The sequence below is a fragment of the Phenylobacterium sp. genome (genome assembly GCF_036502675.1).
Classification (GTDB): Bacteria; Pseudomonadota; Alphaproteobacteria; order Caulobacterales; family Caulobacteraceae; genus Phenylobacterium.
In genome coordinates this window covers 1-55587 of sequence record NZ_DASXYF010000014.1, presented here as the reverse complement: position 1 = coordinate 55587, position 55587 = coordinate 1, and the positions used below count along the sequence as shown (strand labels likewise).

The 55587-nt window shown below is 71.5% G+C and carries 52 protein-coding genes and 1 pseudogene (1 of these 53 only partly in view); 23 read left to right on the top strand and 30 right to left on the bottom strand.

What is annotated here, in order from left to right; all coding sequences use genetic code 11:
- A protein-coding gene (locus VGL30_RS01890) for an MFS transporter (protein ID WP_331536195.1) crosses the window boundary here: on the top strand, positions 1-1104 show its 3' portion. The gene continues 96 nt to the left of window position 1, outside the view; only the last 1104 of its 1200 coding nucleotides appear in the window; its start codon lies off the left edge, out of view; it ends in the stop codon at positions 1102-1104.
- Positions 1105-1163: 59 nt separating this feature from the next.
- On the opposite strand, the gene VGL30_RS01885 is transcribed toward VGL30_RS01890, so the two are convergent.
- Complete coding sequence (locus VGL30_RS01885; RefSeq protein WP_331536192.1) at positions 1164-1322, bottom strand: hypothetical protein; 159 nt, start codon at positions 1320-1322, stop codon at positions 1164-1166.
- A gap of 687 nt (positions 1323-2009) precedes the next feature.
- Between VGL30_RS01885 and VGL30_RS01880 the strand changes: the two genes are divergently transcribed.
- From VGL30_RS01880 to VGL30_RS01865, 4 genes are all read left to right on the top strand, one after another.
- Positions 2010-2408, top strand: a complete 399-nt coding sequence (locus VGL30_RS01880; RefSeq protein WP_331536189.1) for a MerR family DNA-binding transcriptional regulator — start codon at positions 2010-2012, stop codon at positions 2406-2408.
- 9 nt (positions 2409-2417) lie between these two features.
- A complete protein-coding gene (locus VGL30_RS01875; RefSeq protein WP_331536187.1) occupies positions 2418-4205 on the top strand; it encodes an acyl-CoA dehydrogenase C-terminal domain-containing protein in 1788 nt (595 codons plus the stop codon).
- Positions 4205-4669: an OsmC family protein gene (locus VGL30_RS01870; protein WP_331536185.1), complete on the top strand. Its 465-nt coding sequence runs from the start codon at positions 4205-4207 to the stop codon at positions 4667-4669. The genes VGL30_RS01875 and VGL30_RS01870 overlap by 1 nt, the downstream gene beginning before the upstream one ends.
- 83 nt (positions 4670-4752) lie before the next feature.
- Entirely contained in the window at positions 4753-6492 is a 1740-nt protein-coding gene (locus VGL30_RS01865) for a hybrid sensor histidine kinase/response regulator (RefSeq protein ID WP_331536183.1), read from the top strand.
- Between the two features lie 8 nt (positions 6493-6500).
- On the opposite strand, the gene VGL30_RS01860 is transcribed toward VGL30_RS01865, so the two are convergent.
- The 3 genes from VGL30_RS01860 to VGL30_RS01850 form a co-directional block, all read right to left on the bottom strand.
- Entirely contained in the window at positions 6501-6938 is a 438-nt protein-coding gene (locus VGL30_RS01860) for a DNA mismatch endonuclease Vsr (protein ID WP_331536181.1), read from the bottom strand.
- Entirely contained in the window at positions 6935-7924 is a 990-nt protein-coding gene (gene cysK, locus VGL30_RS01855) for a cysteine synthase A (RefSeq protein ID WP_331536179.1), read from the bottom strand. The genes VGL30_RS01860 and cysK overlap by 4 nt, the downstream gene beginning before the upstream one ends.
- 79 nt (positions 7925-8003) lie before the next feature.
- Positions 8004-9140 carry a DNA cytosine methyltransferase gene (locus VGL30_RS01850; protein WP_331536178.1) on the bottom strand — a complete coding sequence of 379 codons (1137 nt, stop codon included), beginning with the start codon at positions 9138-9140 and terminating at the stop codon, positions 8004-8006.
- Positions 9141-9273: 133 nt separating this feature from the next.
- On the opposite strand from VGL30_RS01850, the gene VGL30_RS01845 reads away from it, so the two are divergent.
- From VGL30_RS01845 to ald, 4 genes are all read left to right on the top strand, one after another.
- Positions 9274-9750, top strand: a complete 477-nt coding sequence (locus tag VGL30_RS01845; protein WP_331536176.1) for a BLUF domain-containing protein — start codon at positions 9274-9276, stop codon at positions 9748-9750.
- A 58-nt stretch (positions 9751-9808) separates the two neighbouring features.
- The gene (gene recQ / locus VGL30_RS01840) at positions 9809-11644 is read left to right on the top strand and encodes a DNA helicase RecQ (protein ID WP_331536174.1); all 1836 of its coding nucleotides are present in this window, start codon (positions 9809-9811) and stop codon (positions 11642-11644) included.
- Positions 11645-11753: 109 nt separating this feature from the next.
- Entirely contained in the window at positions 11754-12440 is a 687-nt protein-coding gene (mtgA, locus tag VGL30_RS01835; protein WP_331536211.1) for a monofunctional biosynthetic peptidoglycan transglycosylase, read from the top strand.
- Between the two features lie 25 nt (positions 12441-12465).
- A complete protein-coding gene (gene ald, locus VGL30_RS01830; RefSeq protein WP_331536172.1) occupies positions 12466-13599 on the top strand; it encodes an alanine dehydrogenase in 1134 nt (377 codons plus the stop codon).
- Here the strand turns inward: ald and VGL30_RS01825 are convergent.
- Complete coding sequence (locus VGL30_RS01825; RefSeq protein WP_331536170.1) at positions 13596-14474, bottom strand: bifunctional regulator KidO; 879 nt, start codon at positions 14472-14474, stop codon at positions 13596-13598. The genes ald and VGL30_RS01825 overlap by 4 nt on opposite strands.
- A 105-nt stretch (positions 14475-14579) precedes the next feature.
- Between VGL30_RS01825 and VGL30_RS01820 the strand changes: the two are divergent.
- Positions 14580-15440: pseudogene (locus VGL30_RS01820) on the top strand (XdhC family protein); the annotation flags it as partial.
- A 71-nt stretch (positions 15441-15511) separates the two neighbouring features.
- Here the strand turns inward: VGL30_RS01820 and glp are convergent.
- The 6 genes from glp to moaA all read right to left on the bottom strand — a co-directional run bounded on the left by glp (position 15512) and on the right by moaA (position 19515).
- On the bottom strand, positions 15512-16702 hold the full coding sequence (gene glp, locus VGL30_RS01815) for a gephyrin-like molybdotransferase Glp (RefSeq protein WP_414694946.1): 1191 nt from the start codon (positions 16700-16702) through the stop codon (positions 15512-15514).
- Entirely contained in the window at positions 16699-17169 is a 471-nt protein-coding gene (gene moaC / locus VGL30_RS01810; protein ID WP_331536166.1) for a cyclic pyranopterin monophosphate synthase MoaC, read from the bottom strand. The genes glp and moaC overlap by 4 nt, the downstream gene beginning before the upstream one ends.
- On the bottom strand, positions 17166-17720 hold the full coding sequence (gene moaB / locus VGL30_RS01805; RefSeq protein WP_331536164.1) for a molybdenum cofactor biosynthesis protein B: 555 nt from the start codon (positions 17718-17720) through the stop codon (positions 17166-17168). Before moaB ends, moaC begins: the two co-directional genes overlap by 4 nt.
- A gap of 76 nt (positions 17721-17796) precedes the next feature.
- Positions 17797-18237 (bottom strand): molybdenum cofactor biosynthesis protein MoaE, encoded by a 441-nt coding sequence (locus VGL30_RS01800; protein ID WP_331536162.1) that lies wholly within the window; start codon positions 18235-18237, stop codon positions 17797-17799.
- Positions 18234-18479, bottom strand: coding sequence for a MoaD/ThiS family protein (locus VGL30_RS01795; protein WP_331536160.1), 246 nt, complete (start codon positions 18477-18479; stop codon positions 18234-18236). The genes VGL30_RS01800 and VGL30_RS01795 overlap by 4 nt, the downstream gene beginning before the upstream one ends.
- A gap of 4 nt (positions 18480-18483) precedes the next feature.
- Entirely contained in the window at positions 18484-19515 is a 1032-nt protein-coding gene (moaA, locus tag VGL30_RS01790; RefSeq protein WP_331536158.1) for a GTP 3',8-cyclase MoaA, read from the bottom strand.
- A 50-nt stretch (positions 19516-19565) separates the two neighbouring features.
- On the opposite strand from moaA, the gene VGL30_RS01785 reads away from it, so the two are divergent.
- The gene (locus VGL30_RS01785; protein ID WP_331536156.1) at positions 19566-20165 is read left to right on the top strand and encodes a nucleotidyltransferase family protein; all 600 of its coding nucleotides are present in this window, start codon (positions 19566-19568) and stop codon (positions 20163-20165) included.
- Here VGL30_RS01785 and VGL30_RS01780 read toward each other — a convergent pair.
- Together VGL30_RS01780 and VGL30_RS01775 are read right to left on the bottom strand one after the other, a co-directional pair.
- Complete coding sequence (locus VGL30_RS01780) at positions 20162-22348, bottom strand: xanthine dehydrogenase family protein molybdopterin-binding subunit (RefSeq protein ID WP_331536154.1); 2187 nt, start codon at positions 22346-22348, stop codon at positions 20162-20164. The genes VGL30_RS01785 and VGL30_RS01780 overlap by 4 nt on opposite strands.
- Entirely contained in the window at positions 22348-22812 is a 465-nt protein-coding gene (locus tag VGL30_RS01775; protein WP_331536152.1) for a (2Fe-2S)-binding protein, read from the bottom strand. The genes VGL30_RS01780 and VGL30_RS01775 overlap by 1 nt, the downstream gene beginning before the upstream one ends.
- A gap of 119 nt (positions 22813-22931) precedes the next feature.
- Between VGL30_RS01775 and VGL30_RS01770 the strand changes: the two genes are divergently transcribed.
- Positions 22932-23825 carry an NAD(P)-dependent oxidoreductase gene (locus VGL30_RS01770; protein WP_331536150.1) on the top strand — a complete coding sequence of 298 codons (894 nt, stop codon included), beginning with the start codon at positions 22932-22934 and terminating at the stop codon, positions 23823-23825.
- On the opposite strand, the gene VGL30_RS01765 is transcribed toward VGL30_RS01770, so the two are convergent.
- Both VGL30_RS01765 and VGL30_RS01760 read right to left on the bottom strand, forming a co-directional pair.
- Positions 23822-25498 carry an MFS transporter gene (locus VGL30_RS01765; protein ID WP_331536148.1) on the bottom strand — a complete coding sequence of 559 codons (1677 nt, stop codon included), beginning with the start codon at positions 25496-25498 and terminating at the stop codon, positions 23822-23824. The two genes, VGL30_RS01770 and VGL30_RS01765, sit on opposite strands and share 4 nt — an antisense overlap.
- 169 nt (positions 25499-25667) lie before the next feature.
- A complete protein-coding gene (locus VGL30_RS01760) occupies positions 25668-28364 on the bottom strand; it encodes a PAS domain-containing protein (protein WP_331536146.1) in 2697 nt (898 codons plus the stop codon).
- Between the two features lie 188 nt (positions 28365-28552).
- On the opposite strand from VGL30_RS01760, the gene VGL30_RS01755 reads away from it, so the two are divergent.
- Both VGL30_RS01755 and VGL30_RS01750 read left to right on the top strand, forming a co-directional pair.
- Positions 28553-31030: a TonB-dependent receptor gene (locus VGL30_RS01755; protein ID WP_331536144.1), complete on the top strand. Its 2478-nt coding sequence runs from the start codon at positions 28553-28555 to the stop codon at positions 31028-31030.
- 144 nt (positions 31031-31174) lie between these two features.
- Positions 31175-31852: a Fe2+-dependent dioxygenase gene (locus VGL30_RS01750; RefSeq protein WP_331536142.1), complete on the top strand. Its 678-nt coding sequence runs from the start codon at positions 31175-31177 to the stop codon at positions 31850-31852.
- Here the strand turns inward: VGL30_RS01750 and VGL30_RS01745 are convergent.
- On the bottom strand, positions 31849-32973 hold the full coding sequence (locus tag VGL30_RS01745) for a PepSY-associated TM helix domain-containing protein (RefSeq protein WP_331536140.1): 1125 nt from the start codon (positions 32971-32973) through the stop codon (positions 31849-31851). The two genes, VGL30_RS01750 and VGL30_RS01745, sit on opposite strands and share 4 nt — an antisense overlap.
- A gap of 167 nt (positions 32974-33140) precedes the next feature.
- Between VGL30_RS01745 and VGL30_RS01740 the strand changes: the two genes are divergently transcribed.
- Positions 33141-33329 (top strand): hypothetical protein, encoded by a 189-nt coding sequence (locus tag VGL30_RS01740; protein WP_331536138.1) that lies wholly within the window; start codon positions 33141-33143, stop codon positions 33327-33329.
- A gap of 3 nt (positions 33330-33332) precedes the next feature.
- On the opposite strand, the gene cysQ is transcribed toward VGL30_RS01740, so the two are convergent.
- Positions 33333-34109 carry a 3'(2'),5'-bisphosphate nucleotidase CysQ gene (gene cysQ / locus VGL30_RS01735; protein WP_331536136.1) on the bottom strand — a complete coding sequence of 259 codons (777 nt, stop codon included), beginning with the start codon at positions 34107-34109 and terminating at the stop codon, positions 33333-33335.
- Positions 34110-34256: 147 nt separating this feature from the next.
- Between cysQ and chpT the strand changes: the two genes are divergently transcribed.
- From chpT to VGL30_RS01720, 3 genes are all read left to right on the top strand, one after another.
- Positions 34257-34937 (top strand): histidine phosphotransferase ChpT, encoded by a 681-nt coding sequence (chpT, locus tag VGL30_RS01730; protein ID WP_331536134.1) that lies wholly within the window; start codon positions 34257-34259, stop codon positions 34935-34937.
- A 72-nt stretch (positions 34938-35009) separates the two neighbouring features.
- Positions 35010-35375: a response regulator gene (locus VGL30_RS01725; protein WP_331536131.1), complete on the top strand. Its 366-nt coding sequence runs from the start codon at positions 35010-35012 to the stop codon at positions 35373-35375.
- Positions 35372-36199 (top strand): protein-glutamate O-methyltransferase CheR, encoded by an 828-nt coding sequence (locus tag VGL30_RS01720; protein WP_331536128.1) that lies wholly within the window; start codon positions 35372-35374, stop codon positions 36197-36199. The genes VGL30_RS01725 and VGL30_RS01720 overlap by 4 nt, the downstream gene beginning before the upstream one ends.
- Before the next feature lie 66 nt (positions 36200-36265).
- Here the strand turns inward: VGL30_RS01720 and VGL30_RS01715 are convergent, their stop codons facing one another.
- The 4 genes from VGL30_RS01715 to VGL30_RS01700 all read right to left on the bottom strand — a co-directional run bounded on the left by VGL30_RS01715 (position 36266) and on the right by VGL30_RS01700 (position 39048).
- On the bottom strand, positions 36266-36403 hold the full coding sequence (locus tag VGL30_RS01715; protein WP_331536126.1) for an entericidin A/B family lipoprotein: 138 nt from the start codon (positions 36401-36403) through the stop codon (positions 36266-36268).
- A 45-nt stretch (positions 36404-36448) separates the two neighbouring features.
- Positions 36449-38101 carry a sensor histidine kinase gene (locus VGL30_RS01710; protein WP_331536124.1) on the bottom strand — a complete coding sequence of 551 codons (1653 nt, stop codon included), beginning with the start codon at positions 38099-38101 and terminating at the stop codon, positions 36449-36451.
- 90 nt (positions 38102-38191) lie between these two features.
- Complete coding sequence (locus VGL30_RS01705) at positions 38192-38800, bottom strand: sigma-70 family RNA polymerase sigma factor (RefSeq protein WP_331536122.1); 609 nt, start codon at positions 38798-38800, stop codon at positions 38192-38194.
- Positions 38800-39048, bottom strand: a complete 249-nt coding sequence (locus tag VGL30_RS01700; RefSeq protein ID WP_414694945.1) for a NepR family anti-sigma factor — start codon at positions 39046-39048, stop codon at positions 38800-38802. The genes VGL30_RS01705 and VGL30_RS01700 overlap by 1 nt, the downstream gene beginning before the upstream one ends.
- A 161-nt stretch (positions 39049-39209) precedes the next feature.
- On the opposite strand from VGL30_RS01700, the gene VGL30_RS01695 reads away from it, so the two are divergent.
- Complete coding sequence (locus tag VGL30_RS01695) at positions 39210-40010, top strand: response regulator (RefSeq protein ID WP_331536120.1); 801 nt, start codon at positions 39210-39212, stop codon at positions 40008-40010.
- 438 nt (positions 40011-40448) lie between these two features.
- On the opposite strand, the gene msrA is transcribed toward VGL30_RS01695, so the two are convergent.
- Positions 40449-41183 carry a peptide-methionine (S)-S-oxide reductase MsrA gene (gene msrA, locus VGL30_RS01690; RefSeq protein ID WP_331536118.1) on the bottom strand — a complete coding sequence of 245 codons (735 nt, stop codon included), beginning with the start codon at positions 41181-41183 and terminating at the stop codon, positions 40449-40451.
- Positions 41184-41295: 112 nt separating this feature from the next.
- Between msrA and VGL30_RS01685 the strand changes: the two genes are divergently transcribed.
- Positions 41296-42231, top strand: coding sequence for a DUF5996 family protein (locus VGL30_RS01685; protein WP_331536116.1), 936 nt, complete (start codon positions 41296-41298; stop codon positions 42229-42231).
- Between the two features lie 94 nt (positions 42232-42325).
- Here VGL30_RS01685 and VGL30_RS01680 read toward each other — a convergent pair whose 3' ends face one another.
- Entirely contained in the window at positions 42326-43204 is an 879-nt protein-coding gene (locus tag VGL30_RS01680; protein WP_331536114.1) for a LysR family transcriptional regulator, read from the bottom strand.
- A gap of 91 nt (positions 43205-43295) precedes the next feature.
- Between VGL30_RS01680 and VGL30_RS01675 the strand changes: the two genes are divergently transcribed.
- Positions 43296-44330 (top strand): NAD-dependent epimerase/dehydratase family protein, encoded by a 1035-nt coding sequence (locus tag VGL30_RS01675; RefSeq protein WP_331536112.1) that lies wholly within the window; start codon positions 43296-43298, stop codon positions 44328-44330.
- On the opposite strand, the gene VGL30_RS01670 is transcribed toward VGL30_RS01675, so the two are convergent.
- Positions 44288-45421, bottom strand: a complete 1134-nt coding sequence (locus VGL30_RS01670; protein ID WP_331536110.1) for an AGE family epimerase/isomerase — start codon at positions 45419-45421, stop codon at positions 44288-44290. The genes VGL30_RS01675 and VGL30_RS01670 overlap by 43 nt on opposite strands.
- A gap of 94 nt (positions 45422-45515) precedes the next feature.
- Between VGL30_RS01670 and VGL30_RS01665 the strand changes: the two genes are divergently transcribed.
- Complete coding sequence (locus VGL30_RS01665; protein ID WP_331536108.1) at positions 45516-47318, top strand: dipeptide ABC transporter ATP-binding protein; 1803 nt, start codon at positions 45516-45518, stop codon at positions 47316-47318.
- 158 nt (positions 47319-47476) lie between these two features.
- On the opposite strand, the gene VGL30_RS01660 is transcribed toward VGL30_RS01665, so the two are convergent.
- The 5 genes from VGL30_RS01660 to hisS form a co-directional block, all read right to left on the bottom strand.
- Complete coding sequence (locus tag VGL30_RS01660) at positions 47477-48454, bottom strand: phytanoyl-CoA dioxygenase family protein (RefSeq protein WP_331536106.1); 978 nt, start codon at positions 48452-48454, stop codon at positions 47477-47479.
- 109 nt (positions 48455-48563) lie between these two features.
- Complete coding sequence (locus VGL30_RS01655; protein WP_331536104.1) at positions 48564-49850, bottom strand: amino acid deaminase; 1287 nt, start codon at positions 49848-49850, stop codon at positions 48564-48566.
- Positions 49851-50187: 337 nt separating this feature from the next.
- Positions 50188-51159, bottom strand: a complete 972-nt coding sequence (gene hisG / locus VGL30_RS01650; protein WP_331536102.1) for an ATP phosphoribosyltransferase — start codon at positions 51157-51159, stop codon at positions 50188-50190.
- Positions 51156-52301, bottom strand: a complete 1146-nt coding sequence (locus VGL30_RS01645; RefSeq protein WP_331536100.1) for an ATP phosphoribosyltransferase regulatory subunit — start codon at positions 52299-52301, stop codon at positions 51156-51158. The genes hisG and VGL30_RS01645 overlap by 4 nt, the downstream gene beginning before the upstream one ends.
- A complete protein-coding gene (gene hisS / locus VGL30_RS01640) occupies positions 52298-53782 on the bottom strand; it encodes a histidine--tRNA ligase (RefSeq protein WP_331536098.1) in 1485 nt (494 codons plus the stop codon). The genes VGL30_RS01645 and hisS overlap by 4 nt, the downstream gene beginning before the upstream one ends.
- 352 nt (positions 53783-54134) lie before the next feature.
- On the opposite strand from hisS, the gene VGL30_RS01635 reads away from it, so the two are divergent.
- Positions 54135-54920 carry a siderophore-interacting protein gene (locus tag VGL30_RS01635; RefSeq protein WP_331536096.1) on the top strand — a complete coding sequence of 262 codons (786 nt, stop codon included), beginning with the start codon at positions 54135-54137 and terminating at the stop codon, positions 54918-54920.
- Between the two features lie 214 nt (positions 54921-55134).
- On the opposite strand, the gene VGL30_RS01630 is transcribed toward VGL30_RS01635, so the two are convergent.
- Positions 55135-55587 (bottom strand): DoxX family membrane protein (locus VGL30_RS01630; protein ID WP_331536094.1); only part of this gene is annotated, 453 nt, incomplete at its 5' end.

The window sequence follows — 55587 nt, the reverse complement described above, 5'->3', positions numbered from 1 at the left end:
GCAATTATTCTCTTCCTTATCGTAGACTTCGTTCAGTTCTTATTCTCTCCCGTGATTTTAGGCGCATCAGATGCGATAGGCCGACGAGCGATCATTATTTTTGGCATCGTCGGTCTAATAACCAGCAACTTACTGCGAGCGATGTCCGCTGATATCTTGCAACTTGCGGCGGCAAGCGTCGTCCTTGGAATCTTTTCCGGAGTATTCGGAGCGGCGATGGCCGCGGTTGCGGACTATACGCCGCCGCCCATGCGGGCCGCTCGGTTCGGACTAATGAGTTCTGCTGTGAGCGTCGGATATACGGTCGGCCCCATGCTCGGTGGCGTGCTGGGTGATATCAACGTACGGGCGCCCTTCTACGCAGCCTGTATTTTTTCGCTCTCGAACCTCGTACTGGTGTTTCTCATTTTCAGAGAGACGCTTCCCGGGCCGTCGCGAAAGAAATTTGAACTGCACCGGGTTACCCCCATAGATACGGTCCGGTTCTACAATCAATCATTCAATCTTCGAAGGCTCGCGATTGCCTACGCAGGCCTTCAGTCTACCATGGCGTTCCTGCCTGTATTGATACCCATCTATTTTCTTCAGGCATTCGGGTGGAGCGCCGGCAAGGTTGGGCTCTATATTGCGGTGATGTCCATCATTTCTGTCATAATCCAAGCGATGTTGCCGGGCCTGCTTACGGCGCGGCTTGGCCCGGCGCTCACGTCGGCGCTTAGCCTCGCAGTGGGCGCCCTTGGTTTCTGCGTCATAGGGCTCTCGTCTTCCGAGACGATGCTATGGGTTGGCGCTGTGCTTATGCCGGTGAGGAACGTGGCCACGCCAACTATCACGGCGATGATGAGCGAAGGAGTATCAAAAGAAAAACAGGGCCTCCTTCAAGGTTCAAATTCGAGTCTGTTTAGCATTTCCCGCATGACTTCACAAATCGGACTCGCGGTATTGTATGCCTTCTCGGACGCGACAGGGGCTACGAAGCAGGCCGTGTCTGTCCCATTTCTGTTGGCAGGAGTCCTTCTATTTGCTTGCACGGCAATTGTCTGGAGTCTGCGTCGTTCCTATGATTTGGCGGGCGATATCCCACAGTCGCGCTCAAGCGGCTAGGAAGGTCCGCTCGAGGGCCACCGCCAGCGGGCGCCGCCCGCTCCGGCGATCTAGCGCCTTCAGCCCGAGACTATCCAGCCGTCGCTCAGTGAGGCCTGCTGTACCCCGACCGGGATCACCTGGCCGCCGCCGCCGGACAGGGATGTTATCTGGGCGTTGGCGGTGATGGTGTCGCTGTAGGGCGAGCCTACGACGGTCTCGATATTGCTAAAGTCCACGGACCAGCCTTGTCCGGTCCCGACGTCCGTTACTTGCAGGGTCCCGCCCGAGGCCCCCCCTGAGGTTCCAGATGAACGGGTCGCGGCTCTGAGGTCGCCGGCTTCGAGGGTGTCGAGGCCGGGCCCGCCAGCCACCGCCCGGGTGGAAGGGGTCAGGCGATAGACTTCGCTATCGGCTGATGTATCACTGGCGTCAGCCACGGCCGCCCCCGAATTCCGAGATGGAGAGGCCGGTGATCTACCCGGAAACTGTAGTCGATTCAAGGTGGTAACGCCTGTTTATGCGCATGCCACATGATAGCGGCTCCCCTCCGTTCAAATCAATGTTCTCCTGATGTTCTTGATGCGCGCCGCCGTTCGAGCTAAGCTGTACGGGGCTCCGCACCAAGGTGAGCGCCTGGGTTTCCGCGTGGCCGAGCCGCCCTGCAAGTGCTTGCTCCGATTGCGCCTCACAACACATTCCGACCGAGACAACCTATTGATTCACAGCCATTTCGTCCCGACGTAGAAGTGCTGTTTACAACTCCGGAAACCGCTGATGATGTAAGGGGCTGTAAGCGGATCGCTCATGGCGGCCCAGGGACCTTGTGGCGAAAACCATGCCGCGGCGACAGGCCGGCGCTGCTTGACGCTAACGTCAAAGGATTTACCGTTCGCCGGCTTGCAGTTGGTCCCGGGGAAGGGTCGATGTCCGCCGAACTGCGCCGGCCCGGCCGCACCTATGCCATCCGCGAGCTCTGCCGGGAATTCGGCTGCACCCCGCGGGCCCTGCGGTTCTACGAGCACAAGGGTCTGCTGGCGCCCGCCCGCGACGGCCTGAACCGGGTCTATTCCGACAAGGACCGCGCCCGCCTGCAGCTGATCCTGCGCGGCAAGCGTGTCGGGCTGGCCCTGGCGGAGATGCGCGAGATCCTCGACCTCCACGACCTGGGCGACGGCGGGGCGGCCCAGGCGGCGCGCTCCATCGAGGCCTTCCGTGAACGGATCCGGATCCTGGAACGGCAGAAGGTCGAGATCGACGAGGCCATCCGCGACCTGACCCTCGGCGTTCGGCGCCTGCAGAGGCAACTGGCCGCCTCGTCCTAAGGAGCGATCATGAGCTACCAGCCCCCGATCCGCGACCAGCTGTTCCTGCTCCGCGACGTGCTCGAGCTGGAGCGTTACGCCGCGCTTCCGGGCTTCGCCGACGCCTCGCTGGACGTGGTGGAGCAGATCCTGGAGGAGGCCGGCAGGTTCGCCGCCGAGGTGCTGGCGCCGCTCAACCGGGTCGGCGACCGCCAGGGCTGCCGCTGGAGCCCCGACAACAGCGTCGCCACGCCGGACGGCTTCAAGGCCGCTTACGGCCAGCTGGTGGCCGGCGGCTGGCCGGCGCTCTCCGCCGACCCGGCCTATGGCGGCCAGGGCCTGCCGGCGGTGGTCAACATGGCCTTCCAGGAGATGTCGTCCGCCGCCAACATGGCCTTCTCCATGTACCCGGGCCTCAGCCACGGGGCCTATGCGGCGATCCGCGCCGGCGGCTCGCCGGAACAGAAGGACCTCTACCTGCCGAACATGGCCGCCGGCCGGTGGACCGGCACGATGAACCTCACCGAGCCGCAGTGCGGCACCGACCTCGGCCTCCTGCGCACCAGGGCGGTCCCGCAGGCCGACGGGACCTACAGGATCAGCGGCCAGAAGATCTGGATCTCCGCCGGCGAGCACGACCTGGTGGAGAACATCGTCCACCTGGTGCTGGCCCGTATCGAGGGCGCGCCGGAGGGGGTGCGCGGCATCAGCCTGTTCATCGTGCCCAAGTTCATCCCCGACGCCGCGGGCGCGCCCGGCGTGCGCAATTCGGTGAAGTGCCTGGGCCTCGAGGAGAAGATGGGCATCCACGGCAACGCCACCTGCGTCATCGGCCACGAGGAGTCGACCGGCTGGCTGCTCGGCGAGGCCAACCAGGGCCTGCGGCTGATGTTCGTGATGATGAACGAGGCCCGGCTGGGCGTGGGCCTGCAGGGCGTCGCCCAGGCCGACGCCGCCTACCAGGCCGCCGCGCGGTTCGCCAAGGAGCGGCTGCAGGGCCGCTCGCTCTCCGGGCCGCAGAACCCCGACGGCCCGGCCGACCCGATCATCGTCCACCCCGACGTGCGCCGCATGCTGCTGGACGCCCGCGCCATCGTCGAGGGCGGCCGCGCCTTCATGTTCTGGACCGCCCTGCACGGCGACCTGGCCCACGCCAGCCCCGACGAGGCGGTGCGCACCAAGGCCGCCGACTACATGGCGCTGCTGACGCCGGTGGTGAAGGGCTTCCTCACCGACCGCGGCTTCAAGGTCTGCTCCGACGCCCTGCAGGTGCATGGCGGCGCGGGCTTCACCGAGGGCTTTCCGGCCAGTCAGCACCTGCGCGACTGCCGCATCGCCCTGATCTACGAGGGAACCAACGGCGTGCAGGCCCTCGACCTGGTGGGCCGCAAGCTCCCCGCCCAGGGCGGCCGGGCGATGGGCGCGTTCCTGGCCGAGCTCGACGGCTTCCTGGCGGCGGAAAAGGCCAACGTCGAGCTGGCGCCCTTCGTCCAGGGCCTGGCCGGCGCCAGGGCCCAGCTGCAGGAGGCCACCTTCTGGCTGATGCAGCACGGCCTCGCCAATCCGGAGGACGCCGGCGCCGCCTCCACCGACTACCTGCACCTCTTCGGCCTGACGGCGCTGGCCTACATGTGGGCGCTGATGGCCAGGGCGGCGCAAGGCCGGGTCGCCGCCGGCGACCCCGACCCGCTCTACGCCAACAAGCTGATCGTCGGTCGCTACTTCCTGGAGCGCGTCCTGCCCGACACCGGCGCCCACCTGGCCAAGCTGAAGACCGGCGCAGCCCCGTTGATGGCCCTGCCGGCGGAGGCCTTCTGATGCCGCGGCACACCGCCTCCGTCGCCTGGGCGCTGGGCGGGGGCGAGGATTTCGTCCGCGGCCGCTACAGCCGCGCCCACACCGTCGCGTTCGATTCAGGCCTGTCCGTGCCCGGCTCCGCCTCGCCGCACGTCGTGCCAGGTCCCTGGTCGGTGGAGGCCGCGGTCGATCCGGAGGAGATGCTGGTGGCCGCGCTCGCCGCCTGCCACATGCTGAGCTTCCTGCACGTGGCCCGCGAGGCGGGCTTCGTCGTCACGGCCTACCGCGACGAGGCGGAGGGCGCGATGGAGAAGACGGCCGACGGGCGCTGGTGGGTGGCCCGGGTCGCCCTGCGCCCGGCCGTCGACTACGCCGGCCCCGCCCCTGGCGCGGCCGCCGCCGCAGCCTTGCACCACGCCGCCCACCAGACCTGTTTCATCGCCAATTCGGTCAGGACGGAGGTGATCGTCGAGCCGTGTCGTTAACCGCCGTTTACCAACTCTTCAGCGGTCCGCAGGCTCAATGGAGCTTTCGCGGAGAGGGGCGGCGGGGCCCAGCGGAGACGACGATGATCGTCCACAACGTCGGCTTCGACGCCGGCCTCGCCAGGCTCATGGCGGCGCGCCGCCGGCACATGGCCGCCCGCCTCGGCGTCATACTGGCCTGCGCGCTGGTGGCCGGTCCCCTGACCGGCTGGCTGCTGGCCGCGGGCTGGTTCGCCGCCTGCGCCGGCTTGCAGGGCGCGGAGCTCGCCCTGCACCGCGCCGGACGCGGGGTCGCCAGCCGGGGCGCGGCGCTCTCGTTCCTCGCCGCCGAAAGCCTGGTGTTCGGCGCCCTCGCCATCCTCGCCCTGCTGGCCGACGACGCCTGGGGCGCGGCCTGCGGCGGCCTGTTCCTGGTGCTCACCGTCTTCGGCGCCGCCGGCGCCCGCCGCAGCTCGGCGCCGGCTTTCGTCGCCACCGTGGTCCCGCTGGCCCTGCACCTGCTGGCCGCCTCGGTGCTGGTCGCCAGGCTGAGCGGCCATCTCACCGTGGCGTTCGCCTTCGCCGCCGCCGGCGCCGCGGGGGTCGCGGGCTCGGCCTGGCTCTGGCGCCTGCTCTCCGAGGCGTTGGCCGTCGAGCGCCGCGCCCTGGGCGAGGCCGACCGCCGCCACCTGGAGGCCGACGCCGCCGCCCGCAGCACGGCGGAGTTCGTCGCCGCGGCCCGCCACGCCCTGCGCCGCCCGCTGGACGCGGTGGTCGCCGGAGCCGACTCCCTCGGCCGTTCCGCGCCGGCGCTGCGCGCCCAGGCCGAGCGCATCGGCGAGGCCGGCCGCCGGGCGCAAGGCTTGCTGGACGATTTGCGCGACCTGGCCGCCGTCGACGCCGGGCGGATCGAGCTCGCCGCCGCCGTCTTCGACCTGCGCGTCCTGGTGCGCGAAGCCGCCGCCGCCTGGGCGGCCCAGGCCCGCGCCAAGGGCCTGCACCTGGAGATCGAGGGCGCAGAGCGCCTGCCGCGCTGGGTGTCCGGCGACGGCGCCCGCCTGCGCCAGGTGCTGGACGCCCTGCTGGCCAGCGCCGTCCGGGCCGCCGACGTGGGCGGCGTGACCCTCACCGTCTCCGCCGCCCGCCTCACCGAGGACGAGCAGCGTGGCGATGTTGCGGCCGACTGGCTGGTCCGCCTCAACGTCTGCGACACCGGCCCGGGCCTCGGCCCCGACCAGCTCGCCGGCCTGTTCCACCCCTTCGACCGCAGCCTGGAGGCCTCGCCCCGCGCCGGCGCGGCGCTGACCCTGAGCCTCGGCCGCGCGCTCGCCCGGCTGATGGGCGGCGACCTCTACGCCGCCAGCCCCGCCGGCCGCGGCGCCGCCTTCACCCTGGAGGTGGCCATGGCCGACGCCCGGGCCGCCGCGCCCGCCCTGCCGGCCGGCCGCGGCCTGCGGGTGCTGGTGGCCGACGGCCAAGAGAAGAACCGTCGCGCCGTGGCGTTGATGCTGGAGCCGGCCGGCGTCCAGCTCACCGCCGCCGCCTCGGCGGAGAGCGCGCTCGAACTCCTCGCCTCGCGGCCCTTTGACCTGATCCTGATGGACGTGGCCATGCCGGACATGGACGGCCGCGAAGCCTGCCGCCGCCTGCGCGCCGCCCCGGGCCCCAACCGCGCGACGCCGGTCATCGCCTGCGCCGCGGTCACGACCGCCGAGGCCTGGGAGGACTGCCGCCGGGCCGGCATGTCGGCCCTGATCGCCAAGCCCATCGACGCCGCCGGCCTGCGCGCCCTCATCGCCGAGGTCCTGAAGCCCGACCCCTCCGCCGCGGCCGCAGTGGCGTGAAGGAGAGGCTATTCCAGGTCTGCGGATCCGGTCTGCAGCATCCCCGCCAGCCGCGCCCTCAGTCCCTCGGCGTCCTTGAGCTCGCACTCCCACACCGCCTCCGCCCGCCCGCCCTTCTCGCCCAGCGCGTTCCGCGCCCGTTCGTCGCGGGCCCGGTTGCGGGCGACCTTGGCGGTCCAGTATTCCCGGTTGGCCTTCGGCACCCGGCCGCCGCGGGCGCAGTCGTGGCCGTGCCAGAAACAGCCGTGGACGAACAGCGCCAGCCTGCGCCCCGGCAGCACGATGTCGGGCGACCCTGGCAGGTCCTTGCGATGCAGCCGGTAGCGCGCGCCCAGCGCCCACAGCATCCGCCGCACCTTCAGCTCCGGCCCGGTGTCGCGGCTTTTCACCCGCCGCATCACCGCCGAACGGGCGGCGGGGTCGAAGACGTCGGTGCGCCCGGTCACAGCCCTTCGAACAGCGCCGTCGATAGGTAGCGCTCGGCGAAGGAGGGGATGATCGCCACGATGGTCTTGCCGGCCATCTCGTCGCGCGACGCCACGTCGAAGGCCGCGGTCAGGGCCGCGCCCGACGAGATCCCCACCGGGATCCCTTCCTCCCGCGCCACCCGCCGGGCCATGGCGAAGCTGTCGTCGTTGGAGACCTGGATGATCTCGTCGATCACGCCGCGGTCGAGGATCGAGGGCACGAAGCCGGCGCCGATCCCCTGGATCTTGTGCGGGCCGGGCTGGCCGCCGGAGAGCACCGGCGAAGCCTCGGGCTCCACCGCCACCATCCGCACCGAGGGCTTGCGCGCCTTCAGCGCCTGGCCGACCCCGGTGATGGTGCCGCCGGTGCCGACGCCGGAAATCACCGCGTCCACCGCCCCCTTGGTGTCGTTCCAGATCTCCTCGGCGGTGGAGACCTTGTGCACCAGCGGGTTGGCGGCGTTGTCGAACTGCTGCGGCATCACTGCGCCCGGCGTCGCCTCGACGATCTCGCGGGCGCGGACCACGGCGCCGGCCATGCCGCGCTCGGCCGGGGTCAGCTCCAGCCTGGCGCCCAGGATCAGCAACATCTTGCGGCGCTCGATCGACATGCTCTCCGGCATCACCAGGATCAGCTTGTAGCCCTTGGCCGCCGCCACGAAGGCCAGCGCGATGCCGGTGTTGCCGCTGGTGGGCTCGACGATGGTCGAGCCTGATGTCAGCACGCCCTTGGCCTCCAGGTACTCGATCATCGCCACGCCGATGCGGTCCTTCACCGAGGCCATCGGGTTGAAGAACTCCAGCTTGGCCAGCACCTCGCCCCTGGGCTTCAGCGCCGCGGTCAGCCGCGGCAGCCGCACCAGCGGCGTGTCGCCGATGGTGTCGATGATCGAGTCGAAGATCTTGCCCCGGCCGGCGCGTTTCAGGCCGGCGGCGTCGTAGGTCTTGTCTGCGGTGGCGTCCATGTCGCGGGCCTCTGGTGGGGCTGGAGTTTTTCCCTGTCGAGCGCGACCCTAAGCCCTGCCGGCGGATTTTTCAGCCGAGTTATTCTGCCGCCAGCACGCTCTTTTCCCGAAGCAGCGGTTCCAGCAGGCGCTGCGCCAGCCAGCGCACCGCCGGCACGGCCACCCCGTCGCCGGCCAGGTGCAGCGCTGCGGTGGCGCTGGCGGGCAGCCGGTAGCTGTCCGGCAGGCCCATCAGCCGCGCCGCCTCGCGGGGACTGAGCAGGCGCGAGCGCACGCGGCCGTTCTCCACCACCACCAGCGACTGGCGCGACGAGCCGCCTCGCGGCGTGCGCAGGCAGCCGGCCAGGCCGTCGAACCTTGCCTCCGCCCGCTGGGTCCGGCGGCCGTCCACCTGGCGCGTCCGGCGATAGACGCCGCCGACGGCCGAGGCGCCGGCGGCGACCAGGGCGTCCAGCCGCGCCCGGTGGGAGGGCGCCATCAGCGAAACCAGCCGCGCGGTGCGCGCCGCATCGTGCCAGGCGACGGCGTCCGCCGGCTCCAGCAGGCCGGCCAGATCGGTGTTGCGACGGGGCGGCGTGTCCAGCCGCCACCGGATCCAGCGCTGCGCCAGGGCCTCGGGCAGCCCCGCCTCGGCGGTCCGCACCGCCCTGGTCTGATAGGGGCTCTCGCCCACAAGCGTCGCCGGGACCCGCTCGCGGGTGGCGATCACGAACACCCGCGGCCGCGACTGCGGCAGGAACCCCGCCGCATCGATTTCCAGCGCCCCGAAGGCGTAGCCCTGGGCCGCCAGGGCCGCGCAAAGCGCACGGAAGTCCCGGCCCTGGTGCGAGGTGAGCAGGCCCACGACGTTCTCGATCACCAGGGTCCGCGGCGCGCGGCCTTCCTGGGCCAACGCCTCCATAAGCCGCCAGAAGCCGAAGAAGCTCGACGACCGCCCGCCCGCCAGGCCCGCCCGTCCGCCGGCTAGGCTGAAGTCCTGGCAGGGGGAGGAGGCCCAGGCCAGGTCCGCCCGCCCCGGCAGGTCGCCCGCCGCCAGCGCCCAGACGTCGCCCTCCCGGAAATGTCCGGCGTCCCGGAAATTGGCCCGGTAGGCCTGCGCCTTCATGGGGTCGAAGTCGTTGGCGAAGGCGCAGGCCCAGGCCTCGCCCAGCCCCAGCCGCGCCATGCCACCCCCGGCGAAGAACTCGTAGAAGGTGAGGGACGCGATCCGACTCATCGGCGGGAGTCTAGCTTGCAGCGGGGGCGGCGAAAGGGCGGATTCACCATCCCCAGCGACGACCTGCCGCACGCACCTTTAAGGCGAGCTTAGTCATGGTCAGCCACCTTGCGCCATCTTCAAGAGGGCGGTCATGACGCAGTTTCAGAACGGTTCGCGCGCGCGCGCCGTGCATCGGCTGATCTACGCGAGCCGCCAGCGGTTCGCGGCCAACGAGCCCGCCGCACAGGCGCTGGAAGCGATCGCCGCCAGCGCGGCGCGGCACAACGCGGCCGCCGGGGTGACCGGCCTGCTGCTGGCCCACGGGGGCTGGCTCCTGCAGGTGCTGGAGGGCCCGGCCAACGCGGTGATGACCACCTACCGGCGCATCCTCGACGACCCCCGTCACGACGAGCCGCGGGTGATCATCTCGGGCCCGGTGCGTGAGCGGGAGTTCGAAGAGGCCGGCATGGACGCGCGCCGGATGAACCCGGCCGGAGACTGTATTCTCGGCGCCCTCGACCAGCGCACGGCCTTCACCCCGCGGGAGCTGTCCGACGTCTCCGCCCTGGCGCTGCTCAAGGCGGTGCGCGGCTGCGACGCCCCGGCCCTGGTCGCGCTGGCCGGCTGACGAAAAAACTTCCCGCCGGCGGCTTCCGTCGGCCGAGTCGCGGCCCCATAAGCCTCCCATGACCGCTTCGCTCGACGAGGCGCGGGAGGTCCTGCGCCGCACCTTCGGCCATGCTAAGTTCCGCGGCCTGCAGGGCGAGGTGATCGGCGAGGTGCTGGCTGGCCGCAGCGCCATGGCCGTGCTGCCCACCGGTGGCGGCAAGAGCCTCTGCTACCAGATCCCCAGCATCATCCGCCCCGGCCTGGGCCTGGTGGTCTCCCCGCTGATCGCGCTGATGACCGACCAGGTGGCGGCGATGGTGCAGTCCGGCGTGGCGGCGGGCCGGCTGGATTCCAACCTCGAGCCGCGCGAGCGCACCGAAACCTGGCGGCGGCTGGAGGCCGGCGAGCTGGACCTGCTCTACCTCTCGCCCGAAGGCCTGATGCAGACGGCCATGCTGGAGCGGCTGGGCCGCCTGCCGCTGGCGCTGATCGCCATCGACGAGGCCCACTGCGTCAGCCAGTGGGGCCACGACTTCCGGCCCGAATACCGCACGCTGGGCCGGCTGGCCGAACTGTTCCCCGACGTGCCGCGCCTGGCGGTCACCGCTACCGCCGACGCCCGCACCCGCGAGGACATCCGCGAGGAGCTGCGCCTCAACGAGGCCCGTGAGTTCGTCGCCAGCTTCGCCCGCCCCGAGCTGCAGCTCTCCGCCGAGCGCAAGACCGGGCCGGGCCGCAAGCGGGTGCTGGAGCTGGTGGCCGAACGCCCCAACCGCTCCGGGGTGATCTACGCCGGCTCCCGCGACGGGGTCGACCGGCTGGCCGAGGCGCTGCGCGAGGCGGGAACGCCGGCGCTCGCCTATCACGCCGGCCTCGACAAGCAGGTTCGCGCCCGGCGCCTGGAAGAGTTCCTCGAGGCCGACGCCGCGGTGATGGTGGCGACCATCGCCTTCGGCATGGGGGTGGACAAGCCCGACGTCCGCTACGTCATCCACGCCGACCCGCCCGCCGCCATCGAGGCCTACTGGCAGGAGATCGGCCGCGCCGGCCGCGACGGCGACCCGGCCGAGGGCATCACCCTCTACGGCGCCTCCGACCTCTCCTGGGCGCTGCGCCGTATCGAGACCCGCGACGTGGACGAGGCGGTCAAGCAGGTGCAGACCCGCAAGGCGCGCCAGCTCTACGCCATGCTGAACGGGGCCAGCTGCCGGGCCGCGGCCGTGCGCCGCTACTTCGGCGAGGAAGGGGTGAGCGCCTGCGGCCAGTGCGACGTCTGCCTGGCGCCGCCGAGCTCCACCGACGCCACCGAGGCCGCCCAGAAGGCGCTGTCGGCCGTCCACCGCCTGGGCGGTCGCTTCGGCCGCGGCCGGCTGGTCGATCACCTGCTGGGCAAGACCAAGGAGCCGTCGAGCTTCGAGGCGGGCCTCTCGACCTTCGGCGTCGGCCGCGAGTACAGCCCCGCCGGCTGGCGCGACCTGGTGGAGCAGCTGATCTTCGAGGGCCTGCTGAAGGAAGACCCCAACGACAACCGCCCGCTGATCGGCCTGGGCGACGCCGAGGGCGTGCGCGCCGTCTACCGCGGCGAGCGCCGGGTGGCCGTGCGCCACGTGCCGGAGTCCCTCGACCCCCCCACCCGCTCGGGCCGCCCCCGCAAGCGCACCCGCGAGGCCGCAACGCCGCTCTCGCCGGCCGACGCGCCGCTGTTCGAGGCCCTGCGCGCCTGGCGCGCCGCCGAGGCCAAGCGCCAGCACGTGCCGCCCTACGTGATCTTCCACGACCGCACCCTGGTCGAGATCGCCCGCCTGAAGCCCGCCGCCGCCGGTGCCCTGGCCGCCATCTCCGGTGTGGGCGAAAGCAAGCTCGACCGCTACGGCGAACCGGTGCTGGCGGTGGTGACGGGGTTCGCGGGGTGAGCGGTCCTGAGCGACCGTTCGCCGGATCGTAGGATCGAGACAAGGATCCCCCTTGAACGCGAAGAAGGCCGCCCCCCCACGTCCGCCCAAGACCAGGCCCCGGCATGGCCTGTTCGCCCGCCTCCTGCGCCTGGCCGTCGTGCTCTTTGTCGTCTTCGGCCTGGTCGGCCCGATCCTGGCCGTCGCCGTCTACCGCTTCGCGCCCCCGCCGATCACCTACCTGATGGTGGAGCGTATGGTGGAAGGCCGCGGCTTCGACCGGCGCTGGCAGCCCATCGAGCGCATTTCGCCCACCCTGGTCCGGGCGGTGATCGCCGCCGAGGACGCCCGCTTCTGCGAGCACCACGGCTTCGACTTCGACGCCATGGAGAAGGCCATGCGCAACAACGAGCGCCGGCCCGGCCGTATCCGCGGCGGCTCCACCATCAGCCAGCAGACCGCCAAGAACGTCTTCCTCTGGCCCGACCGCTCCTATGTCCGCAAAGGGCTGGAGGCCTATTTCACCGTGCTGATCGAGACCATCTGGGGCAAGCGGCGGATCATGGAGGTCTATCTGAACTCCATCGAGTGGGGCCCGGGCGTCTACGGCGCCGAGGCCGCCGCCCAGGCCAACTTCAGGGTCAGCGCCGCGCGCTTGAGCCCCGCCCAGGCCGCCCGCCTGGCCGCTATCCTGCCCAGCCCCTTGAAGTGGCGCGCCGCCACGCCGGGGCCATATGTGAGGAAGCGGTCCGGAAAGATCGGCGCCGCCGCCGGCACGGTGCGCCGCGAGGGATCCGCCGCCTGCGTGCTGAGTTGAGCCTTTAGTTCACGAGGAGTCTCCCATGCGTGTCGGCGTGCCGAAGGAGATCAAGCCCGACGAATACCGCGTCGGCGTCACCCCCACCGCCGCGCGCGAGTACGGGGTCCGCGGCCACGAGGTGCTGGTGGAGACCGGCGCAGGCTCCGGCGCGGGCTATTCTGACGAGGCCTATGTCGCGGCCGGCGCCCGCATCGCCCCCGACGCCGCCGCGGTGTTCGAGGCCGCCGAGCTGATCGTCAAGGTCAAGGAGCCCCAGGCCTGGGAATGGGCCAGGCTCGAGCCTCGCCACATCCTCTTCACCTACCTGCACCTGGCGCCCGATCCGGCCCAGGCCGAGGGCCTGCTGGCCTCCGGCTGCGCGGCCATCGCCTACGAGACCGTGACCGACGCCGCCGGCGGCCTGCCGCTGCTGGCCCCGATGTCGGAAGTGGCCGGCCGCATCGCCGTCTTCTCCGCCGGCGAGACGCTGCTGAAGCACAACGGCGGCATGGGCCTGTTGCTCTGCGGCGTTCCCGGCGTGTCGCCGGCGCGGATCTGCGTCCTGGGCGGCGGCGTGGTGGGCCTCAACGCCGCCCGCATGGCCGCCGGCCTCGGCGCCGAGGTGGTCGTCCTGGAACGCTCCATTCCGCGCATGCGGGTGCTGGACGACATGTTCCTGGGCCGCATCCTCACCCGCTACTCCACCCTCGACGCGGTGGAGCAGGAGGTGCTGAAGGCCGACGTGGTCATCGGCGCCGTGCTCACCGCCGGCGCCGCCGCGCCGAAGCTGGTCCACCGCGAGCACTTGTCCCGGATGAAGCGCGGCTCCGTGCTGGTGGACGTCTCCATCGACCAGGGCGGCTGCTTCGAGACCAGCCGCCCGACCACCCATGCCGACCCGACCTATGTGGTGGACGGCGTCGTCCACTACTGCGTGGCCAACATGCCGGGCGCCGCGCCGCGGACCTCCTCGGAGGCGCTGGTCCACGCCACCCTCTCCTTCGGCCTGGCGCTGGCCGACCAGGGGCTGGATGCGCTGAAGTCCGACCGCCACCTGGCCAAGGGCCTCAACGTCCTCGCCGGCCAGCTCACCCACCCGGCGGTGGCCCAGGCGCTCGGCAGGCCGTTCGTCGATCCGTATGGGGTGTGGGGTAGGGGTGTGTCAGTACTGAGCTAAGCCGCCGCCCATTCCCCCGGGTCGAGGGCCTGCGGGTCGTCGAGGGCCATGTCGTCCCAGTCGAGATCCGGCGGCGGCCGCGAGGCGGCGGCCACCACGGCGGACATCTCCGCCGCCGAGCTCACCCCCACCAGCACGGCGGCGGCTTCCGGCCGCGACAGGGCGAAGCCCAGGGCCGCCTGCAACGGGTCGCTGCGGCCCTCGGCGATCAGCCGGCGGGCGCGGGAGATGCGGCTGGCCGCGGCCTTCATGTGGCTGGGCGCCCGGTCGGGCGGCAGGAACAGCAGGCCGTTGAGGAAGATCGAGCGCAGGTGCACCTCGATGCCCATGCTGGCCAGTTCGGCGAGCGTGCCGTCCACCAGCAGCCGCTGATCCAGCAGGCTCGCCGGCGCCTGCATCACGTCGGGGTGCAGCCGGCGCGCCAAGCGCACAGGATCGTCCGAGGCGTAGACGCTGACGCCGATCTTGCGGCACAGGCCCTGGTCGCGCAGCAGCTTCATCCGGTCCCACAACGCCAGGCCGTGGGCCCCGAACAGGTCCGAGGCGGTGGGCGCGAGGACGGTCTCGACCTGCTCCAGCCCAAGGCGGCGAAGCTGCGCGCGCAGTTCGGCCTCCACATGGTCCGGACCGCGGTCCGGGCGCACCGTCGAAAGCGTCACGCGGAACGGGGTCGGGCGAGGCAGGATGCCGGCCAGCTTGGTCTCGGCATGGGCCGAATGCCCGTCCACCTCGAACACCGACAGGCCCGAACGTGCGGCGATCCCCAGGATGTCGCGCGCCTCGGCGTCCCGTGGGCGTACGCGGTTGCTTGGATGGTCGCTGTCGAGGCCGAACTGGCTCGAACCTAATCCGAGTTTGTTGAGCGGAGAGGTCATGAAAGGGGGCGACGCTCTTAAAAGGGAACCGGTCTGCCCCTATACTGAGCCCCAGGCCTAAAGATCCCGTATCTGCAATCTTGCTGGGAGGTTAAGCTCGCACCGATGCGCGAGCCTTTGCCCGAATGGCCGACATTCGGCCTCGCCGACGACGTCCGCCCCGCGCTCGCCGCGGCGCGCACGGCCGGCCGGCCGGCGGCGCTCGCAACCCTCACCGCCGTCGAGGGCGGCGGCCCGCGTCCGCCGGGAACCCAGATGGTCTTCGCCGAGGGGATCGTCGCCGGCTACTTCTCCGGCGGCTGCGTGGAGTCCGACGTGGCCGACCACGCCTTCGCCTGCCTCTCGGATGGCGAGCCGCGCACCCTGGTCTACGGGGAGGGCAGTCCGTGGCCGGACATCCGACTGCTCTGCGGCGCCCGTATCGAGATCTTCGTGGAGCGGATCGACCCCGGCGACCCGGCGCTGGCGGCCCTGATCGAAGCCCGCGACGCCCGGCGTCCCGCGGTGTGGATCAGCGACGGCCGCCGCCGGGCCTGCGTCCCGCCCGGCAGGGCGCAGGCGTGGACCGGCGCGGTCAGCCTGCGGCACGACCCGGTCCCGCGCCTGGCGGTGTTCGGATCGGACCCAACGGCCCTGGCCATCGCTCAGCTCGGCGCCCAGTCCGGCCTGGAGACCACCCTGGTGCGCCCCAAGGGCCCGCCGCAGCCGCCGCCGCTGGCCGGCGTCGCCTATCGCCGCGACGAACCGGCCCAGGCCCTGGCCGCCATTGGTCTCGATCCGTGGACGGCGGTGGCCGTCGCCACCCACGACCTGGAGATCGACCAGGCGGCGCTGGCCGCGGCCCTGCCGTCGCCGGCCGGCTACGTGGGGCTGCTGGGCGCCCGGACCCGCCTGCCGGAACGGCTGGCGCGGCTGCGCGCGGCGGGACTGGCGGAGGGCGCTCTCTCCCGCCTGCACGCCCCGATCGGCCTCGACATTGGCGGCAAGGCGCCCTGGGAGGTTGCCGTCTCGGTGGTGGGCGAGATCATGGCCCTGCGCTACGCGCGGGCCAGCGGCAGCACCTCGACCAGCTCCCCCGGCGCCGCGGTCGGCGCGCCCGGCGGCCGGCGCAGCAGGGCGTTGGCCGCGGCGAACACCGTCACCAGCGACGAATCCTGATCGCGGTAGGGCTCGACGCTCAGGCCCCCGTCGGCCGTCGAAAGCCGCGCCCGCATCCAGTGCTCCCGCGGGCCGTTGGCCGACAGCGGCGTCGCAGTCTTCGCCTGGATCGTCGGAAACCCGGTCGGCGCCCCGGTGTAGGCGGCCAGGATCGGTTTCAGGAACAGCTCGGCGCAGACGAAGGCCGAGGCCGGGTTGCCCGGCAGGCCCAGGATGCGCCGGCCGTCGCCCAGCACCCCGAAGAAGGTCGGCTTGCCCGGCCGCACGTTGACGCTGGCCACGTCCAGCGTCAGGCCCAGCGCCTCGCCCGCCGCCCGCACCAGGTCGTGGTCGCCCACCGAGGCCCCCCCCACCGTCACCAGCAGGTCGGCGTCCGCGCCGCGCAGCGCCTCGACCACCGCCTCCAGCCGGTCGCGCACCGGCCGCGCCTTGCAGGCCGCCGCCCCCCAGCCCTCGGCCATGGCCTTCAGGGCCGGCGCGCCGGAATCGTAGATCTGGAAGGGCCCGGGAGCCTGCGGCGCCTCGACGATCTCCTCGCCGGTGGAGAAGAACACCACCCGCGGCCGGGCGTGCACCCGCACCTCGGCGCGTCCCGCCGAGGCGGCCAGCGACAGTCGCCAGGGGTCCATCCGCACGCCCCGGGCCAGCAGCGGCTGGCCGGCGCCGAAGTCGCCGGCGGCGGGGCGCACATTGGCGTCCGGCGGGCTTGCCGGAACCTCGACGACCTCGCCGTCGCGCCTGGCGTTCTCCTGGATCACCACCGTGTCGGCGCCTTGCGGAACGGCCGCGCCGGTGAAGATCCGCACCGCTTCGCCGACCCCGAGCGTCCCGTCGTAGCCGTGGCCCGCCGCGCTCTCGCCTGCGATCCTCAGCCGCCCCGGCGTGTCGGCCGCCCGCAAGGCCCAGCCGTCCATGGCCGAGGCCCGGAACGGCGGCTGGTCGCGCACCGCGGTGACGTCCTCCGCCAGCACCCTGCCGATCGCCCGGGCCAGCGGGACCGTCTCGCCGGGCAGGGGGGTGATGCGCGCCAGCATCCGCGCCCGCGCCTCGTCGACCGGCAGCAGCTTCATTCCGCCCGCCAGTCGCCGGAGGCGCCGCCGGACTTCTCCAGCAGCCGGACCGCCTCGATCACCATGCCCTTCTCGGCCGCCTTCAGCATGTCGTAGAGCGTAAGGCAGGCCACCGACACGGCGGTCAGCGCCTCCATCTCCACGCCGGTCCTGCCGGTGGTCCGCACCCGTGCGGTCACGGTCATGCCGCCCTCGGCCGGCTCGACGCTTACTTCCACCTTGGAGAGCGCCAGCGGATGGCAGAGCGGGATCAGGTCGGAGGTCTTCTTGGCCGCCATCACGCCGGCGATCTCGGCCACGGCGCGCACGTCGCCCTTCTTGCCGAGGCCGGACGTCGCCAGCGCCAGGGTCACGGGCGACATCCGCACGAAGCCTTCAGCGGTCGCTTCCCGCCCGGTGACCGCCTTGTCCGAGACATCGACCATCCGCGCCCGGCCGGCCGCGTCGATGTGGGTCAGCCGGCTCACGACTCCATCAGGCGCGGCATCAGCTCGACCATGTTGCAGGGGCCGTGCCGGCTGTCGAGCTGGGCGGAGATCACCTTGTCCCACCCGTCCTTCACCGCCCCGTTGGACCCCGGCAGGCAGAAGACGAACACCCCGCCGATCAGCCCGGCGGTGGCCCGCGACTGCAGGGTCGACAGCCCCACCGACTGGTAGCTCACCAGGTGGAACACCACCGAGAAGCCGTCGATCTTCTTGTCGAACAGGGGCTCGATGGCCTCCGGCGTTACGTCGCGCCCGGTGATGCCGGTGCCGCCGGTGGTGATGATCGCGTCCACCGTGCCGGCGGCGCACCATGCCCGGACCTGCGCGCGGATCTCGCCGATGGCGTCGCGCACGATCGCGCGGCCCGCCAGCATGTGCCCCGCCCCGGCCACCCGGTCCGCGAGCACGTCGCCGGAGGTGTCGCTCTCCGCGTCGCGGGTGTCGGAAACGGTCAGCAGCGCGACCCGCACCGGCTTGAACGGCCGGCTCTCGTCGATGCGGCCGCCGGGGGTGAGGACTGGGGCGTTCATGAAGGGTCTCCGATCTTTGCCCGGTTCTACCGCCTCAGCCAGTCGCGGTGAAGGGCGCCGCCGCGTTGCGGGCTGCTTACTCCCACCGCGCCAGGTCGGCATGGTCCTGCGCGCGCGGCTCGATCCAGTGGGCGCCGCCTGGGCCGTGCTGTTTCTTCCAGAAGGGAGCCCGGCTCTTCAGGTAGTCCATCAGGTAGTCGCAGGCCTCGAACGCCGCCCGCCGGTGCGAGGCGGCGGTGGCCACGAAGACGATCGGCTCGCCGGGGCCTATTCTGCCGACGCGATGGGTGACGGTCAGGTCGTCGAGTTCGAATCGCGTCCGCGCCGTCTCGGCGATACGGGCGATCTCCCGCTCGGTGAAGCCGGGATAGGCTTCCAACTCCAGGATCGCCGTCTCCCCGTCCTCGGCGCGGGCCAGGCCGGTGAAGGTCGCCACCGCCCCCGTCTCCCGCCGGCCCTTGGCGAACGCCGAGAGCAGCGCCCCGGGGTCGAAGGGCTGTTCGGTCAGGGTGATCATCCGCCGCTCATCGGCGGCAGGAAGGCCACCTCGGCGCCCGGCGGCACGGCGGCGTCGCCGCGCACGATCGCCTGGTCCAGCGCCACCTGCACCCCGGGTGCGGCCAGCGCCTCGCCCAGGGCCGCATCCTCGGCGGCGAGATAGGCGCGCAGGGCCGACAGGGTCGCCGGCGCGTCGGCCAGGTCCCGCTCCCGCCAGCCGGCCAGGTCGCGCAGGGGTCCGAACAGCAGCACCCGCGCCACGGCCTCAGCCCCCGGTGGTGGACATGTGGCGAGCCACGGCCGGCGCCTCGCCGCGGCCGATATGGAAGTCGTGGCCCTTGGGCTTGCCGTCGATCCCCTGCCGGATCGCGTCGATCAGGCCCGCATCGTCGGCGCCCGCCCGCATCACGGCGCGCAGGTCGGTGGCGTCGTCCTGGCCCAGGCAGGTGTGCAGGGTGCCGGTGCAGGTCAGCCGCACCCGGTTGCAGAGGTCGCAGAAATTATGGGTCAGCGGCGTGATGAACCCCAGGCGCCCGCCGGTCTCCTCCACGCGCACATAGCGCGCAGGCCCGCCGGTGGTGAGCGGGATGTCGGTCAGCGTCCAGAAGCTTTCGAAGTCCCGCCGCACGTCGGCCAGCGACAGGAACTGGTCGGTGCGGTCCTCGTCCACCTCGCCCATGGGCATGGTCTCGATCAGGGTCATGTCGAGGCCCCGCCCGTGCGCCCAGGCGACCAGCTCGGGCAGTTCGGCGGCGTTGTCGTTCTTCAGGGCCACGGCGTTGATCTTCACGGCGAGCCCCGCGGCCTGCGCCGCGTCGATCCCGGTCAGCACCTTGGCGATGTCCCCACCGCGGGTCAGCCGGCGGAACAGCTCGGGCTTGAGGGTGTCCAGCGAGACGTTGATGCGCTTCACGCCCACCCGCGCCAGTTCGTCCGCGAGCTCGGTCAAGCGGGTGCCGTTGGTGGTCAGGGTCAGCTCGTCCAGCGCCCCGCTGCGCAGATGGCGCGAGAGCTCGCCCATCAGGCTCATCAGCCCCTTGCGCACCAGGGGCTCGCCGCCGGTGATCCGCAGCTTGCGCACGCCCAAGGCGACGAAGGCGCTCGCCACCCGCTCAAGCTCTTCCAGGCTCAGCACCTCGGCCTTCGGCAGGAAGACCATGTGCTCGGCCATGCAATAGACGCAGCGCAGGTCGCAGCGGTCGGTGACCGACAGCCGCAGATAGGTCACGTTGCGGCCATAACCGTCGATCAGCGCCGGCGGATTGGCGTAGACGGCCGGGGCGTCGTAGGGGCTCATAACCCGCCTAAGATAGAAGGGAACGGGCCTTGACGAAAGGGGCAGGCGCGATGCAACGCCTCGAGGCGCTCGTGCTGGCCGCCGGACTGGGCCGCCGGTTCGGCGGCGGCAAGCTCACCGCGCCCTGGAACGGCGGCGTGCTGCTGGACGGCGCGCTGGCCGCCGCCTTCGCCGCGCCGGCCCGCTCGGTGACGCTGGTCACCGGCGCAGACGCCGACCGCGTGGCGGCCGCGGCCCGGGCCTGGGCCGACCGGGCCGGCCAGCCGGATCGCCTGGCGGTGGCGCACGCGCCGGCCTTCGCCGAGGGCCTGGGCGCCTCCCTGCGCACAGGCGCCGCTGTCCTGCCGGCCGACGCGGCGGGGGTCTTCATCTTCCTGGGCGACATGCCCCGGGTCCCCACGGCCGTGCTGCAGTCCCTGGCCGATGCGGTTCTGGCGGGCGCCCCCGCCGCCGCCCCGCAGTTCGCCGGCCGCCGCGGCAATCCCGTCCTGCTGGGCGCCGCCCTGATTCCGGCGCTTGACGCCCTCACCGGCGACCAGGGGGCCCGCGAGATCCTCCGCCGCCTGGGCGACAGGCTGGCGCTGGTGGAAGCCCCCGACGACGGCGTGCTCTTCGACGTCGACCTCCCCGAGCATCTCTCGTCGGCCTAGGCCTTCACGAACGGCAGCGAGGTGGTCGGCTTGCCGGTCAGGGCCAGAAGGGCGTTGGCGACCGCAGGCGCGATCACCGGCGTCCCCGGCTCCCCCGCGCCGGAGGGCGCGGCGGTCGAAGGCACGATGTAGGTCTCCACCGTCGGCGCCTCGGAGTTCCGCAGGACCCGGTAGCCGTCGAAGTTGGCCTGCTCCACCCGGCCGTCCTTCAGGGATATCCGGCCGAACAGCGCCCCCGACAGGCCGTAGCAGGTCCCGCCCTCCATCTGGGCGGCGATCTGGTCGGGCGCGACGGCCGTGCCGCAGTCGATGGCGGTCACCACCCGGCCCACCCTGGGGACCCCGTCCACCAGCCTGACCTCGGCCACCTGCGCAACCACCGAGCCGAAGCACTCGTGCACCGCCACGCCGCGGGTCCAGCCCTCCGGCGCGGGCGTCGTCCAGCCCGCCTTCTCGGTCGCCAGGTCCAGCGCCGCCAGCCGCCGCGCCGCGCCGGCCTTGCGGTAGAGGGCGCGGCGGTAGTCCACCGGGTCCTTGCCGGCCCGCCGCGCCAACTGGTCGATGGTGTGCTCCATGGCGAAGGCCGTATGGGTCGCCCCCACCGAGCGCCACCACAGCACCGGCACGCCGACGTCGGGCAGGATCACCTGGGCGTCCACCGCCGGCGTAGCCGTCAGGTAGGGCGAGCCCAGGGTCCCCTCCACCGCGGTCTGGTCCAGCTTGCCGCCGCCCATGGGCGAACCCTTCAGGATCGACTGGGTGACGATCCGGTGGCGCCAGGCGGTGGGATAGCCGTCCTTGTCCACCGCGACGCGCACGGCGTGGTGGGTTAGCGGCCGGTAGCAGCCGGCGGCCATGTCGTCCTCCCGCGTCCAGACCAGCTTCACCGGCGTGGCCTTGCCGACCTCCTTGGCGATGTGGACGCACTCGGCCACGTAGTCGGAGTTGAAGCTGGCGCGGCGCCCGAACGAGCCGCCGGCGTAAAGCGTCTCGATCTGGACCTGGGCCGGCAGGGCGCCCACGATCTTGGCGGCGTTGAGCTGGTCCATCGTTGGGATCTGGGAGCCGAAGATCAGCCGGGTCCTGCTCCCGTCGGCGATCGCCACGCAGTTCATCGGCTCCATCGCCGCATGCGCCAGGTAGGGGAAGTCGTAGGTCGCCGAAAAGGCCTCGGGCCCGTTCGCCGCGGCGGCGTCGCCCCGGCTGTCGAACGCCGTCCATTTGGCCTTGCCCGTGGGCTGGGCCCGTCCGGCGGCCATGTCGCGGAACCCCTGGGCGATCTGGTCGGAGCTGCGGGTCTCCGACTTCGACTCGTCCCAGGTCACCTGCAGGGCGTCGCGGCCCTGGCGCGCGGCCCAGGTGTCCCGGGCCACCACCGCCACGCCGGTGGGGATCTGGTGCACCGCCACGACGCCGGGGACCTGTCTGGCCGCTTTGGCGTCGAAGGCCTTCACCGTGGCCCCGAAGGTCGGCGCATGCGCCACCATGGCGGTGAGCATGCCGGGCAGGTGGACATCCTGGGTGAAGCGGGCCGTCCCGTCGCTCTTGGCCTGGGCGTCCTTGCGGCGCACCCGGCCGGTGCCCACCAGGGTGAAGGTCTTGGGGTCCTTCAGCACCGGGGCTTCCGGCGGCGGGATCTTGCCGGCGTCGGCCAGCAGCTCGGCGAAGGTCGCCTGCTTGCCGGAGGCCGTGTGGCTGACCACCCCGTCGCGCACCGCGATCTCGGCCGCGGGCGCGGCCCAGCGCCTGGCCGCCGCGCCGACGAACATCGCGCGCGCCGCCGCCCCGGCCTTGCGCAGCTGCAGCCAGGAGTTGGCGATGGCGGTCGACCCGCCGGTGGCCTGGACGCCCATCGCGGCGTTGGCGTAGAGCTTGGCGTCGGCCGGCGCCTGCGCGACCTTCACCTTCGACCAGTCGGCGTCCAGCTCCTCGGCGACGATGGCCGCCAGGCCCGCGTGCGAGCCCTGACCGAATTCCACATGCTTGCAGACCACGGTCACCAGCCCCTGCGGGTCGATGCGGATGAACGGTCCGAAGGCGCCCAGATCCATCTTGCGCGCGCCCACGCCCAGGAGGTCCGCGGGCGAGCAGCCCACCAGCAGGGCGCCGCCGACCACGGCGGAGCCCACGATCAGGCCGCGGCGGGTGGCGCCGGCCTTGCGGAGGTCGGCGGGGGTGTTCATCAGGCGTTCTCCGCGGGCGTCAGGCCGGCGGCGTCCTTGATGGCGGCGCGGATGCGCTGGTAGGTCCCGCAGCGGCAGATGTTGCCGTCCATGGCCGCGTCGATATCGGCGTCCGTGGGCCGGGGCGTCTTGGCCAGCAGCGCCGTCGCCGACATGATCTGGCCCGACTGGCAGTAGCCGCACTGGGGCACGTCGTGCTTCGCCCAGGCCTGCTGCAGCGGATGGCTGCCGCCCAGGCCCTCGATAGTGAGGATCTTGACCCCCGCCAGGGTCGAGGCCGGCGTCTGGCACGACCGGACCGGCGCGCCGTCGGCCAGCACCGTGCAGGCGCCGCACTGGCCCACCCCGCAACCGTACTTGGTCCCGGTGAGCGACAGGCCGTCGCGCAGCACCCACAGGAGCGGCATGTCCGGCGTGGCCTCCACCGCCAGCGCCTTGCCGTTGATGTCCAAGGTCAGCGCCATGAAGCGTCCTCCGAAACCGGCTCCATCTTAACGGTGTTCAGCGGATTCGGTAAGAGTCCGCGACGTGGCGGCGGGGCGGCCGACCCGCTACGGTTCGAGGCCCCGCCCGAGGATCCCGCATGGACGCATTCCCCGCCTACTTCCCGCTGACCGGCCGCACGGTGGTGATCGCCGGCGCCGGCGAGGCGGCGGAGGCCAAGGCCCGGCTGTTCGCAGGCTCGCCGGCGGCGGTGGTCCGCGCCGCGGGACCGGAGGCGTTCCTGGCCGGAACCTACCGCGGTGCGGCGCTGGTCTTCGTGGCCAGCGACGACGACCTGTTCATCCAGGCCGCGGTCAACGCCGCCCACGCCGCCCATGTGCCGGTGAACGTCGTGGACCGTCCGACGCTCTGCGACTTCACCACGCCGGCGGTGATCGACCGGGGGGAGGTGGTGGCGGCGGTGGGCACCGGCGGCGCCTCGCCGATGCTGGCCGGCCTGCTGCGCAGCGCCGTCGCCGCCTGCATCCCGGAGGGCGCCGGCCGGCTCGCGGCCCTGTTCCGGCAGCACCAGGCCGAGGTGCGCGAGGCCCTGCCCGACCTCGCCCAGCGCCGGGCTTTCCTGCGCGCGGCGCTTCTGGGCCCCGCGGCCGATGCGGCGATGGCCGGCGAAACGGACCGGGCGCGAAGCCTGTTCCTGCAGGCGCTGGCGCAGGGGCCGCAGGCGGCGGGGATCGTGCAGTTCGTGGCCGGCCGCGGGCCGGCGGACCTGCTGACCCTGCGCGCCGCCCGGGCCCTGGCCGAGGCCGACGTCCTGGTCGCCGATCCCGACACGGCGGCCGAGGTGCTGGAGCTGGCGCGCCGAGACGCCGAGCGGCGGGCGCCCGCCGACGTCACGCCGGCGCAGATGACGGCCCTGGCGCAGCAGGGCCTGCGGGTGGTGCGGGTGGCGACCGGCCCGCTGGACGCCGAAGCCCTGCGGGCGATCGGGTCCGCAGGCGTGACGGTGGAGGTGCTGCTGGCCGCGCCGGCCTAGTGATCAAGGGGGCGGTGGCGGGTCTCCGGCAGCAGCAGCAGGCAGGTGATCACCGACAGCAGGGTGAAGGCGAACGGGTACCAGAGACCTGAATAGATATCGCCCGTGGCCGCGACGATGGCGAAGGCCGTGAAGGGCACGAAGCCGCCGATCCAACCGGTGCCGATGTGGTAGGGCAGGGACATGGCGGTGTAGCGGATCCGCGTCGGGAACAGCTCCACCAGCGTCGAGGCGATGGGGCCGAACAGGGCGGTGGCGGCGATCACGAACACCAGCAGCACTCCGAAGGCGCCGGCGAGGTTCATCCGCGCCGGGTCGGCCTTGGCGGGGTAGCCGGCGCCGGCCAGCGCGGCCTTGATCCGCGTCTCCACGTCGTTGCGGGTGGCCTTGAGCGCGTCCTTCGGCAGCCCGCGGGCGTCGACGGAGTCCACCGCCGTGGTTCCCAGCAGAACCTGCGCCCTGGCGCCCGCCGGGGCGGCGCGGTTGGAATAGGAAACGCCGGCGTTGGCCAGCACGCTCTTGGCGATGTCGCAGGACGAGACGAAGGCCGCCTTGCCGACGGGGTCGAACTGCAGCGAGCAGTCCGCCGGGTCGGCGGCCACCACCACCGGCGCGCGGGCCTGGGCCTCGGCCAGGGCCGGGTTCAGGGTCTGCGCCAGCATGTGGAAACCCGGGAAGTAGGCGACCAGCATCAGGGTCATGCCGAACAGCATCACCACCTTGCGGCCGATCTTGTCCGACAGCCAGCCGAACAGGACGTAGAGCACGGCGCTGACCGCAGTCGCCGCCATCATCAGGCCGTTGATGGTCTCCGGCGGGACCTTCAGGAACTTCTCCATGAAGGTCTGCACGTAGAAGAAGACCGTGTACCAGACCGCGCCTTGCGCCGACATGATCGCCACCAGCGCCAGCAGTACGATCTTCAGGTTCTTCCATTGGCCGAAGGCCTCGGCGTAGGGGGCTTCGGAGCCCTCGCCGGCGGCCTTCATGCGGGCGAAGGATGGGCTTTCGCTGAGCTTGAGCCGCATCCAGATGGAGATGGCCAGAAGGCCGGCGGAGACCAGGAAGGGGATGCGCCAGCCCCAGGCGTCGAAGGCCGCGGGGCCGGCGACGGCGCCCACCGCCAGCCGCGTCGCCAGGATCACCAGCAGCGCGCCGAACAGGCCGAACGCCGCCGAGGTCTGCACCCAGCTCGTCGAACGTCCGCGCGCGCCGGGCGGGGCGTGCTCGGCCACATAGATCGCCGCGCCGCCGTATTCGCCGCCCAGCGCGAAGCCCTGCAGGATGCGCATCAGCACCAGCAGCGCCGGCGCCAGGATCCCCACCTGGGCGTAGGTGGGCAAGAGGCCGATGGCCACCGTGGCCGCCCCCATCAGCACCACCGTCACCAGGAAGGCGCCCTTGCGGCCCACCCGGTCGCCGATCCGCCCGAACACCAGCGCGCCGATCGGCCTGAAGGCGAAGCCTGCGCCGAATAGGGCCAGGGCGGCGATATAGCCGGCGGTGTCGGTGAGGCCCGAGAAGAAGGTCTTGGAGATGATCTGCGTCAGGCTGCCGAAGACGAAGAAATCGTACCACTCGAACGCCGTGCCCGCCGCCGAGGCTGCGACCACGGTCCGCAGCGACCCGCGTTTCACGGGCGCTTCAACGCCTTCGACGGCGATCTCCACCATGCCTTGCCTCCCCGGACTGCCGGGAAGGTCTAGAGCGTGACAGCCGGAAGTGGAAGCCGGTTCCGGCGACCATCACGCTCTATTTCAAAGACTTGCTGAACATGGTTGGTTCGAAGAGAATCAAACATGTTCTAGCCCGGGGGCGGTTGGAAGACCTGCCGGCGCCGCGTCAGGCGACGGCGGCGGCGGTATCGGATTGGGCGCTCGCCACGGCGCAAAGCCGGCCGATCTCGGTGATCAGCGCCGCCGGTGCGATCGGCTTGCCCACCACGCCATCCATCCCGGCGTCCAGATAGGCGGACCGCTGGTGGGACAGCACGTTTGCGGTCAGGGCCACGATCGGCGCGGCGGCGTTGGGACCGCCTTCCCTGCGGATGCGGCGGGCGGCTTCCAGACCGTCGATGCCCGGCATCTGCACGTCCATCAGAATGATGTCGAAGGCGCTGCGATTCGCGGCCTCGACGCCCAGGAGGCCGTCGGCGGCGGTCTCGACCACCGCGCCCAGGTTCTCCAGCAGCTTGGTGACGATCATCCGGTTGGTGGCGTTGTCCTCCACCACCAGCACCCGCAGCCGCTCCACGAGCGCGTCGCCGGTCTCGACCTGAGCGGCCGGGGTCGCCGTGGCGGCGGCGGCGATCTCCAGCCAGAACATCGAACCCTCGCCCTCGACGGAGGTGAAGCCCACGTCGCCGCCCATCATCTCGGCAAGGCGCAGCGTGATCGCCAGGCCCAGGCCCGAGCCGCCGAACCGGCGGGTGGTGGAGGCGTCGCCCTGGTCGAAGCGCTGGAAGATCCGCGCCTGGGCGGCCTGCGGCACGCCGACGCCGGTGTCCTCCACCTCGAAGCGGAGCAGCCCCGCCGTCTTCCCCGGGCGGCAACGCAGGGTGACGCCGCCCTGCAGGGTGAACTTGACCGCGTTGCCCAGCAGGTTGAACAGCGCCTGGCGCAGGCGCACCGGGTCCGCCTGCACCCATGCGACCGCCGGGTCCACCTCGACCGTCAGGCTCAGGCCCTTGGCCTCCGCCTGCGGACGCAGCAGCCGCGCCACGCCTTCGGCCACTTCGCGCGGATTGAGCGGTTCGTTGGACAACTCCAGATGCCCCGCCTCGATCTTCGAGAAGTCGATGACGTCGTTGAGCAGTTCGGCCAGCATCTGGCCGCAGGAGAGCGCCTCCTCGAGCATCTTGCGCCCGTCGCCGGTGAGTTGCTCCGCCTTCAAGAGGTGCAGCACCCCCATGACGCCGTTCATCGGCGTGCGGATCTCGTGGCTCATGTTGGCCAGGAAGGAAGCCTTGGCCTCGGCCGCCGATTCCGCGGCGCGCTGGGCCTCGACCAGGTCCAGCTCCTGGCGCTTGCGCACGTCGAAGTCGTGCACCAGGCCCACGCCCTTCAGCCAGCGTCCCGTGCGGCTGCGCTTCAGGTGGTGGAACACCCGCACCCAGCGGACCTCGCCGTTGGGCTTGATGATGCGGGTCTCGAACGCCTCGCCCGATTCGCGGCGCCCGGCGCGGATGTCGAGGAACGCCTGGCGGACGGCGGGAACGTCGTCGGGGTGGAAGTTGGGGAAGCGCAGCTTCAGCGCATCCTCGTAGGTGCTCGAGGCCGAGCCGATCACCTTCTTGAACTCGGGCGAGGCCCAGAAGGTCTTGGCCACGTGGTCGATCTCGTAGACGCCGGCGTCGGCGGCTTCGAGCGCCAGCTTCAGGCGCCGGGCGTTGACCTGCGCGTCGCGACGGGCCTGGGCCAGGGCGGAGATGTCGTCGATATAGACGACCATGCCGCCGACGCGCCCCTTGGCGTCCCGCCACGGACGGCCCTCCCAGCGGACCCAGTGCGACACGCCCTGGCTGTCGGTGAAATGGTCCTCCGGGCAGGCCACGACTTCGCCCAGCAGCACCTGCCCGTGCGCGCTCAGGAAGCGCTTGGGCACGTTGGGAAAGACATCCTGCAGGCGATGGCCGACGTGCTCGCGCCGGGTCAGGTCGAAGACCTGCCGCCAGCGCGGACTGACCACCATGTAGCGCAGCTCGCGGTCGAACATGGCCACGGCGAAGGGCGCGGCCTCCACCAGCTGGTGCATCCGCTGCTCGCCGAGCCGCGCGGCGTCGCGCGCCGCGGTGAGCTCGGTGATTTCCTGGGAAATTCCCCGCAGGGCGAAGTTCCCGCCGGGCCGGGGCTCCGTATGGAACGTCGCCCGCCAGGCCGTGCAGCGGCCGTCCTTGTTCAGGAAGCGGTGCTCGACGGCGCCGGGGAGGCCCTCCTCCACGCCGCGGCGCATGGCCTCCAGAAGCTCCTGGCGGTCTTCAGGGTGCAGCCGGGCGGCGAAAGCCTTCGGGCAGGAGATCTCGGCGGCCGTGAAGCCGGTGTGACGGGCGATATTCTCCGACCAGCGGATCTGCCGCTCGGCGGGCTCGTACGACCAGGCGCCGATGCCGGCGGCGTCGGAGAGCAACCGCCGCGTGCGCCGCGCCTCCTCCACCTCGGGGTCGCGGCTTTCGTCGGGAGACAGCTCCCGCAGGATTCCGATGAAGTAGCCGTCCGCCGTCCGCTGTATCCGGTGTGCGAACCAGCACCAGTCGCCGGTCTTCGTCCGCAGTCGGAAAACACGGTCGGCCGTCGTCCGGTCGGATGGCTCGATCGCCGAATGGGTATAGGTCGCCAGGTCGTCGGGATGGACGAGGGCGCTGAGCCTCGTGCCGACGAGCTCGTCTTCGCGCCAGCCCGTCGCCCCGACCCAGGCCGGGTTCACCAGCTTCACGGCGGCGTCCGGCCCGACGACAAACATCAGCTCGCGGCTGTTCTTGAACAGCAGCTCGATCAGCGCCTGATCGCCTGTCAACGCAACGGCCGTGTCGTGCTCGCCCATCGAGCCCCCTCCAATATCCAGCGACCCTAAATCGGCACCGGTAAACGCGAGGTTGGCGTCGGCGAACGTCGTTACCAATGGTCGTAAAATGTGATTGCCCCTTATTGCGAATGGTTCTCATTGCAAGGCGGCGCTGTTGCAAATAAGAACGCCTCTCAATAACAGTCGTGGAGGGGACGTTGGGAAGCATGAGGGGGACGGGCCGCGGGGTCGTAGGCCGCGCCAGACGCCGGAGTTGGGCGCAGGGCCTGGCGGTCCTCGCCGGGGCGGCCAGCCTAGGCGGAGCCGGGCAGGCCGCGGCGGCGGAGGCCGAGGCGACCGCGGCGGTGGAGGTCTCGGGCGTCGACGTCCAGGGCGCGCACCGGCCACTGGATGCGGACACCGGCCTTTCGGTGCTGCCGACCACGATCCAGGATACGCCGCAGGCGGTCAGCGTGATCGGGGCGGCCCAGCTCAAGGCCCAGGGCGTCAACAGCCTGGAAGGCGCCCTGCGCAACGTGCCGGGCATCACCATCGCCATCGGCGAGGGCGGCACGCTCAGCGGCGACCAGTTCAAGATCCGCGGCTTCGACGCCAAGGACGACGTGTATGTGGACGGTCTGCGCGACTTCGGGTCCTACACCCGTGACAGCTTCAACTATGAAGAGGTGCAGGTCCTGAAGGGCCCGTCGGGCGCGATGTTCGGCCGGGGCGCCACCGGCGGGGCGATCAACACCCTCTCCAAGTCGCCGAAGCTGGCGGATTTCGTCGCGGTGGACGGCTATGCGGGCAACGGCGACTACTATCGCGCCCTGGCCGACATCAACCATCAGTTCGGATCGACCACAGCGGTGCGACTGAACCTGATGGGCAACGACACCGGCGTCGTGGACCGCGACCACATCTATTCCAAGCGCTGGGGCGCGGCGGTGACGCTGGCGACCGGGATTGGGACCGACACCACCGCTTCGGTCAGCTACCTGCACCAGCACAACAAGGGTCGGCCCGACTACGGCATCATCATCGTCCAGCGTCCCGGCGACATCATCGCCAAGCCGGCCAGCGAATATGGCGTCGGCGTCGAACGCTCGACCTTCACCGGCTACCTCAACGACGTCGACCGTTCGGACGCCGACATCCTGACCGTGCGGCTCAGCCACCGGGTCAACGACAAGGTCATCCTGAACTCCGACACCCGCTACGGCGTCTATTCGCGCTACTTCCAGTATTCGACCCTGGACCAGTGCACGGCGGCCTGCACGGCGGCGCTGTTCGACGGCAACCCCGCGACCGAGGCCAATGGCGGCAACGGCGGCCAGGGCCCCTACGACATGGACGCCTGGGGCTTGCAGAACATCACCACGGCGCGGATCGACTACGATCTCGGAAGCCTGAGGAACCAGATGATCCTCGGCGTCGACCTGTCGCGCCAGGAGAACGACAAGCTGATCTACGCCTACGCCCTGCCGGCGGGCTTCACGACCCGGCAGGTGATCCCGCGCCCGCTGGTCAACCCGAACCCCAACTTCCCAGCGGGCTATGCGGTGTTCCGCGCGGTTCCCGGCCAGAGCATCAGCTGTGTGGGGGCGGGCAACTGCACCACCCAGGTGAACGGGGCGACGGTGTTCACCAACACCGCGGGAACGGCGACGCAGGACAGTTCGGGCAAATCGACCGACGCCGGCATCTTCCTGACTGACCGCCTCTGGTTCAGCGACCAGATCTCGATGATCGGAAGCTACCGTATCGATCGCTATACCGCCGAGCTGAATTCCCTGCTCTTCAACAACACGACGACCGACATCAAGGTGAAGCCGACGCTGAAGAGCCCCCGCGTCAGCGTGGTGTTCGAGCCGGCCAGCGACCAGACCTTCTACGCCTCATGGGGCAAGTCGCAGACCCCGCAGGGCACCTCGATCGTCGGCTCCGGCGCGGCGCTGGCGGTGACCACCAAGGACCTGAAGCCCGAGGACAGCGAGATCTGGGAAGCCGGGGCGAAGATCCGCATCCCGTCGACCCACCTCTACGCGACGGCGTCGATCTTCAACATCAAGAAGGACAACGCCCTGCAGACCGATCCGGACACCGGCTTCCTGCAGGCCCAGTCCGGCGAGCGGCAGCAGGTCAAGGGCGTCGAACTGGGCGTCACCGGCGATATCACCGCGGCCTGGACGGTGAGCGCCGGCTACACCTACCTCGACGCGAAGATCAAGGAATCCTTCACCAACTGCGCCGTGCCCACCAGCACCACGGGCACGCCGACGGGCATCGTCTGCGCCGTGGGCGTGACGGTGGCCGTTCCGGTCGTGAATACGGTCGCGGTCGGCCAGCAGGTGACCTTCGTACCGAAGCACTCCGCCAGCTTCTTCACCACCTACGACCTCGGCGCGGTGCTGGACGGGCTGTCGGTGGGCGGCGACGTCACCTACCAGAGCAAGCAGAACGTCGGCTACACGCCCCGCAGCATCAGCTACGCCGACCGGGCGACGCTGGTGGCGTCGCGGCTCTCGGTCGTGCCGGCCAACGTCACGCTGGACGCCTACGCGGCCTACAAGGCCGGCCCGTACCGCATCGCGATCAACCTCTACAACATCACCGACCGGCTGAACTACACCCAGGTGTTCGGCAACCGGGCGGTCCCCGCGGCCGGACGGACGGTGATCCTCTCGCTGGGCGCCGCGTTCTAGGCCGCCCGGCTCGACGTTACGGACGCGACCGCTTCGGCCGGGGCGGCCACGTTCGCGGGCCATTCCTCCTCCCCGGAATGGTCTAGACTGGCGGGGAGGGCCGCACGTCGCGGCCCTCCCCGCATTTCTTCGCCGGAGTCCCGCATGCTGGTGACCATCGAGGGCGTGCTCAGCCCCAAGGACGCCGCCCGCTTCCTGAGCCGGCTGGCCGCGGCCGACTGGGTGGACGGCCGGGCGACGGCGGGGGAGCAGTCGGCGCTCGCCAAGCGCAACCTGCAGGTTCCCGAGGATGCGCCGGTCGCCCGCGAGCTGGGCGAGGAGATCCTGGGCGCTCTTGGCCGCAACCCGGGCTTCGTCTCCGCCACCCTGCCGCTCAGGGTCTTTCCGCCGCTGTTCAACCGCTACGAGACGGGGATGGGCTTCGACACCCATGTGGACAACGCCATCCGGTTCGCAGGCCCCGTCCGCTTCCGCACGGACATCTCGGCCACCCTGTTCCTCAGCGACCCCGAAACCTACGACGGCGGGGAGCTGATCGTCGAGGACGCCTATGGGGAGCATGCGGTGAAGCTCGGCCCGGGCGACCTTGTGCTGTATCCGGCCGCCAGCCTGCACCGGGTGGCGCCGGTGACCCGCGGATCGCGCCGGGCGGCGTTCTTCTGGGTGCAGTCCATGGTCCGCGCCGACGGCCAGCGGACGCTGCTCTACGACCTGGACAACGCCATCCAGGCCGTGAGCGCCAGGCTGGGCCAGGGCGACCCCGCCGCCGTCGCCCTGGCGGGGAGCTACCACAACCTCCTGCGGATGTGGGCGGAGGTCTAGGCCGACCCGCCGAGGGCGTTCCGCCGCGCCCGGCGGCGCAGCCACATGACGACGCCCGAGAGCGCCAGCACGGTGGGCGCGAGGCCGCCCAGGGCGATGACCGTCCGCCAGGCCGGCCCGGTATCGGTTCCGTCGTGGATGCGGCGCATCAGCCGCGACAGCGGATCGGGGCCGCCCTGGCCGCTCCGGCCGCCCTTCACCGCGCCGTCGGCGTCGGCCACCTGGACGGCGGCGGGCGCCTCGGCGTCCGGGGTCGTGACCTGCAGGCGCCAGGCGGGCGCCTTGCCGACGACGGGGACGCTGATGCTGACGAGGCGGGCGCCGGGCCTTAGGGCCAGGGCGCCGGCCCGGTCGATGAAGAGGTGCGGATGGGGGATCGGCGGGGCGAAACGTCCCGCACCGCCGCCGGGCGCACCGCCCCGGGGCTCGGCCAAGCCGAACAGCGCGCGGGCGGTCTGCGGGAACGAGATGTAGACCCCGGTGAGTGACAGCACCGCCAGCGGAATGCAGATCCAGAAGCCCACCATGTGGTGCAGCTTGAACAGCTTCGACGACCCGCGGCGCCAGCGCAGGGCCTTGAGGAACCCGCCGCCGCGCGGCCACCAGAGCCAGAGGCCGGTGGCGCAGGACGCGAACATCGCCCAGCCCAGCCAGCCCACCACCTTGCGCCCGACCTGCGGGATCAGCAGGGTCCCGTGCAGCCGGTGCATCACCTGGCTGAAGGATTGGGAGAGATCCGCCCGGCCCAGCACCCGGGCGGTGGGCGGATCGAGCCAGACGGTGAGGCTGCGCGGCCGTCCACCGGCGTCGGGCGGTCCGGAAAGCCGGCCGGTCGCCACCACCGGATCGCCGGCCTTCTGCGGCAGGCGAAGCTGGGCCAGGGCCGCGCGGCCGGCGAAGGCCGCCCCGGCCGCATCGGCGTAGGCGGAGAGCGGCAGGGCGGCTTCGGGCCCGCTCACGGCGAAGCGCTCCGGATGCAGGGCGCGGTCCAGGGGTTCGCGCCAGACCAGGATGGCCCCCGACAGACTAAGCGGCGCCAGCACGACCAGCAGGCCGGCGCCGATCCAGAGGTGCACGTCGAGCCAGAGGCGCCGCAAGCGTCCGAAAGGCGATCTGGTCATGCGCTCCCCCCGACAAACCCGCCGCAGCCCGGTGTGGATAATGCGACCGATTTTCATTTGCAATATCGCCGGATCGCAATGCCGATGGATTCCGCGCGCCGGCGTGCAACGAATCCGCGTGGGGCTGGTTGTCTTGCGGCGCGGGGGGCCGCACGCGAGGACGCGCCATGGCGACGGTGGCCCCCTACGACCTGCTCCGTCCCTTCCTGTGGATCGCGCTTGCCGCCTTCCTCTGCGGCTTCGGCGGCTATCTCGTCCTGAGCGCGCCGGCCCCGCAGCGCCCGGAGCGTGCGCAGCCCGTGGCTTCGCCCCGGATGGAGACTGCCTATGGCGGCGGTCCCTTGCGCGATGTCTGATTCCTAGAGGCCGCCCCGGGCCACGAACCAGCCGTTGCGGAAGCCGGCGTCGACCTTGCCGTAGACGAACGGCCGGCCCTCCGGCGTGGTCAAGCGGCCGCCCGCCGCCTCCAGCACCGCATGGCCGGCGGCGATGTCCCATTCCATGGTCGCGCCGTGACGCGGATAGATGTCGGCGGTTCCCTCGGCGATGCGGCAGAACTTGATGGAGGAGTCCATCGGCTGGCGCGACGTGAAGTGGTAGGCGGCCGCGAGTTCCTCGGCCACCGCCTCCTTCATGGTGTGGCTGACCAGCGCCACCGCCGCGCCCTGGGTCCAGGGCCGCACCCGCACCGGACGCGCGTCTCCGCCCGCCTGCCGCTTCATCGCGGCGCCGCCCTGCGTGAACCAGGTCTCGTTCGAGGCGGGCGCCGTCACCGCCCCGGCCACCGGTCGCCCATGCTCGATCAGGGCGATGTTGACGGTGAAGTTCGGGTCGCCGCGCACGAAGGCCTTGGTGCCGTCCAGCGGATCCACCAGGAAAAACCGCGGGCCGATGGCCTCGGGCACGCCGAAGTCGCTGGCGTCCTCCTCGGAGATCACCGGCAGGTCGGGGTAGAGGCGCTTTAGCCCGGCCAGGATCAGCGCCTCGCCGCGGCGGTCGGCCTCGGTGACCGGGCTGTTGTCGGCCTTGCGGTCGACCACCACGTCGGAGCGCCAGAGCGGCAGGATCAGCTTCGCAGCCGCTTCGCAGACGTCCGCCAGGGACGCGCCGAGGTCATTGATCGCCGCGTCGGGCATCCCTGCAATCCACCGTAAACTCGCGCCCCGCCGCCGGCCCCAGGCCTGGAGCCTGGAACAAAGCGCCGATCCATCCTGTCGACAGGAGGTCTGTAAAGTCGCAGCGACGGTTTTCCAACGGATCAAATCAGACCAGAGTCCCGAACCATGAGCGATGTCGCCCCCGCCGAACCTGTGACCGCGCCGCCCGAGCCGCCGCGTCCCGCCGAACTGGCCGCCTATCTAGCGGCGCGCATGTGCCACGACTTCATCAGTCCCGCGAGCGCCATCGTCTCGGGTCTCGACCTCCTGGAGGACCCCACCGCCCAGGACATGCGCGACGAGGCCATGAGCCTGATCGCGTCCAGCGCGCGCAAGCTGGCCGACCTGCTGCAGTTCACCCGGGTCGCCTTCGGCGCCTCGGCGGCGGCGGAAACCTTCGACAGCCGGGTGCTGGAAGCCCTGGTCCGCGGCGTGTTCGCGCACATGCGCGCCGAGCTCGACTGGCAGGTGGAGCCGCCGTCGGTGAACAAGCCCGCGGCGCGCGCGCTCCTGAACCTGGCCCAGCTCGGCGGGGCGGCCCTGCCGATGGGCGGGACCACCCGGGTTCGCGCGGCGCAGGACGCCGGAACCGTGACGTTCGCCGTGGAGGCGATCGGCGGCCGCGCGCGGTTGCGCCCGGAGGTGCTGGCCGGGCTGCGCGGCGAGGGCATGGGCGAAGGGCTGCACGGCCACTGGGTGCAGGCCTACTATCTGCACCTGCTGCTGCGCGACGCCGGCGGCCGGGTGTTCGCCGACGTCTCCGAGGGGCAGGTCACCTTTGCGGCGACCATCCCGGGCGACGGCTGAATTTTTCCCCGCGCCATACGCCTCCTTAACCACCGCTGCGCCAAAACGGCAGGGAGGGGAAGGAGCGCATCGTTGAAGACCTGCCTGATCGTCGACGACAGCCGCGTGATCCGCAAAGTCGCCCGACGCATACTCGAGGACATGGGCTTCGAAATCGCTGAAGCCGCCGATGGGGTGGAAGCCCTGGCCTGGTGCCGCGCGGCGATGCCGGACGCGATCCTGCTCGACTGGAACATGCCGGTGATGAACGGCATCGACTTCCTGAAGCACTTGCGCGCCGAGCCGGGCGGCGACCAGCCGACCGTGGTGTTCTGCACCGTCGAAAACGACATGAACCGGATCGTCGAGGCGCTCGACTGCGGCGCGGACGAGTACATCATGAAGCCCTTCGACGGCGACATCATCGCCTCGAAGTTCGCTCAGGCCAGGCTCGCATGAGGTCCGACGACGCCCTGCTGGTCAGCCAGCTCTGCGCCGCGCGCGCCGGGCTGAAGGTCGACCCCGAGAAGACCTACCTCCTGGAAAGCCGGCTGGCCCCCGTGGCCCGCCGCGACGGCTTCGGCTCCATCGCCGACCTCCTGGCCTCCCTGCGCGCCAAGCGCGAGGAGCGGACGATCTGGGCGATCGTCGAGGCGATGACCATGGGCGAGACCTCGTTCTTCCGCGACCACAAGCCGTTCATCCGGTTCCGCGACGAGGTGCTGCCGGACGTGGTCCGCCGGCGTTCCGGCTCGCCGGTGCGGATCTGGAGCGCGGCCTGCGCCGCGGGCCAGGAAGTCTATTCGCTCGCCATGCTGGTCGACGGCCAGTCGCCGCATCTCTCGGGCGCACGCATCGAGCTCTACGGCTCGGATCTGAACGAGCGGGCGCTGGAGAAGGCCCAGAGCGGCCTCTATACCCAGTTCGAGGTGCAGCGCGGCCTGCCGATCCGCCAGCTCGTGCAGCATTTCGAGAAGGCCGACGACATGTGGATCCTGTCGCCCCGCATCCGGCAGATGGTGCGCTGGCGGCGGATCAACCTGGTCGGCGACCTTTCGGCGCTGGGCCAGTTCGACGTGATCTTCTGCCGCTACCTGCTCTCGTCGCTGGTCGCGCCGATGCGGGCGCGGGTACTGGAAAGCCTCGCCATGGCGCTGGCGCCCGGCGGCTACCTGGTTCTCGGCGAAGGCGAGACGGCGGCGGCGATCACCGACGCCCTGCAGCCGCTCGCCGGCGACGGCGGCCTCTTCGGACGTAACCCGGCGTTCCGCGCCGCAGCCTGACCCGCAAGCGAAAAGTCCCGCCGCCCGAGGGCGACGGGACTTCGATTCCCTGCAACAGGCTGAAGCCTAGTGCTTGGCGTCGTTCGCCGTGTCGGTCACCGCCGAGCCGGCGGATTTCACGTCCTTGCCGGCGCCGGCCACGGTGTTGCAGGCCGAAACCGCGAGGCTGGCGGCAAGCATAGTCAGCAGAACCAAGGTACGCATCGTCATCGTCTCCAGAAGGTGGGGAAACTCGCCCAGCGCCAACGTTCACGCTGCGGCGGAGTTCCCTCCGGCCGCCTGGCTATTTTCCTCGGGCGCCGCGGCGGGGGTGGGGAAGATCAGGCGGGCGGTGACGCCGCCGCACGCATTGCGCACAAGCTCGGCCCGGCCCCGCAGCTGCCGGGCGAAGGCGGTCATCAGGGTGCGGCCGACGCCGGCCGCGCTCAGCGCCCCTTCCGCCGCCGCCCCGTCGTCGGAGATCTCCAGCCAGGCCTCCTCGCCCTCGACCCGGAAGTTGACGGTGAGCTTGCCGCCGCGCCGGGCGAAGGCGTGCTTCTGGGCGTTGGTGATGGCCTCGACCGCGAAGAGGGCCAGCGGGGCCAGGCGGTCGGGATCGATGACCAGGGCGTCAACGGCGAGCTCCGTCTCCACCTGTGGGCCATGCAGCATCTCGCCGGCGATGAGCTGGGCGGTCAACTCCTCGAGGAAGGGGCGCAGGTCCACGCGTTTCAGGTCCGGCCCCTGGTAGAGGGCGCGGTAGATCAGGGCGAGCGCGGTGATCCGCTGGCGGGTGTCGGACATCGCCGCCCGGGCAGCCGGGTCGCTCAGCGACCGCTGCTGCATGTTGAGCAGGGAGGAGATGACCTGCAGGTTGTTCTTCACCCGATGGTGGATCTCGCGCATCAGCGCATCCTTCTGCGCCAGGGTCTCGCGCAGCGACAGGTCGCGGCCGACGATGCCGTCGGCCATGCTTTCCAGGGTGCGGGCCAGGTCGCGGATCTCCGGGGGCGCCTGCTCGGCCTGGATGGGCCGCACCCCGAACCGGCCGCGGGCGTAGAGCTCGGCGATGCGCTGCAGATAGGCGATCCAGCGCAGCACCACCCTGTCGGTCACCACCGCCACCGCCGCCAGGGCCATGACGAAGGTGAGCAGCGGGAAGGCGAGCCCCGTCAGGGGATTGAGCCTGGCCCACGAGAACAGCCCCGGGGACTCGGCCGACAGCACGACGAACACGTCGTGGCCTATCAGGGGCGCCGCGGAGTAGATGCGGGTCTGGCCGCGGCGGTCGTCGGCCGACCAGACGTAGGAGCCGCCGGCGGTGGCGTGGGCGCGCCAGTCGGGCGGCAGATCGGGGAAGGCTTGCAGGTCGGTGAGCCCGATGTAGTGGCCGCTGTTGTCGGCCAGCGCCACCTCGGCCTTGGGCGGCAGGGCCGGGTCGCTGGCCGGGGGCTGCAGGCTGGACAGCGAGATCACCGCCACCAACGCCCCGTCGAACGCCTCGTTCTGGTCGCGGGCGCGCACGGCCGCCAGCAAGGCCGGCTGGTCGGCGTAGCTGGCGCCGGGGTCGCGGGTGATCACCAGATCGTCGCCGCCCGCCAGGCGCTGGAACCAGCTGCGGCTGAAGCGCTGGGTGTCCTCGGGCACGTCGTGCGCCGCGCAGGACACCCGGCCGACACGGTCGAAGCGGATCAGGTTCTCGTATCCGGGGATGCGGCGCGCGACCTCCGCCAGGCGCTGCGGGCACTCCAGCCCGACCGAGTTCGGGGCGAGGGTCTCCAGGAGGATGTCGGCGGCTTCGAGCCGGGCGCGGGCGGTGGACGCGCTGCGTTCGGCCGCGGCGCCCAGGTTGGCCTTGAGGGTCGTGGCCTCCCGGCGGAAAGCGATGGCCGACTGCAGGGCGCCCAGGAGCAGGAGGGGCAACAGTGCGATCGCCAGGGCCGTCATCAGACGGACCCGGATCGTGCTCGGCGATCCCCTGGACTGACCGGTCATGGCTGGACGATTTTGGTCCTAACGGACCGTGCTTAACCGCTCAGCGTCGGCCAGGATAGAGCGCATGGCGTCGCCGGCGGCTCCGCCGTCCCGGTCATAGGCGCCGTCTTCCAGGATGGCGTGCAGGGCGCGTCGCGCCCGGCTCACCCGGCTTTTCACCGTGCCCACCGCGCAATTGCAGATCTCGGCCGCCTCCTCGTAGGCGAAGCCGCCCGCCCCCACCAGGATCAGCGCCTCGCGCTGCTCGGCCGGCAGCATGGACAGGCCCTGGCGCAATTCGTCCAGCGCCACCGGCGCCTCGGGATCGTCCACCGCCACCAGGGTGCGCTCGGCCGCTTCCTGGTCGAGCTGGCTCTGCCGCCAGGACCGGCGCTTCTCGGAATAGAACTGGTTGCGCAGGATCATGAAGGTCCAGGCCTTCATGTTGGTGCCCATCTGGAACGAGGCCCGCGCGTCCCAGGCCTTCATCATGGCGTCCTGCGCCAGGTCGTCGGCGGCGGCGGGTTCGCCGCACAGGGTGCGGGCGAAGGCGCGCAGGTGGGGAATGAGCTGGACAAGCTCACGCTTGAACGCCTCGTCCTCCGCCGTCGTGCGGGGCGGGCGGACCGTTTCGTGGGGCGCGGCCATCAGCCGTTCCCCGGCCCGCGCTTGTCGGCCTGCCGCAGAATGTCGAGGAATTCGTCGGGCACCTGTTCGTTGACGACCTCGTCGAACATCTGGCGCAAGCGCACGCCGATCGCCTGCTGGCGAAGACGCGCCTCGTCCAGCGCCGCGGAGGCCTTTCGCCGTTCTTCCATGGACCGCTGTTCGATCATCTGATCGGCCTGACGCTCGCGCGCAGGCCGTCCCCTCGACTGACTATCTCCGCCGCTCAACGCCGTACTCCCCCTTAGGTTCCCGCTGAACGGACCGGTGTGCCAGAAAACCACCTGGGAAAGGAACCGGTTCCCCAGGGCCGCGTTTTGGCGTCTAGGATGGGGCGCGCCGGAAAGTCTTCCGACGATTGTTGCTGTCTCACGCAAGACCGGAGGGTTCCTTGAGTCTCCTTGCCCGACTGGCGCCGCACCTGCCCTATGTTCGTCGCTACGCCCGTGCTTTAACCGGCGACCAGACCACCGGCGACCACTATGTGCGGGTGGCGCTCGAGGCCCTGGCGGCTGGCGACCGCGTGCTGGAGGCGAGCCTTACGCCCCGCGTGGCGCTCTACCACGTGTTCCACGCCATCTGGTGCACCTCCGGGGCCCAGCTGGAGGCGCCGCAGGACGACGACGGCCCCGCCACCGACGACACCACCCGCCGGCTGATGCGGATCGCGCCGCGGTCGCGCCAGGCGTTTCTGTTGACGGCGCTGGAGGGCTTCACACCCAGCGAGGCGGCGCAGATCCTGGCCACCGACTTTCAGGAGGTCGAGCAGCTCATTGCCGAGGCCCAGTCGGAGATCGACGCCGAGTTGGCCACCGACGTGCTGATCATCGAGGACGAGCCGGTGATCGCCGCCGACATCGAGGCGCTGGTCAGGGAGCTCGGCCACAACGTGAGCGACATCGTCGCCACGCGCCAGGAAGCCGTCGAGGCCGCGACCCGCGCCGCGCCGGGCCTGGTGCTGGCCGACATCCAGCTCGCCGACGGCTCGTCCGGCGTCGACGCGGTGAAGGACATCCTGGCCGAGCACGACACGCCAGTGATCTTCATCACCGCCTTCCCGGAGCGCCTGCTGACCGGAGAGCGGCCGGAGCCGACCTTCCTGATCACCAAGCCGTTCCAGCCGGAAACGGTGAAGGCGGCGATCGGTCAGGCGCTGTTCTTCCACCCGCGCCACCGCGCCGAAGCGGCCTAACCGGATGCGTAGGCGTTCCGCCGCTCGGGCCGTGCGCCATGAAGAGCCGGCCGATGTGGCCCGGCCGTTCGCCTGGATCGCGGCAATCGCGTTCGCGATCGGCTTCTGGGGCTACATTGCGGCGCTGCCGCTGATCGGCTGACGCGCCTCCCTTCCCTTCATGGGTCAAGCGCGATTTGCTCCTCCCCTCGCTTCAAGCGAGGGGAGGTGTCGCACCGGCGAGCCGCGGCAAGGCGAGCCGCGACGGAGGGGGCGACGCGCACCGGCGGCGGTGACAGTCCTGCGCCGGCGTTCCCCCCCATCGTCGCACATCGGCCCTGACGGGCCTCGTTTGCGACACTTCCCCCCGCTTCGCGAGGGGAAGAGCGGGAAGCGCGGCGCCGACGATGTGTGCTTCCCTCCCCATGAAGGACCCATGAAGGGGAGGGATGGTCCGCGCTACCGCGAGGCCACCGTCAGCACCGGCGTCGCGACGTAGCTGGCCGGGAAGATACGCTTCAGCGCCGCCACCTTGGGCAGGTCGTAGGTGGCGATGTAGCCGCTGTCGGGGTGATGGACGAGGTAGTCCTGGTGGTAGCCCTCGGCAGCGAAGAAACCGCGCAGCGGGTCCACCCGCGTGGCGATCGGCTTGGCGAACGCATGCGCGGCGTCGAGTTGGGCGACATAGCGGTCGGCCACGTCCTTCTGCGCCGGCGTGGCGTACCAGATCTCGGAGCGGTACTGCGAGCCTTCGTCCGGGAACTGGCCGCCCACCTGGGTCGGGTCCGTGGCGACCGAGAAGAAGATGCGCAGGATCTGGCCGTAGGAGACCTGCGCCGGGTCGAACACGATCTTGATCGACTCGGCATGACCAGTCGTGCCGGTCGACACCAGATCATATTGAGCGGTGGCAGCCTGGCCGCCGGCGTAGCCGGAGATCACCTGCTTGACCCCTTTGACGTGCTCGAACACGCCCTGCATGCCCCAGAAGCAGCCGCCGGACAGCACCGCCGTCTCGGTCGGGCCGGACGGTGGTTTGTCATAGGCTGCGAGCGGCACGGCCATCGGCGCGGCTTCGGCGACGCCGGGCGCGAGCAGCCCGCGCGCGGCGAAGACGCCAGCCAGCGCGACGCCGGCCAGCAGGGTCGCGCGCAGGGCTTTGCCGAAACGATGAGCTCTGGGGAGCAGGGGCATGCGGGTCTCCGTGGAAACGCTTCAGCGAAGAATACGTGCGCGGCGCGGCTGGCGTTACAAGACTTCTGCGATGGCCGGTCGCTTGCGGACCTGCCCGTGCAGGAGCGATGCGATGGATGACTGGCCCGAGCTCGACTACGCGGCGCTGCACCCGACCATGCAGACGCTGCAGCTCTTCACGCAGGTGGTCGGCAAGGTGCGCTTGGCGCGCACGCCCTGGATCAATCACGCGTGGCATGTGACGCTCTACGTCTCGGCGCGCGGGCTGACCACGTCGCTGATCCCGAACGGCGGCGGCGGTCTGGAGCTGGAGTTCGACTTCATCGCCGGCGCGCTAATCGTGCGCACGACGGCCGGCGACGAGCGCCGCGTGCGGCTGGGGCCGAAGAGCCTCGCGGCGTTCTACGCCGAGGTCATGGCGGCGCTCGAGGAACTCGGCGCGCCGACGCTCATCGACCCGGCGCCGAACGAGCTGCCGGTGGCGACGCCCTTTCCGGACGACCATGCGCCGCGCGCCTATGATCCGGCCGCCGCGCTGGCCTTCTGGCGGGCCCTGGTGCAGATCGACCGCGTCTTCCACCGCTTCCGCTCGGGCTTCCTGGGCAAGGCAAGCCCAGTGCACTTCTTCTGGGGCAGCTTCGATCTGGCGGTGACGCGCTTTTCCGGCCGGCGCGCGCCGCTGCACCCCGGCGGCGTGCCGCATCTGCCCGATCCGGTGACCCAGGAAGCCTACTCTCACGAGGTCTCCAGCGCCGGCTTCTGGCCGGGCGGCGGCGCGGTCGAGACGCCGGCGTTTTACTCGTACGCCTATCCGACGCCGGAGGGATTCGCGGCGGCGACGGTGGCGCCGCCGGCGGCGGAGTGGGACGCCGCGCTCGGCGAGTTCATCCTGCCCTACGATGCCGTCCGTTCGGCGCCCGACCCGGACGCGACGCTACTGGCGTTCCTGCAGAGCACCTACGCCGCGGCCGCCGGCCTCGCCAGTTGGGATAGGGCGGCGCTGGAATGCGCGGAAGGGCGGATCGGCGTCCCGCGAGCGGTCGGCTGACACACCGCGGCGTCAAGCCCCCTCCACCGCTGTGCGGTCCGCTTCCCCCGAGGGGGAAGGGTTTGGCGTCACCGATTCAGACTGACTTCAGCCGTCACTCTCGCACGTATCGCCCCAGCCCATCGACCAGCCAGTCGAACATCAGGCGCATCCGCCGGCTGGTCTTCAGGTCTTCGTGCATCGCCACCCAGACCTCCATCTCGTAGCGGAACTGGTCCTGCAGCACCGGCACGAGGTCGGGGTTGCGGCGCGCGAGCTGCTCGTGGCAGGCGCCGATGCCGAAGCCGGCGCGCAGGACCGCGAGCTGGGCGAGGTCGGCGTCGCTGCGGAACGCGAACGCGACGGCGTCCAGCGATATCTGCCGCTCGCGCAGGGTCTCCAGCATCTGCCGGTCGCGGTCGAAGCCGATCGCGGCGTGGCCGGCGGCCTCGAGCGTCTCGGGAAGGCCGTGCGCCTCGATGTAGCGGCGGTGCGCGTAGAGGCCCAGCCGCACCGCGCCGACGCGCCTGGCCAGCAGCGCGCCCTGGGTCGGGCGCACCATCCGCACCCCGATGTCGGCCTCGCGGCGCAGCAGGTCCTCCTGGCGGTTGGAGAGCGCCAGCTCGATCGTCACGTCCGGGTGCGCTTCGCGGAACGCAGTGAGCACCGGCGGCAGCACTTCCACCCCGACGATCTCGGCCGCCGTCAGCCGGACCACCCCGCGCACCGAATCGCGTTCGCCGGATGCGGTGCGCACCAGCGCCTCGGCCGCCGCGGCCATCGCCTCGGCGTGCGGCCGCAGCGCCAGCGCGGCCTCGGTCGGCGCGAGGCCGCTGGCGGAGCGGGTGAACAGCGGGGTTCCCATCTCCGCCTCCAGCGCTTCGATGTGCCGGCCGACGGTCGGCTGGCTGAGTCCGAGCGTCCGCGCCGCGCCGGAAAGGCTGCCCTCGGCCAGCACCCCCAGCAGGGTGCGGTAGTGATCCCAGGAGTCCATACGAAAACGTATGGAGAAAGCACTATATTCGTCAATTCCGAATGGCGCTCGAACAAGCGATACGTCCATGCATCAGATCGGAGCGACCCCCATGACCATCTCCCCTACCCGCAAGACCGCCCTCGTCGTCGGCGTCACCGGCTCGTTCGGCGCCCACGCCGCCCAGGCCCTGATCAAGCACGGCTGGGCGATCCGCGGCTTGGCGCGCGATCCAGCGGCGGCGGCCGCCCGCGTCGGCGAGCACACCCCGATCGCGTGGGTCAAGGGCGATGCGATGGACGCGGGCAGCGTCGTTGCGGCCGCCGCCGGCGTGCAGCTGATCGTCCATGCCGCCAACCCGCCGGGCTACCGCAACTGGAAGGGCACGGTGCTGCCGATGACCGACAGCGTGATCGCCGCCGCCAAGGCTTCCGGCGCGCGCCTCGCGATCCCCGGCAACGTCTACAACTACGCGCCGGACGCCGGCCCCGCGATCGCCGAGGATGCGCCCCAGGCGCCGGCCACCCGCAAGGGCGCGCTCCGGGTCGAGATGGAGCGGCGGCTGCGCGCGGCCTCCGACCACGACGGCGTCAAGGTGCTGATCCTGCGCGCCGGCGATTTCTTCGGTCCCGCCGCGCCCAACAGCGCGCTGGCCTGGCTGGCGCAGAAGGCCCGTGGCCGGGTGACCGGCGTCTTCACGCCCGGTCCGGCCGGCCACGCCTTCGCCTACATGCCCGACCTGGGCGAGACCCTCGCTCGTCTGGTCGACCAAGAGGAGCGCCTGGCCCGATTCGAGGTGTTCCATTTCCGCGGCCAGTGGATCGAGCGCGGGGCGGAACTGGGCGAGGCCATGCGCCGCGCCTGCGGTCAGCCGAAGCTGCCGATACGGCCGTTCCCCTGGCTCGTCGTGCAACTCGCGGCGCCGTTCAACGAGACGTTCCGCGAGCTGCTGGAGATGCGCTACCTGTGGCGAAAGCCGATCGGGCTCGACAACGGCCGGCTGGTGAAGTTCCTCGGGCAAGAGCCGCATACGCCGCTCGACGCCGGTCTGCGCGCCACCCTCATCGACATGGGCTGCCTGGAGGACGAACCGGCTGCGCCGCGTCAGGCCAGCCGCGCCACCTCGGCGATGGCCCCGGCGATGTGATAGAGCGACGAGGCCGGGGCGGGCTCCTGGCGGAACGCGCCCGCTTCGTCCCGCCAGTCGCGCCATAGGCCGGGCGTGGGCGTCTGCAGGAACGCCTCGAGCGCCCCGCAAGCCTGCGCCGCCGCCTGCCACAATGCGCCGTCTCCGGTGAGGGCGGCGGCCCGGGCGCAGGCTCGGATGCGCTCGGTCTGGGCCCAGAGCCGCGCGCCGCGGTCGAGCGGCGCGAGGCGCTCGTCGAGGGCGAAGATCACGAAGCCATCGGCATCGACGCCCCGTCGCTCCGCGACCTCGATCAGCTTCAGCGCCGCCGCGCGGCTCGCCGCATCGGCCTCGGGCCAATCGAGCAGCAGGAAGCCCCATTCGTAGAGGTGACCGGGCCAGACGTAGCGATCCGCGGGGTTGGCCGGCTTCAACCAGTCCGCCGCGAATTTCTCGCCCAGCGCGCCGGTGGCCGGATCGATCAGCCGCTCCAGCGCCAGCCGCGCCTGGCCCGCCGCGAGCCGGGTCCAGAGCGGGTCGCGCGACAGTCGCGACCAGGCCTGGAAGCTCTCGAACAGGTGCATGTTGGGATTGGCGAACAGCGGCGCCGCCAACCCCTCGGCCTCCGCGTAGCCGCCGAGCGGATGCTCGAAGCGCTCGAGACGCTGGGCGAGGGCCAGCGCGTCCGCTTCGAGCGCGGCTTCGTCGAAGCGCGCCCTGCCGGCCGCCAGCCCGAGCAGGGCGAACGCCTGATCGTAGAGCAGGCCCATCCCGTCGAGCGCCTCGCCGCCGGCGCCGGCAGGACTGCGGTAGAGGCCGTCGTCGCCGCGCAGCGCGAGCATGCCGTCGAGGGCATGCCGGGCGGCCTTCCGCGTCGGGCCGCTCCAGCCCAGGCGGGCGGCCAGCATGTAGACGTGCGCCTGGCGCGCTTGCACCCGGAACCGCTTGGGCGCATCGACCGGCGCCCCGGCCTCGTCGAGCTTGTCGAAATACCCGCCGGACGGATCGGCCCCGGCCGACCACCACGTCGGCAAGGCGTGGTGCATGAACCAGCGATGCAGCCGCGCGGCCGCCGCGCTCGCCGGATGCGCAATCGCCTTGGTTCCGCTCATGCGCCAACTCGCTGGATCATGCCGCGCTTCTTCCCGGCGCGCCGCCTCGCTATGGTCGCGCCGCGCCAAGGCGACAAGGACCCAAAAACCGAAGATGACTCAAGCCGATCCGATCCTCGCGGTCGACAATCTGACGGTGCGCTTCCAGACGCACGACGGCCTGGTCGATGCGGTGCGCGGGGTCTCGCTCAGCGTCGGACGCGGCGAATGCCTGGGCGTGGTCGGCGAGAGCGGCTCGGGCAAGAGCCAGACCTTCATGGCGGTGATGGGCCTGCTGGCCGCCAACGGCGTCGCCGCCGGCTCGGCCCGCTACCGCGGCCGCGAGCTGCTCGGGCTGAAGCCGGCGCAGCTGAACAGGATCCGCGGCTCGAAGATGACGATGATCTTCCAGGATCCGCTGACCGCGCTGACTCCGCACGTGCGGATCGGCGAGCAGATCGCCGAGCCGCTGCGGCTGCACCTGGGCATGAGCGGCCAGGCGGCGATGAAGCATGCGCAGCTGTGGCTGGAGAAGGTGCGCATCCCCGACGCGAAGCGCCGCCTGACGCAGTATCCGCACGAGCTTTCCGGCGGCATGCGCCAGCGGGTGATGATCGCCGCGGCGATGGCCTGCAGTCCCGACCTGCTGATCGCCGACGAGCCGACCACGGCGCTCGACGTCACCGTGCAGGCCGAAGTGCTGGACCTGATGGCCGACCTCAAGCGCGAGACCGGCGCGGCGATGGTGCTGATCACCCACGACATGGGCGTGATCGCCCGGCTGGCCGACCGGGTCTGCGTGATGAAGGACGGCGCCTACGTCGAGGAAGGCGAAGCCGAGGCGCTGTTCGCCGATCCCCAGTCGCCCTACACCCGCAGCCTGCTGGAGGCGATCCCGCGCCTCGACCGGGCCGATCGCGGCGGCCGCCCGACCCTGGCGCCACCCCCTGCAGATGCGCCGGTGGTGGTGCGCGGCGAGGACGTGAAGGTCTGGTTCCCGGTGCACGAGGGCCTGTTCGGCGCGCACCGGCAGCTGCGCGCCGTCGACGGCGTCAGCTTCGAGATCCGCAAGGGCGAGACGCTGGGCGTGGTCGGCGAGAGCGGCTGCGGCAAGTCCACCCTGTCGCGTGCGGTGCTGAACCTGATCCCCGCCACCGGCGGGGCGGTCACCGTGCTCGGCCGCGACATCAGCCGCGCCGACGCCGAGACTCTGCGGGGGGTGCGCAAGGACCTGCAGATCGTGTTCCAGGACCCGCTGGCCAGCCTCGATCCGCGCGCCACCATCGGCGATTCGATCGCCGAGCCGCTGCGGGTGTTCAAGCCGGATCTGTCGCGCGCCGAGCGGCAAGCGCAGGCGGCGGCCATGATGCAGCGCGCCGGCCTGTCGCCCGAGCTGGTCAACCGCTACCCGCACGAACTCTCCGGCGGCCAGAACCAGCGCGTCGGCATCGCCCGGGCGATGATCCTCTCGCCGCAGCTGGTGATCTGCGACGAAGCGGTCTCGGCGCTCGACGTCTCGATCCGCGCCCAGATCATCGATCTCCTGATCGAGCTGCAGAAGGACATGGGGCTGGCGATGATGTTCATCAGCCACGACCTCGCCGTGGTGCGCGAGATCAGCCACCGGGTGCTGGTGCTCTACCTCGGCCGGGTGATGGAACTGGCCAGCCGCGAGCAGCTCTACGCGGCGCCGCAGCACCCCTACACCAAGGCCCTTCTGTCGGCCGCGCTGATCCCCGACCCGGCCCGAGAGCGCGCCCGCCGCCGCATCCGCCTCGACGGCGAGCCGCCCAGCCCGCTCGACCCGCGCGCCCCGCTGCGCTTCCTGCCCTCGAAGCTGGCCGAGCAGCCGGTCTACGTGCCGAAGCTGCTGGAAGTCGCCCCCGGCCATCTGGTCAGCGAGTTCGACCCAGCCTGATGGCGAGGCTGCGAGGTTTGGTCCATCGATCCAAATCGGGGCTTGACAGTGGTCGTTACTTTTGGTGATTTATCCCCGGCCTGCCGCGGCAAGCCCCGGTCTTTGACATCGTGAATTGAAACAGCGACGCTCGATGGCCCGCATCGATGCGGCGCGGCTCACCGCCAGCGGTCGGCCATCTGGAGCGTCGAGGGGTATTGGGTGACGTACTGCGCCAGGCGCGGGCGGTCGCCGGTGTTGGGCGAGGCGCCGTGCGGCAGGGCCGAATGCCAGATGATCAGGTCGCCGGCGTTGGCGGCGACGCGCCGGGCTTGCGCCGACAGGTCGACCCGGCGCGGATCGACGCCGTCGCCCAGGCCTTCGAGCCAGGCGTCGATGCCGCGGTGGAATCCAGGCACGACCTCGAAGGCGCCCTGTTCGGCGCCGGTGTCGGTCAGGTAGATCATCCCCTGCACCTGGAACACCACCGGCGGGACCAGGCTGATGTCCCAGTGCAGGCGCGGCCCCGGAAACTCGACGCCGGGTCGGACCGGCGGGTTGAAGCTGACGCGGTCGAGGCTGGTCCAGAGGTCGGCGGAGCCCCAGACCTGCGCGAACGCCTTCAGCAGACGCGGCGAGGTCCGCGCCGGTTCGAGGGCGGGATGCTGGAACAGCTGGACCATGATCCCGTGCTCGGTGAGCCGCCAGGAGTCCGGCTCGTCGCGGTCCGCGCCGGCGCAGGCCCAGACGACCTCGGCCAGCGCCTGCACTTCATCCGGTGAGATGACCGCCGGCACGACGACGTAGCCGTCCGCCTGCCAACGCCGCAGGGCGGCCGCGTCCAGCACCGGCTCGGCTGCCTCGATCGTCGCGATGCGCCGCCGCACCGAGTCCGGCGGCGGCGCGCCGGTTGTCATCGCCTCGAATCGGGCGATCCCCTCGGAGTCCACGCCGCCGGCGCGCGCATCCGACCACGCCAGCAGATCCTCCACGGCTTCGAACCGCTGCAGCACGTCGCGCCATTCCTCGGGAGCGACGCCCAGGGTGTTGAGCGCGATCCGGTCGAGGTTGCGCTCGGCGCCGGTCAGCGGACGCCGCTGGCCGCCCTTCGCCCGCAGCCAGAGAGCCTCGATCCGACGGGCGGCCGCCGATCCCATCACCCCAGTCCGCACCGCAGACCGCGCCTCAGTCCGCATCGCCGCGCCTCGTCCGCCGCAATCGTCGCCGGGGTGATCATAGACCGCCATCGCCGCATCCGACGAGGACTCAGAAGCAGGTCTGGATCGCGCCGCTGACCGCGTAGTCGTCGTCCACCAGATAGATCAGCCGCCACCGGTCGAAGGTGGAGCAGGGGTGGGAGGGGCCGAGCGCGACCATGTCGCCGACCGCGACGTCGTCGGCGGCGTCGAACACCATGTGCGCGTGCTGGTCGTTCAGCTGCGCGACCTCCCAGCTCGGCCCCGCCGCGGCCGGCCGGGACGAAGCGCCGGGCCGGTAGCGCCAGAGCGGCCGGGGCAGCCCGGCGTCGGCGCCGATGTCGCGCCGGCCGGCGCCGAGGATCGCCCGTCCCGGTTCAGGCCGGGAGATCACGTAAGCCCAGACCTCGAGCGCGTTCTCGAGCCGCCCCGGCAGCGCCCGGGCCTCGGGCGAGCGGTCCAGCAGCTGGGCGTAGGAGCGCTCGTAGAGGCCGATGTCGTGCGACAGGTAACAGCCGCTGCGCAGCAGCACGAACGAAGGCCTGGAAAGGCGCACCGCCCCCAGACGCCGGGTCACGAGGTCGAAGAAAGCGGAACCGCCGGCGCTGAGAATCACCTCGGGGCGTGCGAACAGGCCCGCGGCGTCGATCTGCAGCGCCGCATTGGCGACGTCGTCCAGCAACGCGGTCACCCGCGCCGCGCCCTCGTCGGCCGGCAGGCTCTGGTTCAGGCCCTCGAACGCCTCGACGCCCGCGAGCGCCAGACCCGGCGCCTCGCCCACGGCGCGGGCGACGGCGAGCGCCGCGGCCGCATCGCGGCAGCCGGCGCGCCCACCCGCGTAGCCGATCTCGACCAGTACGTTCAGACGCGACGGCGAACCGGCGGCGACCATCGCCGCCGACAGGCGCCGCACTCCCTCGACGCTGTCGGCCAGCATGAACAGGTCCAGCGCCGGATCCGAAGCCAGGGCGCCCGCGATGTAGGCGAGATCCTGAACGCTCACCACTTCGGCCCCCACGACGATGCGCGCAGCGCCGGCCAGACTCGCGATGCGCATCTGCCGCGCATCCGCCACCGTCAGCCCCCAGGCGCCGTCCGCCAGTTGCCGGGCGAACAGCTCCGGGCTCATCGTGGTCTTCCCGTGCGGGGCGAGCCGCGCGCCGGAAGCATCGACGAAGGCTCTCATCCAGCGGCCGTTGCCGTCCAGCGTCGAGGTCTTCAGCACCGCGGCCGGCAAGGGCAGGTCCTCGGCCAGCAGCCGCCAGCGACGGGCGCCGATCTGCGACAGCGCCAGGGCGCCGGCCGCGTGCGGAAAGCCCTTGGTTCGACCGTCGAACACGGGATCGAGGCTGGTCATCCGGCCAGCATAGCCGCTCAACGCCGCCGCGACACAGTCCAGGTTTTGACTCTGAGTTCAAAAATCAAACCCGCCGCGGGGGATATCGCGGCGGGTTTGACGATCTGTCGATCCAGTTGGGCGTTTCCTCCCCGAAAACGCCGGAGACTTCAGGATCTTGAACGAACCTTCATGTCTCTCGCGTCAAGAAGAGAACGGCAAATTTTCTCGCGTGTCAACGCCGCGCGCCGCTTTGGCGCACAGTTTTGCCGCTGAAAGGAACACAACGCGGTGAAACTTGGACGCGGAGGTCAACTCTAACGCGATGAACCGCCGTTTTTTGACGGTTCAGGCAATTTCACAGCTGAAGGCGTCGCGCGAGTTCCTCGATCACCTCGCTGGCGGCCTCGAACACGTAGGTCGGATTGGCAACGGTCACCGGACCGACGCCTGCGTCGCTCAGCGCCCCGGCTGCGGCGAACACGTCGCGGCCGCCGACCAGCACGCCGAAAGGCCGCGGCGCGGCGATCACGCCGGCCAGCGTCTCGATCGCGGTCCGCGCCGTCTCCTCGAACTCCGCCGGCCATATCAGCGTCGCCGTGCGCCGCCCCCGCGCGCGAGCCTCGACGATGCGCAGCAGCCGGCGCGCCGACCGGAGCTGCGGCGCGGTCCACGTGGCCCGCAGGCTGGCTGCGAGCTGGGCTTGGCTCGCCAGGATCAGCCCGTCGGAGAGCACCTTCAAGCCGTTGGCCGCCAGCGTCGCGCCGGTCGTGGTGATGTCTGCGACCAGTTCTGCCGCGCCTGCCGCCGGCGCGCCTTCGGTCGCCCCGCCGGATTCGACGATACGATAGTCGATCACGCCGTGCTGGGCGAAGAAGGCGCGGGTCTGGGTGAGGTACTTGGTGGCGACGCGCAGCCGCCGGCCGGTGCGGGCCAGGAACAGATGCGCGACTTCGTCGACGTCGGCCATGGTGTCGACATCGATCCAGCCTTTCGGCGCAGCGACCACCAGGTCGGCCCGGCCGAAGCCGAGCGCCTGCAACAGCAGGATTCTGTCGTCGAGGTCGTCGGCGAGCTCGCGCAGCAGATCCTCGCCGGTGACGCCCAGGTGCGCCTCGCCGCTGAAGAGCGCGCCGGCGATCTCGGCGGCGGAGACGAGCCGGACCTCCACGTCCTCGAGCCCGTCGATCCGCGCCGCATAGCCGCGGTCGCCGCCCACCGAACGCACGGGCAGGCCGCAGTCCGCGAGCCAGGCCTCGGCCTGCTCCTTCAGCCGTCCCTTCGACGGCAGGGCGAGGATCAGCGGACCGCCTTGCATCGCCACGCTCATCGCGCGCCCTCCCGCCAGGCGCGGCCGGGCCGGACCATGCAGCCGACGGCGCCGCAGGCGAGGCTGGCGCCGAGGCGCGAGAACAGGCTGTCGTAGCGGCCGCCGGCGGCGACCGGGCGATGGTCGCCCAGCGCGGCGCTGCGCACCTCGAACAGCATGCCGTCGTAGTAGCCGAAGTCGCGGCCGAAGGCGGTGGAGAAGCGCATCGCGGCCTCCGGCGCGCCTTCGTCGATCAGGGCGGCCAGCCGGCGCCCCCAGCCCTTCAGCGCCGCCTCCAGCTTGCCGCCGCCGGGGCCGGCCAGGCGCTCGACCGCCTCCAGCGCCGCCTTGGGGCGATCGGAGATGGCGAGGAAGCGGCCGATCAGCAGCGCCTGCTCGCGCGTCAGGTCCGGGGCGCGGGCGACTGCGGCGCGCTCGGAGAGGCGATGCACGATTTCCTCGGCGGAACGGCCGCCGGCAGGCGCGATGCCGGCGAGCGACCAGAGATCCTGCAGCACCAGCGCCGCCTCCGCCTCGGGCAGGCCGGTCAGCAGCTTCGCGAGCCGGTCCCCTGACTGGACCGCGCCCGGGAGCGAGGCTGGCGTCGAAGCGCGGTCCAGCGTCTCCCGCAGGCGCCTGGGGCTGGCGAACGCACGTTTCATCCGCGCCGCCAGCGGTGGAGCGAGCTGCAGGCTCTCGACGAAGGCGGCGAACAGGCCGGCGTCGCCCAGCTCCAGGGTGAGGTCGTCGCGGCCGCCGGCCGCCGCCGCGCGCCAGGCGAGCCCGGTCATCTCGGCGTCGGCCTCCGGCGCAGCGCCGGGCTCGAACGCCTCAGCGCCGACCTGCAGGAACTCCTCGTAGGCGTCGCGGCCGCGCGGGGCGGCGCGAAACGCCTTGCCCTCGTAGTAGTAGCGCCCACCGGTGCGGCCGCTCTCCATGTGCTGGCGCGCGGCGGGGATGGTGAAGTCGGGCCGCAGCGCCGCCTCCTCTCCCCCCTCCGCCTGCACCAGGATCAGCCGCTCGCGCATCGCCTCGCCGGACAGATCGAGGATCAGGCCGAGCGGCTGCAGCACCGGCGGATCGATCGGCTCGGCGCCCAGCTCCGCGAACGGCGCGCGGACGGCGGCCAGCACCTCCGACGGCAGCGGCGGTTCGCACCTCATCGACCGCGCCCGACGATGGCGCGGACGGTGGCCACGAGGTCGGCGCGGGCGGCGGTCACCTGGCCGGGCCGGTCCTCGCGCCAGGCCTTGTTGTCGGCGACGCCCGCGGCCAGCTGGCGGCCGAGATCCAGGTCCTTCACCGTCACCCGCCCGGCGGCGATCTCGTCCTCGCCGAGGATCACCGCGGCCGGCGACAGGCGGCGGTCGGCGTACTTCATCTGCGCGCGCATGCCGGAGCCGCCGAGGTAGACTTCCGCAGCGAGGCCCGCGGCCCGCAGCTCGGCGGCGACGGCCACGTAGTCGGCCATGCGCGCCTGGTCGAACGCGATCACCACCACCGGGCCGCGCGCCTCGGCGACGTCGGCGCGGCCGCTGGCGGCGAGCGCGGCGGCCAGGCGCGAGACGCCGAACGAGAAGCCCGTGGCGGGCACGCGCTCGCCGGTGAAGCGGGCCACCAGGTCGTCGTAGCGGCCGCCGCCGCCGATCGAGCCGAACCGGGTCGGCTCGCCGGCTTCGTCGGTGGTCTCGCCCAGCAACTCGGCCTCGAACACCGCGCCGGTGTAATACTCGAGCCCGCGCACGACCGAAGGCTCGAACAGCGCCTGGTCCTCGCCGATGCCGAAGGCCGCGAGGCCGGCGCTGACGCCCGCCAGCTCCGCCAGACCCTCGTCGGCCTCGGCCGAGCCGCCGATGACGTTGGCGAGCCGGTCCAAAGTCGCCGCCCGGCCCCCCTGACCGGCCGAGACGAACGCCAGCACCGCGTCGATTGCGTCGGTCTGCAGCTCGGCGCCGCGGGTGAACGCGCCGGACTCGTCCTTGCGGCCGGCGCCCAGCAGCAGCTTCACGCCCTCGAGGCCGAGCCGGTCCAGCTTGTCGACCGCGCGCAGCACCGCCAGCTTCTGCCCCTCGGCGGCGACGCCGGCGGCGGTCAGCAGGCCATTCAGCAGCTTGCGATTGTTGATCTTCAGGACGTAGGCGTCGCGGGCCAGCCCCGCCGCCGCGAAGCCCTCGACCGCCATGGCGATGATCTCGGCGTCCGCCTCCGGGCGCGCCGAACCGACCGTGTCGGCGTCGCACTGCACGAACTCGCGCCAGCGGCCGGGTCCCGGCTTTTCGTTGCGCCAGACCTTGCCCCAGGCGTAGCGCCGGAACGGCTTGGGCAGGCCCTCCCAGTTCTGCGCCACGAACCGGGCCAGCGGCGCGGTCAGGTCGTAGCGCAGCGCCATCCATTCCTCGTCGTCGTCGCGCAGGGCGAAGACGCCTTCGTTCGGACGGTCGGCGTCGGGCAGGAACTTGCCGAGCGCGTCGGCGTACTCGAACGCGCCGGTCTCCAGCGCCTCGAAGCCGTAGCTTTCATAGACGCGGCTCACCGCCTCGAGGATGCGCCGCTCGGCCGCCAGCGCGGCGGCGCGGCGATCGACGAAGCCGCGCGGGGCGCGCGCCTTGGGCCGGCCGGTCTCTGGTTTCGGGGCGTCGCTCATGGCCGGGCGCTTAGCGGCTGCGGGCTGGGCCGGGCAAGGCCGAAGAGAGGGTCCATCCGTGTTTCGTCCTTCTGAAGAAGACGCCGGATGGTGCGGATGCGCCCCGTCCGGCCATCGGCCGCGGGGCGGAACGTCAGCGCTTCAGCTCAGGCGCGTCCGAACCGGCCCGCGGAGGGTCGGGTGATGCGCGTGGTGGTGTCGGGCGCGGTCCATGGCGCGGATCTATAGCGGGCAATCCTCGTCAAAGCCATGTTCGATCGACCCAACGCTCCGCGAGCCCGGGGGCTTGCACGGAAGACTAGTCTTAGATATATCAATTCTTACGATATATCTGGACATGAAGAGCCTCCCCATGAATTCCCCCATTTCCGTCCTTCGCCCGCAACGCCCGAGCTGGACCCTGACCGTCGTCGGCGCACGCGACGTCACCCCGCGGATGCGCGAGGTCAGTCTGATCGGCGATCTCGCCGCGTTCGCCTACAAGCCGGGCCAGGACCTGTTGCTCAGCCTGCCGACGGCGGCCGGAACCGCGCGGCGGCACTACACCATCCGCCGGTTCGACCCGGCCGAGCAGCGGCTCGACATCCAGTTCGTGCTGCACGGCGCCTCGCCGGCGGCGGACTGGGCGCGGGACGCGAAACACGGAGACGCCCTCGTCGCCGAAGGGCCGCGCGGCCGCACCTGCGTGAGCGGCGCGGCGGACTGGCGCTTGTTCACCGGCGACGAGACGGCGCTGCCCGGCATCGCGGCCATGATCGAGGGGCTGCCGGCTGGCGAGCGGGCGTTCGCGGTGATCGAAGTCGGCAGCACCGCGGACGAGCAGCCGATCGAGACCGCCGCGTCGCTCGAGCTTCGCTGGCTGCACCGCCAAGGCCCCGCGCGGGCGCCCAGCCAGGCGCTGATCGACGCGTTGGCGGCATTCGAACTCCCGCCAGGCGTCGGCCAGGCCTGCGTGATCGGCGAAACGGCCACCGTGCGCGCGCAGCGCCAGGGCTTGATCGCGCGCGGAATGGCCAAGGCCCAGATCGCGGCCGAGGGCTATTGGCGTCCGGGCCGGATCGGCGGCCACGACCACATCATCGAGCCGGACTTCTTCGGCCTGGGCCGCGGCCGCGAGCGGGCGGGGGCGCGGGGCTGACGCGACGGGATATGACGCGAGCACCACCAACCCTTCCCCCTTTGGGGGAAAGCGGCGAGCCGCGCGAAGCGCGCTCCGCCGATGGGGGCTTCGGTGCTGGCGGAGAGACCCCCATCGGCGACGCGTTGCTGCGCAACGACGCGCCGCTTTCCCCCTAAGGGGGAAGGGTTTGGTCTGTGATTTCAGCCTGATTTCAACCGCCTGACCCGTCCGGTCAGCGCGCGGCGGCGCGGACCGACTTCGGACCGGACAGCATCTCCGCGAGGCCCCAGGCGGCGCCGACCAGCACCAGATTGACGCCGTTCTCGGCCCAGGCGCCGTGGTCGTGCGGCCGCGCGAGCAACAGCGGGATATGCACCAGCAGGCTGAAGGCGGCGTACATCACGCTCAGCAGGATCGCCGCCAGCCGCGCCTGCACGCCGGTGAGCACCGCCAGTCCCGCGGCGACCTGGGCGACGCCCGTGGCCCAGGCCCAGAAGATCTGGGCCGGCGGCAGCCACGCCGGGACCATCGAGGCGGTGAACTTCGCGTAGACGAAGTGGCTGATCCCGAACACCAGCAGCGCGGCGCCGAACAGCCAGCGCACGGCGCGGGCGATGATCACGCCGCCGGCGGCCCGCGGCGTCTTGGCGTAGGCGAGCAGTCCGCCCAGCGTCATCACCGTGCT

Bases quoted from the DNA above. Each gene is read 5' to 3' on its own strand.
- VGL30_RS01780 (WP_331536154.1), bottom strand. From the start codon at position 22,348: ATGAACACCCCCGCCGACCTCCGCAAGGCCGGCGCCACCCGCCGCGGC.
- VGL30_RS01685 (WP_331536116.1), top strand. From the start codon at position 41,296: ATGGATGACTGGCCCGAGCTCGACTACGCGGCGCTGCACCCGACCATG.
- VGL30_RS01825 (WP_331536170.1), bottom strand. From the start codon at position 14,474: ATGACCTCTCCGCTCAACAAACTCGGATTAGGTTCGAGCCAGTTCGGC.
- VGL30_RS01770 (WP_331536150.1), top strand. From the start codon at position 22,932: ATGGACGCATTCCCCGCCTACTTCCCGCTGACCGGCCGCACGGTGGTG.
- VGL30_RS01880 (WP_331536189.1), top strand. From the start codon at position 2,010: ATGTCCGCCGAACTGCGCCGGCCCGGCCGCACCTATGCCATCCGCGAG.
- VGL30_RS01745 (WP_331536140.1), bottom strand. From the start codon at position 32,973: ATGACCAGATCGCCTTTCGGACGCTTGCGGCGCCTCTGGCTCGACGTG.
- glp (WP_414694946.1), bottom strand. From the start codon at position 16,702: ATGAAGCTGCTGCCGGTCGACGAGGCGCGGGCGCGGATGCTGGCGCGC.
- VGL30_RS01705 (WP_331536122.1), bottom strand. From the start codon at position 38,800: ATGGCCGCGCCCCACGAAACGGTCCGCCCGCCCCGCACGACGGCGGAG.
- VGL30_RS01740 (WP_331536138.1), top strand. From the start codon at position 33,141: ATGGCGACGGTGGCCCCCTACGACCTGCTCCGTCCCTTCCTGTGGATC.
- VGL30_RS01755 (WP_331536144.1), top strand. From the start codon at position 28,553: ATGAGGGGGACGGGCCGCGGGGTCGTAGGCCGCGCCAGACGCCGGAGT.
- VGL30_RS01865 (WP_331536183.1), top strand. From the start codon at position 4,753: ATGATCGTCCACAACGTCGGCTTCGACGCCGGCCTCGCCAGGCTCATG.
- VGL30_RS01775 (WP_331536152.1), bottom strand. From the start codon at position 22,812: ATGGCGCTGACCTTGGACATCAACGGCAAGGCGCTGGCGGTGGAGGCC.
- VGL30_RS01875 (WP_331536187.1), top strand. From the start codon at position 2,418: ATGAGCTACCAGCCCCCGATCCGCGACCAGCTGTTCCTGCTCCGCGAC.
- VGL30_RS01635 (WP_331536096.1), top strand. From the start codon at position 54,135: ATGAATTCCCCCATTTCCGTCCTTCGCCCGCAACGCCCGAGCTGGACC.
- VGL30_RS01670 (WP_331536110.1), bottom strand. From the start codon at position 45,421: ATGAGCGGAACCAAGGCGATTGCGCATCCGGCGAGCGCGGCGGCCGCG.
- VGL30_RS01870 (WP_331536185.1), top strand. From the start codon at position 4,205: ATGCCGCGGCACACCGCCTCCGTCGCCTGGGCGCTGGGCGGGGGCGAG.
- VGL30_RS01850 (WP_331536178.1), bottom strand. From the start codon at position 9,140: ATGAGTCGGATCGCGTCCCTCACCTTCTACGAGTTCTTCGCCGGGGGT.
- VGL30_RS01720 (WP_331536128.1), top strand. From the start codon at position 35,372: ATGAGGTCCGACGACGCCCTGCTGGTCAGCCAGCTCTGCGCCGCGCGC.
- VGL30_RS01715 (WP_331536126.1), bottom strand. From the start codon at position 36,403: ATGCGTACCTTGGTTCTGCTGACTATGCTTGCCGCCAGCCTCGCGGTT.
- VGL30_RS01760 (WP_331536146.1), bottom strand. From the start codon at position 28,364: ATGGGCGAGCACGACACGGCCGTTGCGTTGACAGGCGATCAGGCGCTG.
- msrA (WP_331536118.1), bottom strand. From the start codon at position 41,183: ATGCCCCTGCTCCCCAGAGCTCATCGTTTCGGCAAAGCCCTGCGCGCG.
- VGL30_RS01665 (WP_331536108.1), top strand. From the start codon at position 45,516: ATGACTCAAGCCGATCCGATCCTCGCGGTCGACAATCTGACGGTGCGC.
- cysK (WP_331536179.1), bottom strand. From the start codon at position 7,924: ATGGACGCCACCGCAGACAAGACCTACGACGCCGCCGGCCTGAAACGC.
- recQ (WP_331536174.1), top strand. From the start codon at position 9,809: ATGACCGCTTCGCTCGACGAGGCGCGGGAGGTCCTGCGCCGCACCTTC.
- VGL30_RS01750 (WP_331536142.1), top strand. From the start codon at position 31,175: ATGCTGGTGACCATCGAGGGCGTGCTCAGCCCCAAGGACGCCGCCCGC.
- ald (WP_331536172.1), top strand. From the start codon at position 12,466: ATGCGTGTCGGCGTGCCGAAGGAGATCAAGCCCGACGAATACCGCGTC.
- moaA (WP_331536158.1), bottom strand. From the start codon at position 19,515: ATGAGCCCCTACGACGCCCCGGCCGTCTACGCCAATCCGCCGGCGCTG.
- VGL30_RS01785 (WP_331536156.1), top strand. From the start codon at position 19,566: ATGCAACGCCTCGAGGCGCTCGTGCTGGCCGCCGGACTGGGCCGCCGG.
- cysQ (WP_331536136.1), bottom strand. From the start codon at position 34,109: ATGCCCGACGCGGCGATCAATGACCTCGGCGCGTCCCTGGCGGACGTC.
- chpT (WP_331536134.1), top strand. From the start codon at position 34,257: ATGAGCGATGTCGCCCCCGCCGAACCTGTGACCGCGCCGCCCGAGCCG.
- VGL30_RS01645 (WP_331536100.1), bottom strand. From the start codon at position 52,301: ATGAGGTGCGAACCGCCGCTGCCGTCGGAGGTGCTGGCCGCCGTCCGC.
- hisS (WP_331536098.1), bottom strand. From the start codon at position 53,782: ATGAGCGACGCCCCGAAACCAGAGACCGGCCGGCCCAAGGCGCGCGCC.
- VGL30_RS01660 (WP_331536106.1), bottom strand. From the start codon at position 48,454: ATGGGATCGGCGGCCGCCCGTCGGATCGAGGCTCTCTGGCTGCGGGCG.
- VGL30_RS01765 (WP_331536148.1), bottom strand. From the start codon at position 25,498: ATGGTGGAGATCGCCGTCGAAGGCGTTGAAGCGCCCGTGAAACGCGGG.
- VGL30_RS01675 (WP_331536112.1), top strand. From the start codon at position 43,296: ATGACCATCTCCCCTACCCGCAAGACCGCCCTCGTCGTCGGCGTCACC.
- moaB (WP_331536164.1), bottom strand. From the start codon at position 17,720: ATGAACGCCCCAGTCCTCACCCCCGGCGGCCGCATCGACGAGAGCCGG.
- hisG (WP_331536102.1), bottom strand. From the start codon at position 51,159: ATGAGCGTGGCGATGCAAGGCGGTCCGCTGATCCTCGCCCTGCCGTCG.
- VGL30_RS01845 (WP_331536176.1), top strand. From the start codon at position 9,274: ATGACGCAGTTTCAGAACGGTTCGCGCGCGCGCGCCGTGCATCGGCTG.
- VGL30_RS01800 (WP_331536162.1), bottom strand. From the start codon at position 18,237: ATGATCACCCTGACCGAACAGCCCTTCGACCCCGGGGCGCTGCTCTCG.
- VGL30_RS01655 (WP_331536104.1), bottom strand. From the start codon at position 49,850: ATGACCAGCCTCGATCCCGTGTTCGACGGTCGAACCAAGGGCTTTCCG.
- VGL30_RS01680 (WP_331536114.1), bottom strand. From the start codon at position 43,204: ATGGACTCCTGGGATCACTACCGCACCCTGCTGGGGGTGCTGGCCGAG.